Genomic DNA, 57671 nt, shown 5'->3' on the forward strand with positions numbered 1-57671 from the left:
TATTCTTATCGGGTTAATAACGTCAATTGCTGCTTTGGTTTGGGCTTTTAACCGGCTACAACAGTCCGGTGTTGATTTAAACTCATTCAATCCTTTTCACTGGTTCAGAAGGCATAAATGGGCAAAGCTTTACTCAATTAAGCCACTGCATCGCTTGGAAAGTGCTATTGAAGGAGCAACTGTGTTGGTTTTGGGGGTTGCAAAACTGCAAGGAGAGATAACAAAAGAAATAAAAGGTACAATTATCCAAACGTTTGTTCATACGTTTTGTCTTTCTGAAAAGCAGGCGCTTGAAGCTTTTACCACAGCGTCTTTTTTATGGAAAGATAGTGCAAATTATATTGCGGAAGTAAAGCATATTGTTGATCCTCTACAGAGTCATTTTTCTAGAGCACAAAAAAAATCTATAATTGAAACACTGAACTATATAGCAAATGTCGATGGCCAGTTAACAGATGAGCAAAGTCTGTTTATTAAATCTGTAGAAAAAGCGTTTGGAAAAGATATTTAATTTTATATTTAAAAAAAGCTGAAAGTTTTTTATAAAGATCTCTCTTGTGGGAAGGAAGCTGCTGTTTATAATGCTTTTGTCAAAAAATGCTGTTTTTAGAAGTATCCATTCGTAAATGTCTTGTTTTAATTAACATAATGTGTTTTTTGACACTTAGATGAATAATATCTTACTTTGTTATTTTAGAGGTCATTTAACTAACATCTTTTATCTATCGATTTGTCCTATATTTACTCAATATACTCCTAAGTATATTGCGTGCATAAATCCATGAGAGAAGGACATCATAATGAACTTCGATCGTAAAGAAACAAAACTACTTGTACGAATTGAGCCTTGGCTTTTATTGATGGTGTTATCCATCATTTGGGGTAGTACATATATTCTCATTAAGCAAGGTTTAACAGCGTTTAGTTCATTGGACGTTGGTTTACTGCGTACTTTTTTTTCAGGATTTTTCTTTATTCCATTGTATTTTTGGTTACGACCAACATTAAAACAGTTGTCACTTAATGACTGGAAATATTTAGCACTTACAGGTTTTTTTGGTAGTGTTTTTCCAACATTATTATTTGCGGTAGGGCAGCAGGTCGTACCTAGTTCCTTAGTGGGGATGTTAAATACATTGCAACCTGTGTTTGTCTTGGTTATTGCATTTTTTGCATTTAATCAGCGTTTTTCTAGGAATGAGTTGCTAGGAACTGGTTTAGGTTGTTTGGGGGCTATTGTTTTGGTCTCAGCTGGTTCTGATTTAGCTAATAGTACTCATCATCTATTTTATTGTGGTGTTGTATTACTTGGTATGATCAGCTACGGGATAGCCAGTAACCTGATTCGTCACCGATTAAAGCATATCTCTGCGGTGAGACTGACAGCAATCTCCATCAGTATATGGTCTATACCAGCATTTATAGGGATAGTTTTACGTTATTCTGCAGGACAACTGTCCACTACAAATAATACGGTTATTGCATTATTAGCCATTGCCGTGCTTGCATTATTAGGTACATGTGTTGCGATTTCGCTTTATAGTCGCTTAATTCTTAGGTATGGACTGATTTTTGCCGTATCTATAACCTACTTTATTCCTATCGTAGCGACCACGTGGGGGGTATTAGATGGTGAAGTAATTTACTTTTTGCACTTCATTGGTCTAATTTTGGTACTTGGTGCGTTATACCTCATTAATCATCGTCGGCAAACGAGTGATGAAGTTGTTACTCAAGGTAAGATGAAGGAAGTATGAAGCTTCTTGCTGTTTTAGAGTAGCAAATTAAATTACAGACACAAAAAAACCTGCATCCTGCAGGTTTTTTTGTCACCATCCTAGTGATACTTAGTCCTTTAAGTCGTTCCCTAACCCATTCCATTGGGTCCTATCTTAAAACTTGGCTGGCGCTTCCCTGACGCATCCTTACGAAAGAGCTTCCTTAAACCATCCGTTGGTGCCAGCCTGTTGTTATATAGTTTGGTCTAACTGGGGTTCGAAGCAAAGAGTCGATTGTTGTATACCCGTGTAGGATATTTGCCATTGTTATGTAAGTAAACTGAGTTGTCGGGATTTCATTAGTATTTTGCTTGTGAACTAAAGCAGGTTTGCTGGAATTAGGCTTCAATCTAACAAAGCCATTAATTGATATAAGCAAAAATTAATTTAGTTGTTATGAGTTTTGACTATCCGATTAATAAGGTCAACTTATAACTTGAAAGCAAGTATAATTAATTATGGTAAAAGTGAATAAAGTTTTATTTTTTCACTGTAAAATATTTCGTGCTATCAAATCAGGGCTTTGGTTATAATAGCTTTACGGTATACTTCAAGTAACGGGCATCTCTAAACATGCGCTTTTTCCTCGATAACTGTGTTAGCGCTGTACTCGAATCCTCATGTATTCCTTATGCACTACGGTTCTCCGTACAGTGTTTCTTTGCTCTCACAAAAAAATCACTATTTTTAGAGATGCTTAGGTATACCTCATTGATTTTGAAAGTAATTAGTACACATATAGCTTTAGGTGAGTAGCTTATATTGAAGTTTATGCATGAGCTTGAGTAATCATTTTTGTGTTGCAGTTAGAGCCTAGGTTAATCCCATATATAATAGTTGGATCAAGTAAATGCTTACTGATGATTTTTAAAGGAGAATATTAAAGAACTAGAGCAAGAAGGTAATTGGAGTGCAAAGCGATAATAGATTACCCTAATTCACAGCGAATTTCGGCAATGCGGATGATAGTTGCATCAGGGAGGGTCTTCTATGTTAATGGATGTTCCTGTTTCACTTCAGCGAAAATGTTTATCAGATACTAATCCCCAGTGGTGGTTAACACCTAACCTTAATAATGTTTGTCCTGAAATTAACTTTGCCTGCTGTGAGCCTTTTCAAGTTATTTCCGAAAAAGAATTAACTAAATTCATTGATATCATTAACAAAAATAAGTCAAAAGCAGTCCAGTACAGTCGATCATTTACTATTCGTGGTATCCCTGAGATTGATGAGATTCTTGGTTGCTCAAACTTAGAAATGATACTATCGAAAATTGTTGGCATTGAGCTAAAAATGCACCCCATTAAAGTGGAGCATAGTCATGTCAATTTACAGGCTAAAAATGAAGAAAGTGCTGTTGATGATTGGCACTTGGACTACGTTCCCTTCGTATTTGTGATACTTCTGGAAAAAAGTGGTAAAGAAACTGTGGGGGTTAACAGTGGCCGTTTATGTACAAAAGACTTTGGTGACTTTTCAATGAAACCTGGTGAGGGTATTTTGTTGCAGGGAAGTCATGTTTTACATAAAGCTGAGATGTGTGAAGAAGGGAGTCGCACCAGTTTGGTTATATCTTTAGTACCTAAAAATATTGAGCTGTATGATTGTACAATGGTTTACAAGCATCGGCCAACTTATGATGAACAGTCTATTTTTTACGACTTTATAAGCTACCGGATGGCCAATATCAAGGAAATGGGTCAGAATATACTTTCAAGCTATCATTCTGATGAAAATATAAAGTTTTGGATATCCAGAATACGTGATGAATGTATGATCATTGAAAACTGTTTAATTTGATCTTTTTACGATAAAAACGGTATAAGGTTAATAAAATAAGGGAGGTAATGTCTGTAGTATTGTGTATCTATCCATGGGATATGAAGGGTAGAGACGTTCTACCTTCCATAACTTTTATTGTTCATTAAGGGTGTTGTATAAAACTTCGTATTTCTCTCTCAGTGGAGTAATGGATGTAGTATTCATTCGATGAATAAGTTTAGACTGGTATACCTTCGATAAAGTGATTTCTGACTTTTGAGATAAATAAACATCAATTATTTCACCTGCAACACTGGGATTGTTTTCAGTTAATAAATGGTCAAAAAGTTTAGATTGATACTGTTTATCCCTTGTCAGAATTCGTGCTGCAATCATTCTTTCTTCATAATGCTCGCTGTTTATAAATGGCAATATATTTTGGTTAAGCGCAGATGTCTTTAAGTTGTTGACTGCAAGTAGGGTGATATAGTGGTTACTATTATCGGTTTTTTGGAGTTGCTCATGAAGAAAGTCAGTAACATTATTGGTTAAATGTTTCGCATGATCTCCTAAAATACCTACATTAAGTAATGCCGTATCGGCAATAGTTTGGTTATCAATACGAGTCATTTGTTGTAGAGTATTTAATGCCAAATCAGAGGTAACATCGCCGAGTTTTGCTATAGAAGTGATTGCTCGAAGCCTATTTTTTTCATCAATTGCTTCATTCAAAATGATTGCAGACAGTATATTGTTAGCTTCTGGAACACCAGACTGCTCAAGGGCAAATATTAATGCTGACTTTAGGGTATCATTTTGTGAGGAGTTCAGTAGTAATTCTTCTACGAAGGTAAGTCCTGCATGTTGAGCTGCATATTGTCCGATCGCGGATATAGTGTAGATATCAGGTGTATTAGTAAATGAGGTTAGTGCACTCATGAGTTCGGTATTATTCTCAATCTTGAGCTGTTTATCCTGTGCTGAAGTGATAAGTGTATGATGTTTGTTTGCATCATAAGTATAGAGAGCAGGGGAGTCGTCAAAAGAGCGTGGAAATTGAATAGAATCAATGGTAATCGACTGGTCAATATTAATAACCTGGTCATTATAGTTAATTTGACGAAATGTTTCGTATTTTAGAGCGCTAGGGTGTAAGGATTCCTGCAAATGCAAGTCCCATTGGTCAGACTGGGATAAGACATGATAAGTACTTGCTTGTGCTGCGTTATACTCAATATGTGTAGTCTTTCGCTGTACTTGAAGGTTATGCCGAGTGTATTGAAATGTATATACGCCATCAGCTAATTGGAGTTGAAGTGGTTTATATTGATTGTAGGAAAGTTGGGTTAAAACGGTCTTAGTAATGGTTAGTGGGTGGTTCTCTGGTAATTGTAGTAGGTCAATATTGTGGAAGTGGCCATTTTGGTAGTTTACTGTAAACGTGAGAAATTTAGGTAGCTTGTTCGTTGTTTCAGCAAGACTGTTAGCTGTTATTTGGTCAATGCGACCTAACAGAAGTGTCGGCTGATTTGAGTCATTTTTAACAGGTTTTAAGGCTAAATTGAAGCGAATGACTGTACTGTTTTTTTCATTGCTAGCATTTGTCATGTTACTGTGTATGGTGACTTGATAGGCTAGTTTTTGCTGTTTAAGCATTATGTTACTATCAATTTTTTCATTTGATTTATTTAGAGATGATGAGAGTTCAGGTTCAGGCGATGTGTTTCTTGTCGTGGTATTCTCCACACCAAAATAAAGCAGTCCAGCCACCATACCACTTAATAACGTGGCAACAGAGAAAAAGAGGGTTCGGTGTGTAATACTCATGGAGTGATCTACCCTAATGAGAATAATAACGTGTTTCTATTAATGATATGGCGAAAGCTCATAGCATTATCTAAGGAGCTTAAGATGTTACTGAATAGTTATCAGTGAAGGGTAATGTTTCTTCCTAATCTAACGATACCCTTCGCTATAAGTATAACTATTAGAAATAGTGTGATTTTTCGTAGAACGTTTTTTGGGTTTCGTAGATAGGTTTCCAGCTGATCACTTTGGTTGAACGGCTAAATATATTCCACACATTGAATAGTTTTACTTCACAATAAAGTGAAATATCCCCATCGCCACCTTTGGCGCTACCAGTCCATTTCAGTTTAGTATAATACTGGTATGGATTTTCATTCATTATTGGTAAAGAGGATGCACCTGGTTTATAAGTGATACCACCTTCAATGTGTCCTTCAGTAGACATATTGATTAGGTTAAGATGACCTTTAACCCCTTTTTCAATACGCTTCATCCCAAGAAAATCAACAGCTGCATAGGCTTTACCTGTGACACTACCTGAAATCCAGGGGCTAGCTGTCGCATATACGATATCGGGTTGTCTTACGCCCTGTTGAAAAATAGGATCATTGTTTTTTTCGAAGCCACCAATTTTTAGGCCTGCACGAAAATTAGCTCCAACATTAAAAGCACCACCCACTTTTGCGCCAACTCTAAAGATACCTAAACCATCTAAGGGAACCTCTGGTAGCGTGACTTCTGGGGATGCAATGGTATGGCTCCAGTCGTAGTTTAACTCCTTGTGTAGTAAGTTTTCACAGCTGGGGCTAATTGAAATGGGTGTTGATGCGCCAATTGAATAAGTAAGGTGTAGACCTCGAGTACATGCTGCTTGGGTTGGATCAAAGGCAAAGTGAATGTTACCTGTGACAGAACTCATTTGGGTATTATGAGGGCCAACAGTGACATTGAAGGTTTCTTGAGTATTTCCGATTAACTTGTTTTTGGAGGCGTAAATATAGCCTTTCGCCTTTCGGGTTTGTTTGAAGTTTTTGATAGCTTTATTGGTTTGTGCCGTATGTGCTTTATTCATCACATTGCCTGGGCTCAGATTGGCAGTGGCATGTATAGAAAAGGCAGTGAGTAAACTGGCCGTTGTGTAAATAAAGAGTTTTTTTATTTTAACAGGTTTCATTGTTATCTCTTTGGTATGCTTTTCGCGAGGCTCGCGAAAACTATCGTTATGAGTAGACGTAGGCACTGATTAATTTTTAAAATTTTAAACGTGTTGTAAATTTATGTTTAATGAGCAAATATGAGATATGAATATTTTAATTGTTTACTAAAATACGCATAAATTTTTTGAACTAAGTTTTATGTGCTTGTATATCATACTCACTTTATTTGTGTCGAAAAAAATAAGTAGACAAGTTGAGGCAAATCTCATTTTTTATAATGGCTTAAAAATTATTTCTGAAATTGCTTCTTTATGAATGAAAAGAACTAGGCAGCATATGGCGGTGTAAGTATTGAAATTATGCTTAGTACTGAAAAAAGAAAAAGGTTTTTAGTGAGAGGATTAGTCGGAAGAGGCAATTAACAGCATGAAGTGGTGACCATCCTTGGTTCTTTTGTAAAAAGTAAGGTTAGGCTTGTAGGCTTTTCTTACGGGAATAAGCCATTCCTAAAACACCGAGCCCAAAAAGAATAAGTGAAGTAGGTTCTGGAGTTGGGTCTGGTTCTGGACTGATTTCATTTACAACCAGCTCTACGCGAGCATCTTCATGGCTAAACCAGAAAACAGCATCGTCACCTGTGCCTAATGTTGTGATTGATCCTCCAATAGCCCATAACCCTGTGGCAGCACTTAAAGAGGCAAGCGCGCTTGCGTTGAGGCTAGCTTCAACATAACTGCCCACATCACTGGCTGTGACACTGACTGAGCCATAGGATGTACCACTCGCTAAATCACCAAATGCCGCTAATCCTCCTGTACCACCAGTCAGCGTTGCAATAATGGTGGATACGCTCCATAAAGTCCAAGTTTTTGATGCATCGGTGCTTAGGTAGTAAGACTGATAAAACATTAAATTTTGAAAAAAAAACGATACCTGAACTGTTAATTCTGTTGATAGTTTTTGATTACTCCGTTGGGAGTATGTAAAGGATTATTTTTATTTGGTAAAGCTAAGATTATAGTGAAAAAGTGCTTTTATCTATATGTTTTAGCTACACTCATTGTTGTAAATTAATTTAATTTTAATTAAACGAATATTCGTTAATGAATAGGGGGGAGTTATGCCTGTTAAGCAAATTTTTTATGAAGATGCTCGTCCTTTGATGCAGCCAGGTGATGTCATAGCTTTTGGTGGCAAGGGGCATTTCTCAGAAATTATAAAATTTTCAACATTTTCAGATGTTTCTCATGTGGGCGTAATATTGCAGACAAAAATAACTAGTGATGATACGAACAGATTTTTTAATCAAATTATTGAATCAACATCACTTCACGGTTTTAATGGTGTTAATATTTCGCGATTTAGTGATCGAATAAATACCTATGATGGCGAACTTTGGTGGTTGCCGCTTAATGAGATGCTAAGAAAAACACGCTTTAAGCAAAAAGAATTTTATAATTTTTTGTTTAACCAGGCGAAAGCCAGAAAACCCTATGATATGCCACAGGCAATTAAATCTGCATTAGATGCACTGGATGAACTTCCATTGGGGATGCATGGCCTGGGGTATAATAGAGAAGATTTTAGCAAGTTTTTTTGTTCGGAATTAGTTGCGGCAGCACTTGAAGTTAGCACGTTGGTTGATAGTGTGAATGCCTCTGAAGTCACCCCTATTGATTTGTGCCGCTGGAAAATATATCAAGATACATACTATCAGTTGAAAGGTGATAACAACAAAAAAATATCTCGCTTTAATACTGCTAACCCTGCTGATTGGAATACATAATACAGTTCTCCAGTGAATTTCTGGAATGAAACGTGTGTAAAATGTCGTTTTTTGAATAGGTCGACTTGCAGGATAAAACCTCTAACTTATACTCACCGTTTTATTAATTTGTGAAGGAAAGTAGGCTATGAGTTGGTGTTTTAAGCGCGGATTACTCTGTGTGTTTGTATTGTCGAACTTATTATTTCAAATTGTTTATGCTACCGATAATCGCTTTCTTGTCGATCCAATTCACTCTGTAGGCTAAATAACGCCTAACTCAACTGAAGCTGAATTAATTAAACGCTATGGTACTGAGCATGTAAAACGTACGGAAATTCCAGTGGGAGAGGGAGAAGCAATCAAGGGTACATCATTATTTCCCAAGACTAAAAATGAGCTATTAATTGAATGGAAGCATAACTTTACTCAACCTCTTCGAATCACTATTAAACAACCAAATACACAATGGAAAACTCGTAGTGGATTAACTATTGGGGCAACACTTGCCGAAGTTGAAAAAGCAAACCGAAAAGTGTTTAAACTCACTGGATTGGGGTGGGATTATGAAGGGAGAACAACTTCTTGGGAGTCTGGTGATTTACCAAATCAACTGCGGTTAGTGTTTGACTATGATGCAGAGAATCTTGCTACCTCTGAATATCGGAAGGTTTCAGGAGATAGCGCTTTCAATTCCAATCATGAGGTATTTAAAAAATTAAAAATGACTGTGAGTTCAATGATTATTGAGTGGGATAACTAAGTTATCAATCCTAGCCTCAAAAGCCTATGAAGACATAGCTTTTAGGCTAGGATTTAGAACTATTTAAAGTTAGGGCATGCTCAGGGATTTTTCATATTTTTGGGTTAAATTAGTAATAAATCCTTCATTGCGCATTTCATTAAGTACTTGATTAAGCTGGTCTATATACTTTTGAGGTGTATCTTTATGCATTGCTAAATAAAGCTCAGATTTTCTCACTGTATATACGGGCTTGATATTGGTAACACCTGCTTCTTTAGCAAAATAGCTACCAGAGTAGCCACCAGATATCCACAAATCTATAAGTCCGGTTGCTAGGCGTTTAGGGTTAACACGATCATTGTCAACCGTGGATACGGTAAAACCCTTGGATTTAAGGTATTCCGCTCGGACATCACCTTTATAAGCCCCAATTTTATAAGGCTTTAGATCTTCTTCCGACTCTATACGATCATTGAAATCAGCTTTAGCAAATAGCATCCAATCATTGCTGATTAGTGGTCCAACCCATTTAAATAATGGTTTACGAGCCTCTGTCAGTGTTGTACCAAAAACGCCGCGGAAGGGACGACGTTGAGCATAAGCATATGCGTAATTCCATTGGCGTAGCTTCATTGAGTAGGGATAACCTGCCCGTTGGAAAAGTTCTTGAACAACTTCGACAGCCAAGCCACCAATGTTTTTTTCCTTATGTTCATATGGGTTTTTATGAATACTGTAGTTGTAGGGAGGGAAGTTTTCAGTAATTAAGCGAAACTTTACATCTTCTGCTGAGCTATAACCGCTTAATAGAGTCAAAAAGGTACACAAGAATAACCAGTAGCGCATAAACACCTTGCCTATGGTTGAGATATTGTTATGAAATTTAATATGTATAAAGTTTAGTCAAAATTCGTGTAACTGATCAATGAATAAGCGATTGCTGCTTAATTGAGTTAGCTTGACGAACTAAATGCATATATACCTTTGTTGAGTATTTTTTAGGATATGGCTTTCTTTCCTTGCCTTACTCATTTCAGCTTGCTTTTCGCTAACGGTTTGAATTAATACATAAACTGTCAGTGTGAAGCAGTTCCTAAAAGATAATTCACTTGAGGTATATCGTGTGAATGATTGTTTAACGAGCACTTATAGAATGAACCAAGCAATAATCATTATGTGTTATACATGGTCCTTTATATTAAGTACTTGTTAAGCCATTCACTTTATATATTTTTATTGAGTCATTATTTTCGGCTGATTATAAACAGTTCGTTTGTAAAGACAAGCTAGCTTTTAAACCATAAGGTTATGTAATTGGGTTATTTGATTTCTTTTAATAATCTTAATGGGTGAGGAGTGGCAGAGTGTTTGTGACAAGAGATCCAAATTAAACTGAGGGGGGGATGATCGAATTGTAAATGATTTACGCTGGTATAGTGATGATAAAGAGATGTCTTAAATGAAGAAGGTTTTGGGCAGGAAAAGAATCCCTTCAAACGGTAAGTGTTGTTGAAGGGATTCTTGTATACATCAGTTATTGATGTAATCCATGAAGTTCAGTGGCAGTGTAGAATGTATTTTCAATTAACGTTGCTACGGTCATTTGTCCTACACCGCCAGGAACTGGAGTTATCCAACTGGCGCGCGGTTGCGCTTCTTCAAACTCTACATCCCCGACAAGTTTACCACTTGGTAATCGATTAATGCCGACATCAATGACTATGGCACCAGGTTTGATCCACTCACCTTTAACCAGTCCAGGCTTACCTGCACCAACTACGACAATATCTGCGGCAGCAACCTCTGCAGCAAGGTCTTGGGTGAATCGGTGGCAGGTTGTGACTGTTGCCCCAGCAAGTAATAGTTCTAGCGACATAGGTCTACCCACTATATTAGAGGCTCCAACAATTGTTGCCTTACTACCTCGTACTTTGGCATTGATCGTTTCCAAGAGAGTCATAATCCCTTTAGGCGTACAAGGCCTCAGTACAGGCATGCGAAGGGCTAAGCGACCCATATTATAGGGGTGAAAACCATCAACATCTTTAGATGGGTCTATACGTTCAATCACTAATTCTTGATTGATATGTGCAGGTAAAGGGAGTTGGACAAGAATACCATCAACTGTGACATCATTATTCAGTTGATCAATGAGAGCAAGTAACGACTGCTCTGTCGTTTCTGGGGGAAGGTCAAATGCTTTAGAAACGATACCTGCTTTTTCGCAAGCTCTACGTTTATTGTTTACATAAACTTGTGAGGCTGGGTCTTCCCCAACAAGGATGACTGCCAAGCCTGGTGGACGTTGACCGGCTGCAGTAAGATTTGCTACTTGCTGACCGATGCGCTCAATCAATTGGGTGGCAATTGCTCTGCCATCGATGATATTTCCGCTCATGGTGCTTATTAAAGTGCCTTGTAAATTAGGAGTCAGTTGGGGCTTATTGGGGCGTGCATTGTCGCATGCACGTTGGGGTATTAGCAATTGGCATCATTACTTAAAGAGGGAGTGCTAATGAATAAAGGAGGTATTGATAATCAATGTACATCTATAAGTGATGAAAAAGGACTGCAATCTATTAAGCCATATTTTAGTGTACAGCATCTGTTTTGGTTAATAAGTAAACATCAGGCTAACTGGTTGATAAAAAAGTGCTTTAAAGCGTTGACGGCAGTTGGGTCAGCAAGTATTATGCGCACCACTTGCTGAGCAGCACAGCTTCAAGCAACCTGAGTTCTAGTAACTTAGCTGAATAAGCGTTAGATTAAATACTAGTGCTTCAGTTGTGTGAGTAATAAGGCCAGCAGTTAAGGGTTACTGATAAGAGCGCTTAACTATAGGTGATTACTAACACTAAAGAGTGGCAGAAATTAAGAGCTTGAATTTTTTAAAAGGTGCTGTAAGATGAGCGCCCGTAGCTCAGCTGGATAGAGCATCCGCCTTCTAAGCGGATGGTCGCAGGTTCGAGTCCTGCCGGGCGCGCCAGTCTCTAATTAAATGAAGTCGGGCTGGTTAAGCTAGAATTGAAGTTACGATTTTTATGGTGGGCGTAGCTCAGTTGGTAGAGCACAGGATTGTGACTCCTGTGGTCGTGGGTTCAAGTCCCATCGTCCACCCCAGTTTTGATAGTTGATCGAATGGTGAGCTATTAGTTTAAGTTAAAGCGGAAGTGGTGAAATTGGTAGACACGCTGGATTTAGGTTCCAGTGCCGAAAGGTGTGAGAGTTCGAGTCTCTCCTTCCGCACCAAGATCAAAAAAATGGGGATAAGGTGACTTATCCCCATTTTTGTATTGTCGGCAGAAAAAGTTAGGGGTTCGTGAGACTATCGCGTTGATAGTCTGATAACATTTTGCTTTGATTAGGCCCTTCGAAGAATTTGTTTTAACGAGGAACAACGATGCAAGTCTCACTCGAAGCGACTTCTGGTCTGGAGCGTCGCCTGACCATTACGGTACCCGCGGAGCAAGTGGAAGCAAAAGTCACTGAGCGTTTAAAAGACACCGCAAAGAAAATACGTCTTGATGGCTTCCGTCCTGGTAAGGTACCACTAAGTGTGGTTAAGCGTCGTTTCGGCAAGTCTACACGCCAGGAAGTTGTAGGTGATGTAATGCAGTCTTCTTTTATAGAAGCGATTCAAAAAGAATCATTACGTCCTGCAGGTATGCCCTCAGTTGAACCTGTCAAAATGGAGCCGGGTGAAGACTTTGAGTTTATTGCGACTTTTGAGGTTTACCCTGAGCTCGCTCTGAAAGGTTATGAAGGCATTGTCATTGAAAAGCCCAGTGCAGAAGTCACTGATGCTGATGTAGAACAAATGCTGGAAACACTTCGTACTCAAAACCGTGAGTGGCAGACTGTAGAGCGTGAAGCCAAAGATGGCGATCAAGTAACGATTGACTTTGTGGGTCGTAAAGATGGTGAAGAGTTTGAAGGTGGAAATGCTGAAGACTTCAAACTAGAGCTAGGCTCAGGTCAAATGATTGAAGGTTTTGAGTCAAACTTAGTGGGTAGCAAAGCTGGTGAAGAAAAAGTTATTAATGTTACTTTTCCAGAAGACTACCAAGCTGAGTCATTGGCTGGTCAACCAGCAGAATTCACAATTCAGGTTAAAGACGTGGCAGAATCCGTATTACCAGAATTGAATGATGAATTTTTTGCTAAGTTTGGTGTTTCAGAAGGTGGACTTGATGCTTTTAAAGCAGAAGTGCGCAAAAACATGGAACGCGAGCTGCAGCATGCGACCAAAAACAAAATTAAAAACCAAGTAATGGATGGTCTGCTTGCTGAGAACGAAGTTGACGTACCTACGGCGTTATTGGATGATGAAATTAATCGGATGCGTCAACAAGCGGCACAACAGATATTCGGTGGCGAAAACCAAGTAGATCCTGCTAAACTGCCAGCAGAGCTATTTAAAGATCGTGCACTTAAGCGGGTAAAACTAGGCTTGGTGGTTGCTGAAGTTGTTAAACAGCATGACATTAAAGTTGACGATGAGCGTGTAAAATCTTTAGTTGAAGATATTGCTTCAGCCTATGAACAACCTGAACAGGTCGTTAGCTGGTATTTTAGTAATGAACGTCAAATGGCTGAAGTGCGTTCAATTGTACTTGAAGATCAGGTGGTTGATACTGTCCTGGGAGCAGCGCAAGTTACTGTGAAAGAATGCAGTTATGAAGAAGCTATTAAGCCTGCTCAGGAAAGTGAAACCGAGAAAGAACAACAAGCTGAGACCGACGTAGCCAGTTGATCTCTATAAACAGCCGGTTATTCCGGCTGTTTGGTCACTGTGTCCACAAGGGGGATAGCAAGGACATGTCCAACTCTTTCATTTATGATGGTCATTCCGAAAAAGTGATTACTAATAGCTCTTTGGTTCCCATGGTTGTTGAGCAGACTGCGCGTGGCGAACGTTCATATGATATCTACTCAAGGCTGCTTAAAGAGCGTGTCATATTCCTTGTGGGGCAGGTTGAAGACCACATGGCAAATTTGATCGTTGCGCAGCTATTGTTTTTAGAGTCGGAGAACCCAGATAAAGATATACATCTTTATATAAACTCACCTGGTGGCTCAGTAACGGCAGGTATGTCAATTTATGACACCATGCAGTTTATTAAGCCTGATGTTAGTACAATGTGTATAGGGCAAGCCGCGAGTATGGGCGCTCTTTTATTGACTGCAGGTGCACCAGGTAAGCGTTACTGTCTGCCACACTCAAGAGTTATGATTCACCAACCATTAGGTGGATTTCAAGGGCAAGCTTCAGATATTGAAATTCATGCGCGTGAAATTTTGCAGATTCGTGAGCGCTTGAATAAAGTCTTATCCCATCATACTGGACAGCCCCTTGAAGTAGTTTCGAAGGATACAGATCGTGACTACTTTATGAGTGCTGAAGAAGCAGTCAATTATGGCTTAGTAGATAAAGTCATCGCTAAGCGGGCTGCGGCAGAATAATCTAAGCTAAAGTAAGGGGAGTGTGATCACTCTTCTTCTTGCCATCTACTTGAAAAACAATGTAGCAGGCTACATTTAGCAAAGTAGACTCGTTGTCTCAGTAGGGTAAATCGAATGACTGACGAAAAAAACGGCAAAGGCGAAGATGGCGGAAAGTTGCTTTATTGCTCTTTCTGTGGGAAAAGTCAGCATGAGGTGCGTAAACTAATTGCAGGCCCCTCTGTCTTCATTTGTGATGAATGTGTCGATTTATGTAATGACATCATCCGTGAAGAGGTTCAAGAAAACAGCCCTGACAGTACCTCAGACAAATTGCCTACCCCAAAAGAGATCAACGCCATTCTCGATGAGTATGTCATTGGTCAGTATCGTGCCAAGAAAGTTCTGTCTGTTGCGGTTTATAATCATTATAAACGGCTGCAGAAGGGTAACAAGAAAGATGATGTTGAGCTGGGTAAGAGTAATATCCTGTTAATTGGTCCTACAGGTAGTGGTAAAACCCTGCTGGCTGAAACATTGGCAAGGCTATTGAACGTGCCATTTACAATTGCTGATGCCACAACACTCACTGAGGCAGGCTATGTCGGTGAGGATGTTGAAAACATCATTCAGAAATTATTGCAAAAGTGTGACTATGATGTAGAAAAAGCTCAAATGGGCATAGTCTACATCGATGAAATTGACAAAATTTCTCGAAAATCTGATAACCCATCGATTACCCGAGATGTTTCGGGAGAGGGTGTACAACAAGCACTGTTAAAACTTATCGAAGGTACAGTCGCTTCAGTCCCTCCTCAAGGAGGCCGAAAGCACCCACAGCAGGAATTTTTGCAGGTTGATACTGGAAACATTCTTTTTATCTGTGGTGGTGCATTTGCGGGCTTAGAAAAAGTCATTCGTGATCGCTCTGAAAAGGGTGGGATTGGCTTCTCAGCTGAAGTGAAGAGTAAAGATTTATCGAAGAAGGTTGGTGAAACGCTCAAAGATGTTGAGCCTGAAGATTTAGTTCGTTATGGTTTGATACCTGAATTTGTGGGCCGTTTACCTGTAATTGCTACGCTGGATGAGTTGGATGAGGATGCATTAGTTAGCATTTTAACTGATCCTAAGAATGCATTGACCAAACAATACAGTAAGTTGTTTGAAATGGAAGATGTTGAGATTGACTTTCGTGAAGATGCTTTGCGTGCCATTTCTAAGAAAGCTATGGAACGTAAAACAGGTGCTCGAGGTTTACGCTCAATTCTGGAAAATGTACTTCTTGATAGTATGTACGAAATTCCATCTATTGCGAATGTGTCAAAGGTTGTTATTGATGACTCAGTGATCAAGGGTGATTCTGAACCTTTGCTGATTTATGAAAATAATAATGAGCAAAAAGCATTACCTGAAGACTAATAGGATTATTTTGTATAAAAAATATACAAATAAAGGCGGTTGCTTATGAGTAAGCTGTTATTTATTTGTAATTTATCGTAAATAACGAAAATATATATTTAAAAAGGGGCTATGTGCTCCTTTTTTTATATCCAGAATAATAGCTTCATTGGTTCTGTAAAATTGTCAGCTTCTTATTTAATTAAAAGAAAAAAGGTTTAATTAGTTGTCAATATGTATGGTATACATTCAGTGAAAAGCAGATTACTGACTACATACTTGAGCTTTCGTACCGCTTGAAAGTTATTTGAAAGTGAATAGAAATAACCTTGTTTCGTTAATGGGCTTATTAAAAGGATTTTATGAAAGGCAACTTCTTACTATATTTTTGTTATCTAAACCTTCAGATTGAACATTAACCTGTCATAGAAGCATTATGATGTTTGTGAAATAGAGAAGAATATAGCCGTGCGTTGATATTGAGTTAATGTGTAGGTGTTGCTAAGTACTTGACATTGAATACTTTTTATTTTGTTAATCGATGGGCTTGTTAATTATTAATTGCGTTGAGTTCTTTTCATAAAAAAAATAATCAACAAGATTTCGCTTGTAATTTGCAACAATTAGCCCCATCTTAAAACGATAATCAAGTTTTGAGTCAAAGTTAGGATGTTAAATGTACGACCTGACGCCACATAGAAGTTTTGAGGGGGCCATAAATGGATAATCCTACAATCTCCAACCACATGGAGGGTATAGCATTACCTCTGTTACCCTTACGTGATGTGGTCGTTTACCCACATATGGTTATCCCTTTATTTGTGGGCAGAGAAAAGTCGATAAAGGCGCTAGAAGCCGCTATGGCTGCCGACAAGCAGATAATGCTTGTTGCTCAAAAGAATGCATCTGATGACGAGCCAACACGTGATGATATTTTCCCTATTGGAACTGTTGCCACGATTTTGCAGTTACTAAAATTACCTGATGGTACAGTTAAACTACTGGTTGAAGGTGGGTATCGAGCACATATTGAAGCCTTTAATGATGATGAAGGTTACTTCAAAGTAACGGCTACTGCATTGCCTGTACTTGCCATAGATGAGAGAGAAGGTGATGTACTCACACGCTCCCTGTTATCTCAGTTTGAGCAGTATGTTCAGCTAAGTCGCAAAGTACCAAGTGAAGTTTTGACATCATTGTCGACTATTGACGAGCCTGGGCGACTCAGTGATACCGTTGCCGCACATATGAGTTTGAAGATTGCTGACAAGCAGCAAATTCTTGAGGTTGCTGATGTTAGCGAGCGAATTGAACAGTTAATGACCCTGATAGAGTCTGAAATAGACTTAATGCAGGTGGAAAAGAGAATTCGTGGTCGTGTTAAAAAGCAGATGGAGAAATCCCAGCGTGAGTATTATTTGAATGAGCAGATGAAAGCCATTCAAAAAGAACTGGGGGACATGGATGAGGCGCCGAATGAAATAGAAGAATTACAGCAGCGAATTGAAGATGCTGGTATGTCAAAAGAGGCGCAGGAAAAAGTTCAAGCAGAACTAAATAAGCTAAAGCTAATGTCTCCAATGTCTGCTGAAGCTACAGTAGTGCGTAGTTATATTGACTGGATGATTAATCTGCCTTGGAAAAAGCGAAGCAAAATACGACATGATTTGGTTAAGGCAGAAGAAATTTTAGAACATGATCACTATGGGTTGGAAGAAGTCAAAGAGCGTATACTTGAATATCTGGCTGTTCAGCAACGTGTTCGCAAATTAAAAGGTCCAGTGCTTTGTCTTGTGGGTCCTCCTGGGGTTGGTAAGACATCATTGGGGGAGTCCTTAGCAAGAGCAACTAATCGTAAATTTGTGAGGATGGCGCTGGGTGGTGTTAGAGATGAGGCTGAAATACGTGGGCATCGACGCACTTATATCGGTTCAATGCCTGGTAAATTGCTACAAAAGATGTCTAAAGTAGGTGTAAAAAATCCACTCTTTTTATTAGATGAAATTGATAAAATGGGTGCAGATATGAGAGGTGATCCATCTTCTGCACTTCTTGAAGTACTTGATCCGGAACAAAATAACACCTTTAATGATCATTATCTTGAGGTTGATTACGACTTGTCGGATGTCATGTTTGTGTGTACTTCAAATTCAATGAATATTCCAGGACCTTTATTGGATAGGATGGAGGTAATTCGAATTCCTGGTTATACCGAAGATGAAAAAGTTAATATATCTATACGTTACCTAATACCTAAACAAATTAAATTGAATGGGTTAAAAGCGGATGAAATTGAGTTAAAAGAACAAACAATTCGTGATTTAATTCGATATTATACTCGAGAATCCGGGGTGCGTGGGCTTGAAAGGCAAATTGCAAAAATATGTCGTAAAGTTGTAAAAGCACATGCATTACAAAAAGGTAAGCAACAAGAAGCCCTTGCTAAGGTTGTGGTTGCGCCTGAAAATTTAGAACAATATTCTGGTGTACGCCAGTATAAGTATGGTATTGCGGAAGAGCAGGATCAGGTTGGTCAGGTTACAGGACTTGCTTGGACTCAGGTGGGTGGAGAACTGCTCACAATTGAGGCTGTTGCAGTTCCAGGAAAAGGACATCATGTGAAGACTGGTTCTCTGGGTGAGGTGATGCAGGAATCTATCCAAGCTGCATTGACAGTCGTGAGAAGCCGTGCGAAAGTGCTGGGCGTACCGAAAGACTTCCATGAAAAGAATGATATTCATATCCATGTTCCTGAAGGTGCTACACCAAAAGATGGTCCTAGTGCGGGTATTGCAATGTGTACGGCACTGGTATCGGTATTAACAGGAATCCCTGTGCGTGCAGATGTAGCAATGACAGGGGAAATAACCCTTCGAGGACAAGTGTTGGCTATTGGCGGGTTGAAAGAAAAATTGTTAGCTGCTCATCGAGGGGGGATCAAAACGGTTATCATTCCTGATGAAAATGAGCGCGACTTGAAAGAAATTCCTGATAATATTAAACAAGACCTTGATATCAGGCCAGTTAAATGGATTGATCAAGTTTTAGAAGTTGCACTGCAGTATATGCCTGATCCTTTATCAGAAGAGACCGTGCAAAATGAAATTGTTGCCGGTGAAGATGTTAAAGAAAGTGAGGCCGGCGAGCGAATAAATACGCACTAGGCTTGATGCTTTCTTGACAGTGAGCAAAACGAGTTGGTATAAATCCCAACTCGCTTTGGTATCACAAGGTCAGGCGGATACCGGCTGTTTCATACCACACCAGGCGAGTGTTAAAAAACTATGACATTGCGTTATGGGGGGATTTTTGCAAGCAGCGTGTTTTTTTAATTTGACTGTTTTTAAATTGTGTGCGTAATTAATATACGCATGTCTTATTATCTGCTTACCTTGAGCGTTTACTGAAGATCTCAATAGAAGGGGAATAGAGTGAATAAATCAGAATTAATAGATGCCATCGCAGCTTCTGCAGATATTTCTAAAGCGGCTGCCGGACGTGCTCTTGACGCCATGATCGGTTCTGTAACCAAAGCGTTGAAAGATGGTGATCAAGTGGTTTTGGTTGGTTTTGGTACTTTTTCTGTTAAAGAGCGTGCTGCACGTACCGGGCGTAATCCTCAAACAGGTGAACCCATTCAGATTGCAGCGGCTAAAGTGCCAAGCTTTAAAGCGGGCAAAGCACTGAAGGATGCTGTAAACTAAGGCGCCTTCCCGAAGGTCAGCATGTTAAGCTGGCCTTGGCAAGTCAATACTTGAGATAGTGCTCGTTCATGCGGCATGCTTGGTTATACAACAAGTAAGTTTGTTACCGTGCGTACCGCTACAAGTCAATCAAGGCGCATCAATGATGCGCTTTTTTTTTGTTAACGTTTTGCAAGATAGGCGATGCTGCTGAGGTTATTATGCTGCAAACGATGAGGGATAATGCGCAGAGTTGGGTCGTTAAGGTAATTGTATTTCTTATCATTTTTGTATTTGCAATTTTTGGATTGGAATCATTACGACTGGTGACGACCAATAACGCTGTGGCTACTGTCAATGATGAGGAGATTTCTCAGAGAGAGTTAGCTAGGGCTGTTAATATTCGAATAAATCAAATGGCTCAAAGTGAAAAATTTGACCCTACAAAAGTGGATGAAAAGAAAATAAAAAATTCTGTTCTTGACCAGTTAATTGATCGCTCTCTACTGACTCAGACAGCCAAAAATTATGGTTTATTCTTTCCTGAACAAGCCGTAGACCAGGAAATAATTTCTCAAGATGCTTTCAAAGAAGACGGTAAATACAGTCCTACACGTTTTGAACAGCTTATAAGACAGGCAGGTTTTACACCTCGGCAATATAAGGATGCCATGATTGAGGATATGCTGACCACACAGCTGCAGTATGGACTCGCGGGTAGTGAATTTTTAACCTCTGCAGAAGCCAAGCGCTTACAACAGCTTGAGCAGCAAACACGCAGTTTTAAAATGCTGACATTGCCAATTGCAGAGATAAAAAATAATGTTGAAGTAACAGAGGATGAAATCAAATCCTATTATCAGCAACATGAAAAAGAATTTATGTCTGCAGAGTCAGTCAAAGTTAATTATCTGACGCTAGAAAAAACTGATTTACTTGATGCTGTAAAAGTTGATGAAGATGATGTTAAAGCACGATACAACCAGTTTGTTGAAGCTTTTAAAAAGAATGAACCTCCACGTCCTAAGGCAGCACACATATTATTAGAAATAAAAGATGATCGTGATGCTAAAGCAACGAAGGCATTAGCTGCGGAAATTGAGCAAAAGTTGCAAAAGGGTGAAAGCTTTGCTGAATTAGCTAAGCAGTATTCTGATGATCAAGTTTCAGCAGAAAAAGGTGGGGAGCTGGGTTTTGTTGAAGAAGGAATATTTGGCGAAGACTTTGATAAAACATTAGCAGAATTAAAAGCGGGTGAAGTTTCTAAACCATTAGAAACTGGCTATGGCATACAGTTAATAAAACTTGTGGAAATGGTGCAGCCAGATGTGCCAAGTTTTGCAGAAAAGCAGGAAGAATTAACAAATGCACTAAAAGAATCCAAAGCTGAGCCATTGTTTGTGGAAAAAAGGCAGCAGCTTGAAGATTTAAGTTATCAGGCGGCAGACTTGCAAGAGCCTGCAGAAAAACTGAAGCTGAAAATTAAGACATCAGACTTCTTTTCAAAAGACAATAGTAAAGGTATTTTTGCTAATGAAAAGGTCGTTAAGCAAGCATTTTCTCCTGAAGTACTGACGGATAAAATGAACAGTGCAGTGATTGATTTATCAAAAGATAAAGTCATGGTTTTACATGTACTTGAGCATAAACCTGCTAAGTTGCAAGCATTAGAAGACGTTAAAAAAGAGCTAGTGGTTAAACTAAAAGATCAAAAGGCAGTAAAACAGTTAGAAGAAAAGTCTGCTTCTTTGGTAGCTGCGCTTCGTGAAGGTAAGCAGAAACTTGATGAAATTGCTCAAAAAGGGCAAACTTGGAAAGCTTATACTGATGCTAAGCGTATGATGACTGAAGCGCCCAGAGAGGTGGTACAACAAGTATTTAAACTACCACATCCTCAGGATGACCACCCACAATATGGTGTTGCAACATTAACCAGTGGCGATCAGGCAATCATTGAGCTAACGAAAGTTACGACATCTGAAACTATTGAGGGTGAAGAACAACAGCAAGCATTTATGAAACGCTATATGGCAATGCAACGACAACAAATAGTGCGTCAGCAATTGCAACAAAATTTGCGAGAGTCTGCAGAAATTAACAAAAACCTCTAATCATTTTTTGATTAACTGGATTAAGCCAGTACTAAAAAAAGTTACCGGATTGTTGTAAAAAGTTTAGGTATGTATAAAAAAACCGCCAGTTGGCGGTTTTTTTATACGTAAAGTTTATTTTATTTAGCGTAATACAAAGAATGAAAAATTAAAGTTAATACGTCGTTGACTTGAAAACCATGTGATTTTTTGGAGAAGTTTAAGCGTTGTATTATTAACTTTGCTTTGGTTAACTTGATCATTGGTTAAAATGTTTTTTGCATGCAGAATAAATTCATCCATTTGTTGAATAGCAGTTTTGGGGTAGTACCATAAGCGGTAAGTGTTATTTGCTTGTTGCAACAAGCTTTCAGCTATCTGGACAACAGCAGATAAACCGGCTTTGTTAACGGCCGTCATAGGATGCTGTAAAGTAGCTATAGCATGTTGTAAACGGCTAACAGCCTGCTGTATATATTGCTCAGAAGCCATAGAGTTATTTTGTACTTCTAATGCAAAAAAGAGTGCTTGCATCAACTTCATTTGAGTATGAATAGGGTAGGTCCCTAATGGTGCACGAACTACTTTTTTATAATGAGTCCATGCACTTGAGATGAGTTGATTCAAGGTTTCTTTAGTTGTTTTTTTTTCAGTAAAAGAGATGCTTAGTAGCAATGGGTCGTGGTCAGAAGCACTGAAGTGATCTTCGCTTTTTGGTAATTGACCAGAATATTTTTTACTGTATTCAAATAAACTATTTTCTAAAGAGTTTATATGCCAGTGAGTAATGTCTTTTACTTTTTTAGCCAGTGTGGTTGATGCCAAAGCATGATCTAAACTGCCAAGTTCACCATCAAATGAATAACTAAAAGATTTTAGTCCATGGTGTTCACGCGTTAGATCCACGAAGCCAAAACCATTGGGTACGGTAGCAAAGGGACGCCAAGTTTTGCCTTCCAGGCTCGTGTGCTTAGCTGTTTGGATGAGTCGTTGTTCTTTGCCTGTATAATCAGTGAGAACCCGCATAGGATCTTCTTGTGCGTAGGCATTGAAATCACCAATCAGTAGTATATTGCTGCCATACTGTTGTGGTTTGGATGTTAAATGCTGGGCAAGGTGAACGGCAGCAGAGACCCTGAACTCATTACAGCTACCTTGTAAGTCATCGACATAGCCTGGTGCAGGTTTCCCTTTAACTTTGTTTTTGCCATCCAGTGCCACTTTACCGTCAACAGCATACTCTTGATAGTCTTCAAAACACATTGAGCCTTTTGATTTGAAGTGGTTTACCGCTATGGTAAGTGTTTCACCACTGGTTAAGTGTTTGAATGATTGGACCAAGGTATGGCGTTGTTGTTTGGTAATTGTTTTTTGCTTATTTTCTGTGGTAGTGAGGGTGAAATGCTGTTCAGGCATTGGAATAATTGAGGGTTGGCCTTTTAAAGCGACTTTGCTTGGGCGGAAAAGGAGTCCAACGGTTATTGCATCGCTTCCAATAAAACCACCTGCGGGCGTTGATACAAACTGATAATTATTATTTTTGTCTGTCTGTTGGGCGTTTAATGCTGTAACCAGATCATAGATAGCACTGTTCTCAGAGAAACCATTGTTTTCAATTTCCATCAAGCCAATAATATCGGCATCCATTCGGGTTATAGCATTTACAATTTTAGTACGTTGTAAATAGAAATCGTCAAGTTTAGTTGCGCCTCGATTGGAATTATTAGCCGCATTGTCCGCAGCATCTGGTACCACCCGATTAAAGTAATTTAATACATTAAAGCTGGCGACTTTCAGGTTGCCTTCCTGCGTTAATTGCGGTGTGTCAGTACGAGGGTATTCTTGATGATCAAAGTCACTTCCACTTAATGTGACTGTTGGTATAACACCATAACGCCCATAACTATATTGAATGACGCCAGTTATGTTTTGTAGCGTATCACCAATTCTAATATAGTTTTGATAAGGCCCAAAGTCTGGGAAGTAACTAATGACACCGTTAGTTTGTTTACTAACATCCGTTTCAATCGTAATACTCTGTTGCTTGTTTGAACTGGCTAAAGTTTGGGCTTCTTTAGAAAGTGCAGGGAATAGTTGGGTTGGTTTATAGAGAGGTTGATCTTTACTTAACACCATTTCATTACGAAAAGAGGTGTAGTTAAAGCTAAAGTTTTTAGTTACTTTAAGGGCGGAGTTACCACTCCAGTTAACCAGCATACCTTCATAGGATTCAAGGGCTTGCAAGGGCGTGTCAGCAGATACTTGCAGTGGCTGAATAACTTCTTGTTGTAAGCCACACTTGCTGTATGCAACTAAGTCAAGTTGCGTTTGGTTGTAATATTCTTTTACTTTACCTTTAACTCTGACTTTTTCGCCAACGGTTAGTCCTGGTGCTTGCCCATAAACAAAAATACCTTCAGAGGTTGCAGGGTTGCCATCACTGTCCCACGATTCTTCCTGTATGAAAAAACCTTTAAAACGATTAGGTGTTGTTTGTGTCACTATACCTTCGACAATGACTTCTGGACCTTCGTATTTGCCTTCTGGGACAAGTGGGCTTTTGTTTCCTGATCCTTGAATTTGACTGATTAAACGAGGTGTACCTGTCGTGCAAGAAATTTGTGGTTTGGGTTGAGTATCTGCACTATGATTACCTAACGTTTTGGCCATCTCTTGTGCAGAGCGAGCAGAGATAATTTGCCAGTCTGAGGTATTATAAGTATCACTTGCCTGCTGGGTTAAACGAATTAACTGCTGATCTTTACCAAATGATTGCCCACCAAATTCACCCACCAGGTCGATTTGGGTATTGTGGTGATAAAGTGCAATTGGATCATCACCATTAAAATTAAGAATATTATGTTTTTTTACTACACTTGCTTTATCTGTCAGCGCTTTTTCCGCTTGTTGATGTACTAGTACAAACGTCTTTCCTGGCGCAAGTTGTCCCGTAAGAGGGTAATCGTGGCTACTGGAATTTTTGCCATTAATATATTTCTTTAATGTGAATTGGGATAGGTCTAATGTTTCCTTCCCTCCATTAAATAATTCTATTGCTTTATTAAAGCCTTTACCTTCAATATATTCTGAAATAAATAACGAAGGCGTTGCTGCAGCTGTATGAGTTGCTAATGCGAGAGCTGTTAGTGAAAAAACTGTTTTATAGCACATAACACTACTCTTTATGTTGTAAAAATTATAGTTAGATTGTTTGAAAGTTAATTAGAATAAACAACTATGTTTTAGTTTGAGGTTTTACATGTTTTCGTCCTCTTATTTAAAAGTTGTTAATAAATATGAATGTGTTGGGGTAATATTCCCTTAACATATAAAAGGTGGGAATTAGTACTAGAGATGCTATCAATTAAATATTGATACATCAGTAAAATATCGATTTTTATAATTGTTTTATGCGTGATGATGCATATGATAATATTGTGCAGTAGCGTAAACTGAGAATGAAAAGAACTAAAAATAATGTTTACACTATCGTGAGTTGAAGATTTGATGAGTGATAATTTACTACTCGCACTGCACATCATTGGGCTTAGGCCTATCACCAAAAATAGTTATATTTTTTTATGGTAAATATTCTACATATTATGCACTTCGGGTGATTACGAATCACCACTCATAATGGGTATGTTATTACTCGTTTTAAATGAAGTATCAGATAATAGTATACTGTATGTGGTAACCTATTTTGATATTAGCGTACATATATGAGTATGTTATAAATGGCTTTTATTACATTTATATATTTCTTAAAATAAAATTGCATGCTTGTTTTTTTAATAAACTAAGGCGTTATTATGAACGTACCACAAGCGCGTATAATATTTACATTAATTGTGGGTGAAGAGTATATATGAGTAAAGTATACTATTTATTGACTTATACCGTTTAATAGGTTGTTTTTAAATATACCAATTTGTATTAGGTTCTTTATGAAAAAGTTGTGTTAAAAGTTTTGATCTAATGAGCCTAGGTGTCACCTGGGTTAATGTAAGATTATACTAAATTAATATTTTTTGACTAATAGGCAAACCTATATAGGTATAAATTACAAACTAAGAGCAATGCCATCTAAATTAGCAAGCTTTAATGTTATGCGCTTTTTGTCGCATATGTGGTACGCTTTTTAATATAAAATTATGTTATTGTCCAGTGTTTTGCTGTGAATTTATCTGTCTATTAGGGCTAGACTTGATCAAGGTAGGTCGTTGAGTATTGTTATTAGCTGTAAAATGCTGCTATTTAGCTGAGTTTATATCTCCATTGTAAAATTTTTATGCGTTGGTCAGTAGGAGGTAACGTATCTGGAATTCAAGTTTACTTTTACGTGATCTATACTTAGGCCATATAATTGTCATACAAAAAATAGGGAATTGGTTTGCGTGGTTGCCTTAGTGTTGCACTTATGTATAAGGAGTTGATATGGACGAGCAAGAACAAAAGCCAGTTAAGCAAGAGAATGATCCTTCATTGAGTGTTGTTCCTTCTGCAGAAGAACGTAACTGGGCCATGGCCTGTCATCTTTCAGCATTTGCAGGTTTATTGTTTCCTTTCGGTTTTATCATTGCACCACTCATCATTTGGTTGCTTAAAAAGGATACGATGCCTTTAGTGGCAAAACATGGTGCTGAGTCGCTTAACTTTCAAATAACTTTTTTGGTTATTTATATTATTTGTATTGTGCTGCTTATTGTATTTATTGGACTTATACTCTTGCCAATCGCAATGCTTGTGCATGGTATTTTTATATTTATCGCCAGTGTAAAAGTCAGTAATGGAGAGGATTATCGGTATCCATTTGCAATTCGTCTGGTTAATTAAACTAAGAAGAAGAGTGGCTAATGCACCTTAAGATCGCTGGGTGTCAGCTTTTCAATCGTTTTTGGATATTGTGTGAGGGGGAGCCAGTTTTGATGTAGCTTCTTCATCCAACCATTTTGATGAAGCTGTTGGAGGCGTTGATGCCAGTTATTGATAATTGCAGGATGTGTCCCTTTGGAAAAAGCGATATAAAGTAAGTTCTCGTTGAGTGTGAATACACGCTTGATAATATTAGCAGGTATGTTTGCTTTTTTTAGAATACTATCGATAGTGAGATCTGCGGTGCACCATAAATCAATGCGGCCCTGAACTAACTGTTGTGCAGAGTATACAGGCTTGGAAACAATGACTAAATTATTAAAATTGTGAGCTTCGAGTAACTGTTGTTCCACGGCATCACGATAAACGCCAACTTTTGCTATACGCCTTATATCTTCTAGCGTGTTAATTTCAATCTGGCTGTTCCATGTGGCATAAAAATTAGTTTGTCCAATAGCAACTGGGCCAATAAGGGTAAATTGTTGCTGTCGCTGAGGTGTAAGTGTCATGGTGAATAAAACAATATTGGGCTCAGTGGTGATCATTTTCCACCCTCTAGCCCAAGGTACGACTTGTATGTTTAGTTTCTGATTCTGCATGGTGAGAATTTTTTGAATGAGCTCAACAGCATAGCCTTTAGGTTTGTTGTTTTCACTATAAGTGATGGGTGGCCATTCCTCAGTGTAAAGTTTGAGAGGGGGTAGTTGTGCCGAGGGAGTGGTTGTCGAATCTGCTTGGCTAATACAAGCGATAAGCGTGAGAAAAACTGCGGTGGCAAAAGGAGAACAGTTCATAGGAAACAAATAAGTAAATATGTCTGTTGAGCTACCTGAATTGACACATTTTTGATGGTAAACATAAAAGCGACTGATGAATGAAGTCAGTAAAACAAAGAGCTTACTTTGCCAGTTTTTTCACATAGACGCCTAGTGTTTCTCTTTTGGGTTAGAAAGCACCTCGAGAAATAAGTCGTTTTTTCTGAGTATACTTAAGTATATCGCTTGATTTAAGTTGCTGTATCTTTTTGTGTCAGATAATGCTTTTCCAACCTTATTTTTTGAGTACTCTTTTATATACGTTTTTATACAGACTGAAGTACTGGTTATATATAGCTAAAGCCAAATGATTGGATAAAAGTGTTGGTGTAAGTTGATCTTTTAGAGAGGGAAAAGGAAGGGGATGAGTCAGTGAGCTAATCGATTCTCAACCCCCTGCAATGATAGGATCAAGCAGGAAGTCGAGGTTTAATAGGGGCTAAAGAAACTATTACTATAAATTAGTTTTGCTCTAGTTGTCCCATTGCTGTGCTACTAAAACCACCATCAACATGAGTGATCTCACCTGTGATACCACTGGCCAGGTCTGAACATAGAAAAGCACCCACATTACCCACTTCTTCAATGGTGACATTACGACGAAGGGGCGTATTTTGCTCACTAAAGCTGAGCATTTTGCGGAAGCTCTTAATGCCAGAGGCGGCAAGCGTACGAATAGGTCCTGCAGAAATGGCATTCACACGAGTACCTTCTGGTCCCATCGCTGCAGCTGCATAACGAACAGATGCTTCTAAGCTGGCTTTTGCCAAGCCCATGACATTGTAATTAGGAATAGTCCGCTCAGCGCCAAGGTATGACAGCGTCAATAGGGCTCCATTGCGTCCACGCATCATTTCACGGCCAGCTTTGGCGAGGGCAACAAAGCTGTAGGCACTGATGTCATGAGCAATTTTGAAGCCTTCACGCGTTGTAACATCAACGAAATCACCATCAAGCTGGTCACCAGGGGCAAACCCTACAGAGTGCACAATAATATCCAGGCCATCCCATTGTTTTGAAAGTCCAGTGAAGACGTTTTCAATATCTTCATCTTGGCTCACATCACAGGGAAAACAGAGGTCTGCTGATGAGTCTAATTTGACAGCTAAATCTTCAACGCGAGATTTGAGCTTGTCATTCTGATATGTAAATGCCAACTCAGCGCCTTCACGACGCATTGCTTCTGCAATACCTGAAGCAATAGAGAGTTTACTGGCTACACCTACGATTAATGCTTTCTTTCCAGCAAGAAAACCCATATGTTGTTTCCTATTGTTTGGGAGGGACTATAAATCCCAAGAAATGGTTGGGTTGACTTAAAGGCTGTGAAGTATAGAGAATCAAAGCCTCGCTGGCGAGACCTATCAGTGTGTCTTTATGTTAACCAGCCTTTTTTTCCTCTAAGCTACCAAAAGGCAGCCTGTAGTAAGCTTTGTGTGTAGTGGTGTTGGGGATCTTCAAGTACCTGCTGCGCGGCCCCTTGCTCCACAACTTTACCAAACTGCATAACAATCACTTTGTGGCTGATAGCTTTCACTACCGCTAAATCATGACTGATGAAAATATAACTGAGTTGATACTTTTGTTGTAATGTCTTTAATAAATCAAGTATCTGCCGTTGAATTGTGCGGTCTAGCGCTGAAGTAGGTTCATCTAAAATAATTAACTCTGGACGTAAAACCAAGGCACGAGCGATCGCAATTCGCTGCCGTTGACCTCCAGAAAACTCATGTGGGTAACGGTGCTGAACTTCAATCGGCAAGCCAACATCCTCTAGGGCTTGTGCTATCCATTGTGCATGTTGATCTTTGTGTTTGGCTTGATGGACAATTAGTCCCTCGCCAATGATCTGTGCAATCGTCATTCTGGGGTTTAAGCTACCAAAGGGGTCCTGAAACACAATTTGGATTGAACGTCTCAGTGGCCGGAATGCTTTTTGTTTTAACTGATGGATGGGGTTGCCATTAAATGAAATTGAGCCTTGAGCATTGACTAGCTTCAGTAAAGCAAAGCCCAGCGTTGACTTTCCTGAGCCACTTTCGCCAACAATACCCAGGGTTTCTCCTTGCTTAAGGGAAAAGCTAATATCATCAACGGCACGAATATGCCCTGAAATACGTTTAAAGATGCCTTTGTAGATTGGAAACCACACTTTTAACTGGTCAACGGTCAAAATCGTTTTTGCTTGCTCTGCTAACGGTTGAGGTGAACCAGAAGGGACTGATGCAAGTAAATGCTGGGTATAATCGTGTTGTGGTGATTTAAACACAGACTCCACTAAGCCTTGCTCAACTACCTGTCCTTGTTGCATGACACAGACATTATCGGCCATATGCTCAACCAGGTTCAGGTCATGACTAATGAGCAGGAGTGCCATATTTGTTTGCTGTTGCAAGGATTTTAACAATTCTAAGATCTGTCGTTGGACAGTGACATCTAATGCCGTCGTTGGTTCATCAGCGATGAGCATGTCAGGTTTATTAGCTAATGCCATCGCAATCATCACCCGCTGTCGCTGCCCCCCTGAAAGCTCGTGAGGGAAGGCCTGTAGGCGGCGTTTGGCATCACGAATACCGACTTGTTCAAGCAAGGAAAGTGTTTGCTGGCGAGCTTCATGCTGGGTAGCGCCACGGTGTAACAAAATGGTTTCACTGATTTGTTTTTCAACGGTGTGTAATGGGTTGAGCGAGGTCATGGGCTCCTGAAATATCATACTGACACGGTTGCCGCGAAGACGCCTTAACGCTTCATTTGTTGCACCTAGTAGCTCTTGTCCTCGCCAACGTATACTCCCTTTAGGAAAGTGAGCTTGACTGGGTAAAAGCCCTAAAGTGGCCAAAGCTGTGACTGACTTTCCTGACCCACTTTCTCCGACCAGCGCTAGTGTTTTACCCCTATTCAAAACAAAGCTAATTTCACTGACAGCCGTTTGCTTGCCAAACTGAATCATTAGGTTTTCAACTTCCAGTAAGGGTGGGTGATTCATACAGGGAGTTTCCTGGGATCAAAAGCATCACGTGCGGCTTCACCAACAAAGACCAGTAATGTCAATATTAAGCTCAGGGTTATAAAAGCTGACAGTCCCAGCCAGGGAGCTTGCAGATTATTCTTACCTTGAGCAACCAGTTCACCCAACGAAGGTGAGCCGACAGGTAGGCCAAAGCCTAAAAAGTCTAATGAGGTTAATGTTGAAATAGCGGCAGTTAAGATGAATGGTAAGTAAGTCAGGGTGGCAACCATTGCATTTGGCAGCATATGTCTGAACATAATGATGAAGTTACTGATACCCAGCGCTCTGGCTGCACGCACATACTCCAGGTTTCTGGCCCGTAAAAACTCTGCTCGCACTAAATCCACCAGTTGCATCCAGCTGAATAACAACATAATGCCCAGTAGCCACCAAAAGTTAGGATTCACAAAGCTGGATAAAATAATCAGTAAATACAAAGTAGGTAACCCAGAAAATACTTCGATCAGACGTTGACCAATTAAGTCAACTTTGCCGCCATAATAGCCTTGAGCTGCACCGACAATAATGCCAATAATGGAACTAAAGATAGTAAGTGTCAGGGCGAACAAAACAGAAATACGAAAGCCGTATATAATTCTAGCCACTACATCTCGGGCCTTATCATCACTGCCTAACCAGTTGTCTGAGGAGGGGGGAGCCGGAGCAGGTACAGGAAGATCTTTGATAATGGTGTCATAATTGTAGGGGATGGGGGGCCAAACCAGCCAACCATCAGCTGCAATTAATTCTTGTACATAAGGGTCTGTGTAGTCGGCTTCTGTCGCAAATTCTCCGCCAAAGTCGGTTTCAAAATAGGTTTTGATTACAGGGAAGTAATAACTGTTCTGAAACTTAATAAGAACGGGCTTATCGTTGGCTATCCATTCAGCCGCAAGTGAAGACCCAAACAGAATGATAAAAACCCATAGTGAGTAATAACCTCGCCGATTATTTTTAAATATTTGCCAACGACGCTGATTAATGGGACTCAGCTTTTGCATAATCCACATAGTCAACCTTCCCGGCTTTCAAAATCAATTCTGGGATCAATAATCATGTAGGTGATATCGCCAACTAACTTCAGGAGTAAGCCTATTAAGGTGTAGATATACACGGTGGCAAAAACCACGGGATAGTCACGGCTTAAGGCTGCCTCAAAGCCAAGTAAACCTAAGCCATCAAGGGAGAAAACCACTTCAATTAATAAAGAGCTGGTCAAAAAAATACCCACTAATGCGGCAGGGATTTGGGCAATGACAATAAGCATTGCATTACGAAAGACATGTCCATATAGCACCCGTTTTTCAGATAGCCCCTTAGCTTTTGCTGTTAAGACATACTGCTTATGTATTTCATCTAAGAAAGAATTTTTGGTTAGCATGGTAAGTGTTGCAAAGCCACTCACCACCATCGCGGTAATAGGCAACACCAAATGCCAAAAATAATCGAGCACTTGCTGCCAAAAGGGGAGTTGGTCAAAATTATTGGAGGTGAGTCCTCGTAAGGGAAACCAATTAAAGTAGCTACCACCGGCAAAGAGTACGATCAGTAAAATGGCAAACAAAAAGTTGGGAATGGCATAGCCTACAATAATGGTTGTTGATGTCCAAATATCAAACCGGCTGCCATGTTTGACAGCTTTTTTAATGCCTAAGGGAATGGATATTAAATAGACTAATAAGGTTGTCCAAAGCCCCAGTGATATTGATACGGGTAATTTATCAATAATTAAATCAATGACATCCTGATCCCTGAAAAAGCTCTGGCCAAAGTTAAATGATGCGTAGTTTTTTAACATCATCCAGAAGCGCTCAGAGGGAGGTTTATCAAACCCATAAAGCTTCTTGATTTCGGCAATTAACTCTGGACGCAGACCCTGAGCACCTCGGTATTGTCCATTTGTTGGGGCAATATCGGCACCAGTACCACCGAGACGACTGCCAGCACCCGTCTGAAGTCCTTGGAGTTGGGCCAGCATCTGCTCAACAGGGCCACCAGGGGCAGTCTGTATAATAATAAAGTTAATGAGCATGATGCCGAATATAGTTGGAATGATCAGCAATAAGCGTCGGATGATATAAACCAGCATGAATAAGCCTCTTAAAGCAATTTACATGACATTAGTTGGCTTTTTTACGCAAAGACTTTATCTTTTCCGCTTTTTGGGGATCTTCCCACCAAGTATCTAAAGTAAAACTGTATTTAGGTGCGATCTTGGGCTGTCCAAATTTGTTCCAATAAACCATACGATGTTGATTGATATGATACTGAGGGATCACATAGTGATTCCATAATAAAACACGGTCTAATGCACGGCAGTAGTTAATTAATGTTTCACGACTGGATGCGCTAATAATTTTATCAATAAGTTGATCAACAACAGGGTTTTTGATGCCAATATAGTTACGACTGCCTTGAATATCTGCCTGTGAAGAGTGCCAAAAGTCTCTTTGCTCATTGCCCGGTGACTGACTTTGCCCAAATCCACCAATGATCATATCAAAGTTAAAACTTTGTACGCGTTTGACATACTGCTGAGCATCAACTTGTCGGATGGTCATGTCGATACCAAGCTTTTTTAAGCTTTCTTGAAACGGTAGAACCACTCTTTCCATTTCGGGTTGAGCGAGTAGTATTTCGAAGGTAAAAGGTTTATTGGTTTTTTGATTGACGAGTTTGCCTTCTTTTAAGGTATATCCTGCTTCTTTGAGTAATCGAAGTGCTTGCCGTAATTGTTGTCGGTTATTACCTGAGCCATCAGTCTTAGGTAGTTCAAAAGGTTGAGTGAAAAGCGCTTTAGGAAGTTGGTCTTTAAATGGTTCTAGGATTTTTACTTCTTCAGGTGATGGAAGACCTGAGGAGGCCATTTCAGAGTTTTCAAAAAAACTGTCAGTACGTTCGTAGCTATTATAAAACAAATTTTTATTGGCCCATTCAAAGTCGTAGGCATAGCTTAATGCTTGACGTACTTTGCTATCAGCAAAAATAGGGCGACGAATGTTGTATACAAAGCCCTGCAAGCCTGCACGCGATAAGTCGGGTAGGGTTTTCTTGACCATTGCCTGACGGGTGAATAGCTTGCCCTGATACTGGGTAGCCCAGTTTTTAGCACTGTTTTCTAATCGAAAATCATATTCACCGGCTTTTAGCGCTTCAATGGCAACGGTTGGATCTCTGTAGTAATCATAGCGAATGGTATCAAAATTGTATTTTCCACGGTTGACTGGGAGGTCTTTACCCCAATAGTTAGGGTCTCGCTTATAAGTGATGGAGCGTCCCGCATCAACGTGACTGATGGTATAGGGACCACTGCCAATAGGTGGGGTCAGTGAGGTTTTATTAAACGTGTGCTGGCTCCAGTAGTGTTTCGGCAGAACGGCAAACTGGCCGATAATCATTGCCAGCTCCCGGTTATCACCTGGCGTAAAGGTAAATTTAACCCGCCATTTATCTAAGGCCTCGACTTGTTCAACATTAGCATAATAGGTTTTGTAGATAGGGTGTCCTTCTTTTTGCAGCAAGTTAAAGCTAAATACGACATCTTCAGCCGTTAGGGGGGGGCCATCATGAAAATGAATGTTCTTACGCAGGTGAAAAATAATCCAAGCACGATTTTCAGGCCATTCCATTTGTTCTGCCAATAAGCCATACATGGTAAAAGGCTCATCTTCGCTGTGATAAAGCAAGGTGTCATAAAAATAGTTATTGTAGAGAGCGGTCATACCACTAGCAGCAATCCCTTTAACAATAAAAGGGTTTAAACTATCAAAGCCACTTGAGGAGATGGATGCAAGGCGTAAAGTGCCACCTTTAGGCGCATCTGGGTTAACAAAATCAAAGTGGGTAAAGTCAGCAGGGTACTTGGGGTCACCATGAATGGTAATAGCATGACTTTTATGGATCTTTTCTTCAGCTTGAACACCAAAGACTAAGCTTAGCAAGGTTGCCAGTAAAAAAAGTACGTTGATTGGATGATGTTTTCTTTTTAATTGGCAAGTTGACATAAGTAGTATTTTTCCTGTCCTTATTGATCATTTACCCACCAGCACTCAAAACAGAATGAATAGGGCGGTGAAATAGCAGGCCTTTGCAAATGTTTCCAATACGCTACACGGTGATAATTTAAGTACCAATGTGGAATAATAAAGTAATGCCAGAGCAGTATTCTATCCAAACTACGAGTATATAGCTGAAGCGCTTTGCGGGTGTGTGCCTCAGTTATCATCGTGAGGAGTCGGTCCACGGCAGGTAATTGTATACCCGACAAGTTAAGTGAACCGGGTATAGTGGCTTGCGATGAGTGAAACAGTGATTTCAAATTTTGACCAGGAGCAAGTGACTGTGAAAGCGCCAGTGTTGTCATATCAAAATCAAACTGCTTGAGTCGTTCCTGGTAAGAAGCGCTATCAACAATGCGAATACGCATATCAATGCCTATTCGTTTTAGGTTTTTTTGTAAGGGGAGTAGTATTCGCGAACTACTTTGTTGGTAGTCTAATGCTTCAAAAGTAAACGGTATACCTTGAGTATTGACCAACTTACCTTTTTGCATACGCCAACCTGCAGCGCTCAGTTTTTTTAAGGCCATACGTTGTCGATCGCGAATTGTGCCATCATGAATATTGGGCAATTTGAAGGATTTTTCTTTAATTTTTGTTGGTAGTTTAAACTGTGAGAGTAACTTTCGCTCTTCTGGGGTCGGAGGACCAAAACTACCTAAGTCGGAATTGGCGAATAAGCTGTTTGAGCGCTGGTATGCCTCATGAAACAGGACCTTGTTAGTCCACTCAAAATCAAATGCCCAGGCAATTGCCTCTCGGGCGGCAATGTCATTAAACGGAAAGTGTCGGCTGTTTAAAAAAAAACCTTGCAATGGTGCCGGCTCACGATGAGAAATGACTTCTTTGATGACCTTACCCGATTGGACTGCAGGAAAATGGTAAGATGTTTCCCATTGTCTGGCTATATGTTCCAGGCGAAAGTCGTACTGGTTTGCTTTAAACGCTTCAAATGCTACAGTGCTTTCTTGAAAAAAAAGATACTCAACTGTATCAAAATTATATCGCCCGCGATTGATGGATAATGATTTCCCCCAGTAATTTTTTTCTCGTTTAAAGGTAATACTTCGCCCTGGTTCTACTTTAGTTATTCGATAAGGCCCACTGTTAAGGGGGGGCTTAAGGGAGGTGGCGGCAAAATTTCGATCGGCCCAATAGGTTGCAGATAATACAGGTAGCTCGCCAAGGCGAAGAATCAGACTACGCCGACTATTACCTGTGAGTAAGAATTTGACCTGCTGTTTTGACAGTGCAATAGCATCTTTAACGTTTGTATAAACCAGTTTATAGCGGGGGTGACCTTGCTTAATGAGTGTGTTAAAGGAAAAGACAACATCTTGTGCTGTAATTGAGGTGTTATCATGAAAACGCGCTTCTGGTCGTATGTGGAAAATGACCCAGTCATAATTAGTCGGAAACTCAATGTATTCTGCAATCAAACCATAGGCAGTTTGATGTTCATCACCCACACGGTTATCACCTGTTGTACCCATTAATAGGGTTTCATTATTCTCATTAATGCCATAAACGTAAAACCCAGGCGTGTTTACAGGACTGGTGCCTTTTAAGGTATAAGGATTTAATGTATCAAAGGTACCAAGTGCAGAAAGGGTGATTTTCCCACCTCTGGGGGCATTAGGATTCACATAATTAAAGTGCTTAAAATCGGCGGGGTATTGAGGTTCACCGTGTAGTGCTATAGCTGATACTTTAGTTGTTGTAGGATAGGGTTCTGCTTTTTGTATTGCCACGGTTAAAGGCGTTTCACTTGCAAAGGCATGGTAGCAAGCAATAAACCCTGCGACTAAAACAAGCCATTGTAACTCTCTAAAAAAGGCCCAATACTTTCCTGAGTGATTTGCGCGTGGCAAAGCCTGTTGGTGCATTTTATCCCTCAAGCGTTAATTCGTCATTGGTCGGAAGCACTACACAAGATGTAGTTTTTATTATTACGCCAGTAACACGATCTAAAATGATTACTCTTATCAGTATATCTGGCGTGCAGGATAATGTTGGGTGGATTGATATTTCTTAATGATAAAAAACGCACTAAGGAGGGAGGCTATAACCTATTAAATCGTTAATAGGCTATAGTCCATTGACAAGGTAGCAGGTGACAATACTGACTATTAAGTGCCAGTCACATTGACAAATAAGGTAAGGGCTTGCCCTGGTTTTAAATTGGTGTGCTGTAGTTGGTTCCAGTCTTGGATATCACCGACACGGACATTAAAACGTGAGGCAATTCTATAGAGAGAGTCACCTTTACGTACTTTATAGTTGACCTTGCGTTTTACTTTTCTTTGTTGATTGGGAGTGTGGGCACTGGATGGTGCTTTATTTAACTGTACAACTAAGCGTTGGCCAGGTTTTAGAGTGTCTCTTGGTGATAGGTTATTCCATCGGCTCAATGCTCTTACACTGACATCATATTGGCGGGCAATGTGCCAAAATGAGTCGCCTCGCTTAACTTTGTAATACACTGATTTGCCTTGAGCCGCAACTCTGGCCTGTTTACCCCGGCGGCGCTGAGCACGAGTTTTGGTGTATTGGCTCAGTAGCTGGCTTGCTTGAGGTATAAGTAATGTTTGCCCTATACGAATTCGATGGCTAGACAGCTTATTGGCCTGCTGAATCACTTTGGTTCGTGTTTGGAATCGGTTGGCAATAGCGATCAGTGAGTCTCCCCGTCTAACTTTATAGCGTTGCCATTGCATACGCTTCTTTGGGGGGAGCTTTTGTAAGGCATGCTGAAATTGTTTTGCTTGGGTGATGGGAAGGAGTAAGTAATGGGGCCCATTAGGATCAGTTGCCCACTGATTAAACCCAGGATTTAATTGGTAAAGGGTATCCAGTGGCAAAGCCGCCATATCAGCTGCTAGGGCTAAGTCAATTTGGCCCTGAGTCTTGATCTTTTGAAAGAATGGTTTGTTGGCGACTGAAGGCATCTTGATGCCATAGCGATCAGTATTAGCGAGGATATGTGCTAAAGCCAGTAAGCGCGGAACATATTGCTCTGTTTCTCTGGGAAGGTCGAGGGACCAGTAATCCTGTGGTTTCCCTGAGGCTTTATTACGGCGCATCGCTTTAAGAATAGTTCCCTCACCCGCATTATAAGAGGCTAATGCCAACTCCCAGTCACCGAGGTGTGTATACAGCTTGCTTAAGTAGTCGAGCGCTGCATTTGTAGAGGCAACCACATCGCGGCGGCCGTCATACCACCAGTTTTGCTTGAGACCAAAGTATTTCCCTGTACTGGGAATAAACTGCCAAAGTCCTGAAGCGCGTCCAGGAGAGTAAGCAAAAGGATCATAAGCACTTTCAATCACGGGGAGCAAGGCAAGTTCAGTTGGAAGCCCACGCTGCTCCACAAGCTCAGCGATGTAAAACAGGTAGGGTTCTGCCCTTTGGTTCACTCGTTGAATGTATTTGGGATGTTTTTTGAACCAGGCAATTTCCCGTTGTATACGTGGATGATCAATAGGATAGGGCAAGGAGAATTGTTGACTCAATCTTAACCAGACATTATTGAATTGTGTGGTATTTGATGATGCTGTGGTGGACTGCTTTAATGTTTCTTGGTCTGCACGTGCAGCAGCTTCAGCAGAGAGAGACTGGGTTGCAGGTTCTTGATGAAACCAGGAAAAAACGGATTGAGGCGTATCAGGATCAGGAGTTTGATTGGATGTGAGAGGTTTACTGGTTTGACAGCCTGATAGCAGGACTGTACCTGTAAGCCCAAGACAACAGAGTAATAGGCGGTAGGCTTTTCTGCCCCCAAAAGAGTCATTTTGATAATACAACATCATATGGCCAGGATTGTGTAACACACTTTTTATTAAGCGAGCCTACTAACAGGAAGGTCGCAGTGTTTATGGTAACTTTAGGTCATTGTGGTTAATTTTGGTGAAATATATCTATAAAAAAGTGCGTAGCATATCATCAAAATACTGTGAAATGTAAAGAATAAAAAAGCCGCAAAAAGCGGCTTAGAAGTAATAATGTGGTTATATTTTACTGTATCGCGTGGTTTTAATGGTAAGTATCAGTCTATCAAAAGTGGTCTTTCCAGCGGCGCAATGTAGCAAAGACATCAATAGGGCTGACAAGATCTTGCTGAATATGCGACTCACAGCGATGCTTTACAGAAGGTTCGGCACAGCGCAAAAAGGGGTTGGTACTCAACTCATCAGCAATGGTTGACGGTAAAGTGGGTTGATGATGGTTGCGCAATTGAGCAACGTGTTGTCGTCGCTTATTAAGTTCGGTGTTATCTGGCTCAACAGCATGAGCAAAGGCTAAATTGTTTTGGGTATATTCGTGAGCACAATAAACGAGTGTATTTGCCGGTAAGAGAGTCAGTTGTTGTAAAGATTGGTACAGTTGTTGGGCTGTGCCTTCAAATAACCGACCGCAACCTCCGGCAAAAAGAGTATCACCACAGAATAAAACAGGTTGGTTTAAGTGTGATTCTGAAAAGTAAGCAATGTGGTCAAGGGTATGACCAGGCACAGCAATTACCTTAAACGTGTGCTCCAGTACAGTCAGGGTATCATCAGCAGAAAGAGGCACGTCAATGTCATGAATAGCATCACTCTTAGGGCCATAAGTGACAGGTTTAAAAAGTTTTTTGAGCGCCTTCAAGCCACCAACATGATCGAAGTGGTGGTGGGTAATAAGGATACCTTCTAGTTGTAACTGTTTTTCTTGTAGGGTGTCGATGACTACCTTAGCGTCACCTGGATCGACAACCCACGCCTTGTTTGTTTTGGTCTCACTGATGAGCCAGATATAATTATCGTTAAATGCAGGAATCGGTGAAATAGAAAGCATAAGTCGCGCACCTGACTTTTTAATAATAGTAAAACATTAATGGTATTATACGGTAGTTAGCTTAATGAGCGTGTTATGAAATTATGGCGTAACGTCAGACAGCGACCCAGTTATTCGGCAATACTGCCTGTTTTACATCAATGGTTACAGACCGGCGTTGGTAAGCGTTTTCTCGCGTCGGGTCATCAGCTACTGGATCATACACTGGATACCGTATTTGGTTATCATGGTGTCGTTGTCAGTATCTGCGAGACACCCTCTATTTTGCAGGCTAGTCGTGTCGCTCATCATACATTAATAACACCTTTTACTTTACCTGAGTGGGGAGAACAGCAAGTCATTGCTTCACCCAGCAGCTGGCCGCTAAGACCAAGAAGTGTGGATATGGTTTTATTACATCATGGCTTAGACTATGTCGAGCGCCCTCACCGATTGCTAAGAGAAGCCTGCAAAGTAGTCATTCCGGGGGGCAAAATCATTATTATTGGGTTTAATCCCTGGAGCTTGTGGGGGGCATCACGGCGGATACGAGAGGGCTATAAACGGGGAGGAAAGTATGCCAATTTTATTGCTGTTCGCCGTTTGCAAGATTGGTTAACGTTGCTGAACTTCTCTGTTGATCACTTACAATATGCAGGGTTTACGCTGCCTATTGCTCAGGGAAGAATAGCCGAGCCAGCCTGGGAAAAGCGTTGTGAGCGTTGGCATTTACCTTTTGGAAGTTTGTATTTACTAAAAGCAACCCGAGAACTTGCGGGTATGACACCTATTCGCCCTGTTTGGCGTCAGCTAAGAGAGTCTCTTGCTACGCCGACCTTGGTGGAACCTAATACACGACGAAAGATTTAAGTGGAGAATAGTTTGAGTCAGGTAGTAGAGATTTTTACAGATGGTGCGTGTAAAGGTAATCCTGGCCCAGGAGGGTGGGGCGTGTTACTTCGCTACAAAAATCAGGAAAAGACCTTATGTGGTGGAGAATTGGAAACCACAAATAATCGTATGGAACTGATGGCTGCTATTGAGGGCTTAAATGCACTGAAACGTGCTTGCAATGTGCGTTTGACTACAGATTCAGAGTATTTACGTAAAGGTATTTCGGAGTGGATGCCTAACTGGAAGCGTAGGAACTGGCGAACAGCCAGTAAATCTCCAGTTAAAAATGCTGACCTTTGGCAAGCATTAGATACAGCCGCACAACGCCATCAGGTGGAGTGGTGTTGGGTTAAGGCGCACAATGGACATCCTGATAATGAACGAGCTGACCAGTTGGCTAACCAAGGCGTGATACAGGTTTTATCATCATCCGCTAATGAGTGATGTTGGGTTTTTGTTAAAGTGATATTGAATTTAAGTAAAGAAGAGCCGCCATGCGTATAGTTGTCTTGGATACCGAAACAACAGGTCTTGAACCCTCTCAGGGGCATCGAATTATTGAAATTGGTTGTGTTGAGTTGGAAAACCGTCGTTATACAGGACGCAGTTTTCACTGTTATATCCAACCTGACCGTGAGGTGGATGAAGGGGCTGTTCAGGTTCATGGTATTACCAGTGAGTTTTTACAGGACAAACCACGATTCCAGGAAATTGTTGAAGAGTTTGTGTCATTTGTGAAAGGGGCTGAACTGGTTATTCATAATGCTCCCTTTGATGTGGGTTTTATTAACCATGAATTCAAGCTTCTCACCACACCCTTACCTGGGGTGGATACCATATGTCAGATCACTGACAGCTTGGTGATGGCACGTAAAAAGCATCCAGGCCAGAAAAATAGCTTGGATGCATTGTGTAAGCGTTATGGTGTAGATAACTCTGCTCGGACCTATCATGGTGCATTACTAGATGCAGAGATTTTGGCAGATGTTTATCTGGCGATGACTGGTGGACAAACCATGTTGTCGTTAAGTTCAACAGATAATGATGATGGCGAAGGTGCTAGTCGTATTCACCGGGTTTCTTGTGATCGTCCACCGCTACCAATCATTATGGCCTCTGCAGAAGAGATCGATGCCCACCAGGCAAAACTACAACAGATGGCTGACAGTGGTGCGTGCTTGTGGCATGAGTTAGAAGGCACTGAAGGGCAAAGCTAAGAAAGGATAAACACACTTTACACTATGGTGTAAGTATTGTGAGTTATAACCAACCACCCTTTGAGTGGTTGGTTAGCAAGCTTAAATAAGGGTTGATACGCAGATATAACCTACCAGCGTTAATACAATCGTATAAGGTAAGGCCATAATAACCATTCGGCCATAACTCAGTCGAATGAGTGGTGCTAATGCCGATGTTAGCAAGAATAGAAATGCGGCTTGACCATTCGGTGTGGCAACGCTGGGTAAGTTGGTTCCAGTGTTGATGGCTATTGCTAATGTATCAAGGTGCTCGCGAGAAATGATGTTGGCTTTGTAAGCTTCAACGACTTCATTAATGTAAACAGTTGCTACAAATACGTTATCACTGATCATGGATAAAATACCATTTGCCAAAAAGAACATGCCAGGCTGAGCAGACTTTTCCATTTCCAGAACGGCATGAATAATGGGGGTAAATAAATGTTGATCGTGAATAACTGCAACTATGCCAAAAAAGACTACTAGAAGCGCCGTAAAGGGTAGGGCTTCTTCAAAGGCTTTTCCAAGTTGGTGCTCTTCTATAATACCTGTAAAAGCAGTAATCAAAACAATGACCAGTAAACCAATAAAGCCTACTTCTGCAATGTGAAAGGCGAGTCCAAGCACTAAGATAACACCTGCAACCGCTTGGATAATGAGGGCAGCAATGTCTTTGTTTGTGCGTTTTTCAGCTTCAACATCTGCATATTCTGTTAATACTTCACGTACAGCAATTGGCAGTGTTGCTCCATAACCAAACCAGCCGGTTTTCTCTAGAATAACCAGAGTCAAAAGTCCTGCAACTAAAACAGGCATAGTGACAGGAGCCATTCGTAAAAAGAACTCAACAAACTCCCAGTTTATTTTATCAGCAATGAGTAAGTTTTGGGGTTCACCCACCACAGTACATACACCTCCGAGTGCAGTACCAATTGCAGCGTGCATCATGAGATTACGAAGGAAGGCACGGAAGTACTCAAGGTCGGAGCGATGCAGTTCAATCACCATATCGTCTTGGTTGTGATTGTGGTCTGGGTGTTGGAGTTTTTTACCTGAGGCAATCTTGTGGTAAACCGAATAGAAGCCTACCGCGACACTAATAATGACAGCCGTTACTGTTAAAGCATCTAAAAAGGCAGACAACACTGCAGAAACAATAGAAAAGAGAAGCGATAGAACAAGTTTTGAACGTACACCAATGAGTATCTTAGTAAATATAAAGAGCAGCAGGTCTTTCATAAAATAGATACCTGCCACCATAAACATCAGGAGTAGGATGACAGGGAAGTTCTGGAACACCTCATTCTTCAGGGTCTCTGGTGTGGTTAGGTGTAAAAGCATGGCTTCGATGACGAGAAGCCCTCCAGGCTGAAGGGGATAACACTTTAATGCCATAGCCAGCGTAAAAATAAACTCTAATACTAGACACCAAGAGGTTACCGTTGGGCCAATCTCTGGGGGTAAGCCAAATAGAAGCAATGGGTTAATGACTAAAAATGCCAGAATGGTGTACTTGTACCAATCCGCTGAGTTTCCCAGAAAGTTGTGCATGAATGCACTTTTAACAGAACTAGGCATACGCTCTTCCTAACTAAATTTACTGGCCATGTTGATATACACAAACATGTTAACAACTGAACACTGCAACCAGTGGTCATAGATGCCAATATCCATTAATGCGGGGGACACTTAAGCTTTGCATGCCATGAAGGGCGTCGTTGCGAAAAGCAGAGGTGTACCACACAGGTTCAGTGACTAATCCGGCTATTGAAAATATGTGAATTCACGTAGCTGCGAATAAAGGTTAGTACACTGAATGCCATTACTGGATATGGCATGTTGCAACTAAAGATGGTTGCTTGTGGCACCGCCTCGCCTTTGGTGGTAAGACCTGCTCACCTTTTAGGTGAGTTGCTTCAGGTTAAGGTATCTGAGGTCAGATCTTACCACCAAAGGCGACACGCGCACTTTAATATAGTAAACCACTAATTTAGTGGCGATGATATAAATCAGTTTAAGGCAATGTGAGGAGAATTATAACGACTTTCTCTTGGAAAAGCAGTTTCTATCAAGAATTTCAGCAGGTAAAGCACATTGCTCATAAATAACCCACTCGCTTTTTAGGGGGTAGTTGTTATATTTAACAGAGGTATAGTAACGATTTTTGCATGAATTCATGTGTTATAAGTAGAGAGCACTTATGCAGCTATACTGCTTAACGCTGTGTTTATCATTAAAATAATGACATACTTAAAGTCATAACCCTTATGTTGATGTGTTGTTATTGGGCATAATGTAGGAGAGACTAGCATGTCTATCAGGGGAGTCAGCACTTAGCCTGAGTGGATTCGTTGCTGTTTAACAGGCATACTACGGGTGTTCCCTACTAATGCACTTAACTTGTAGTATGTTTACTACATAAACTGATTTAGACAAAGCCTGTGTTAACCCAGGTTTTTTCACGCTGTTAATACCATGATGTTTGGAGTTACTATCTGATGGCGGGTGCTTCTTCTTTAAGCTTGGTTCGTGATGAACTGGAAGCCACAATCCAGAATGCCGAACACAGTTTGGAAAGTTTTATTGAGGATCGTGAAAATGGTTCTCATATCCAGTCGTGTGTAGATTATTTGCAGCAAATTCGAGGTACGCTCAATCTTATCGAAGTGAGTGGTGCTGAGTTATTAGCTCAAGAAATGCTTGAGCTGGCTACTGATATTCCAGAGGGTGCTTCAGCTGAAAAAGACGAAACGTTGAGCGCATTGGGCAATGGCCTTTTTGTATTGAACCGTTACCTGGAGTATTTACAGCTTAATCGGAACGAAATCCCAGAACTGTTAATTACAGTTATCAATGAGTTGCGAAGTGCACGGAAAAAGGCGGCACTTCCAGAAAGTCATTTCTTTACTGTACGTCTTGATTCTTCTATTCCTCAGCCAGATGAATCGGCAGAACTGTCTTCTCAGGAGTTGGGGCAAAGTACACGTCGGCTACGTCAAATGTATCAAGTTGGCCTATTGGGGTTAATTCGGGAAGAGAATGTTTATTCCAGCGCTCGGTTGATGTCTCGTGCTTTGACGCGGCTTTACAGACTTTATGGAAAACAGTCCTTTGCCAAGTTACTGTGGGTTGGCAGTGCAGCTTTAGAGTCATTTGCGGATGCAGAGATGCAGGTAACTAAACCTAGGAAGATGCTGTTTGCATCTGTTGACCGGCAGATAAAGCGTTTGCAGTCTCCTCCAGAAGAGCTGGCAAAAATTGAGCCTCCAAAAGCGATTCTCAAAGAACTGCTTTATTATATAGCGCTTGCCACTAGTAAAGGTTCACTTGCTTCTGCAGTGCAAAAAACATTTGGCTTGCTACCGTTACCCTTTAATGATCATCGGCTTGCCGAAGAGCGTTCGATCTTGGCGGGTCCAGGTAATGAAGTTTACCGTTCTGTATCCAGTGCGATTAAGGAAGAGTTAGCCACTATTAAAGATATGTTGGATTTGCTTGAGCGAGGTGCAGGTCATACTGAGAATGACTTCTCTGATATGCGTGATAGCTTGGGCCGTTTAGCCAACACTTTAATTGTCGTTGGTTTGCTATCAGCAGCTAAATCCCTCAAAGCTCAGCAACAGGTTGTGGTGGGCTGGCAACAAGCTGGCGAGGTCCAAGACCAAGAACAATTGCTGAAGCTGGCAGATACGGTTTTATATGTAGAATCTCTGGTTTCCAGCTTAGAAAGCTCGATGGTAAAAGCCTCTCGTCATGATGCTACGCCAGGAAGCGAGTCATCAACGATGGCGAGCACTCAACTGACTGAAGCAAAAATTGTTGTGGTTGAAGAGTCACAAGCAGGGTTAGCCTTGGCGAAACGAGCTATTACCGCTTTTATGGAGTCAAACTGGGATAAGATGCATTTAGGCAATCTTCCTGCTACGTTAGATGCTGTGCGAGGTGGACTCTTCTTTTTGGGGCTTGAACGCGCTTCAGCAGTACTTGATGCCTGCAATCGCTTTATCCAGGAGCGCATTATGAAAGGTGCGGAGCCACCTTCTACTGAAATGCTTGAAACACTGGCTGATGCGCTCACTAGTTTGGAGTATTTTTTGGAAGGGATGGAAAGTACGCAGCAGGCTGCTCAGGAAGTGCTTGAACTTGCTGAAACAAGTTTGGCTGACTTAGGTTATAAAACCAATTATCAAACGGCTCCTGCTTCATAAAAAGTGTTGGCAACTAAGGTTACTGTGAACGACAACTGAAGAGCTTACAAGGTAGTATCATGAAAGTTTTGCTCGACCCTTTGCCCTTTACACCCTATGTATCTTCTAACTTATCAGCCTATACAAAGCATGTTGTGTTTATTGATGGGCAAATTGTTTGTTGCACAGTGACTCAGTCTCCGTTGTTAACCGCATCTCAATGGCAAGCATTGCAGTCAACCTTAACCTGTCAGGCTTTATCGTTTAGCTTAGCATTATTTCAGCAGCAACATGTGGCTGGACATGTGTTACCTGCTGACGCTGTTCTTCCCAAATCCTTTGAACTTATGCCTCTTAGGACCGTGCTTTTGTCGTTAGCTGCGGATGCAGCAGGATTACTGAATTATGCAATGCAATTGGCTGACTGGCATGATTTGCATCGTTATTGTGGGCGGTGTAGCCAGCCATTAGTGGATCATCCTACAGAGCGTGCCAAAGTATGTCGCTGTGGAGCAAGAAGTCGATACCCGACGATTAGTCCTTGTGTCATTGTGTTAATAACAAGGGGAGAGCAAATGTTGCTGGCTCGGGCACCTCACCACCCTGAAGGTTGGTATAGTACCATTGCCGGTTTTTTAGAGCCTGGTGAAAGTGTTGAGCAGGGGTTAAAGCGGGAAGTTAAAGAAGAGGTGGGGGTTGAAGTATGTAACCTTGAGTATAAAGCCAGCCAACCTTGGCCATTTCCTAATTCACTTATGTTAGGGTTTCGCGCTGATCATAAAGCGGGTGAAATCGAAATTGATAACCATGAAATTGTTGCCGCTGACTGGTTCAGCCCCAATAATCTACCACAACTACCTCCTCCAATTTCAATTGCACGCTGGTTGATTGATGATTTTTTATCATCGGGATGAACTGCGTTTGTTCCTTCCTACTCTCTCGTCGTCTTTTGCTTAAGAAAAGGCTTACTCTTTTCGTTAAGTCGCCATAAGAAATTTCAGATTGCTGATTTTTTTGACTAGTCTTTGACTATGCCTATTTGGTTAGGTTTTACCTGTCTATTATTCTGTTAATTTGGTGCTTATTATTTTAGCTATGATAAACACTAGTGATCTGTACAGTGCCTGTCATAAAAGGTGAAGGGATGCGACTATGATGTATCTGGCTATTGCTGGAGTCATGTGTTTTATTGCGCTACTCATGTTTTTGCTAGGATTGCGACTATTATTTTCTGTGCATTGGATTCTTGGCTGGTTGCGAGGTACGGTTGGGTTACTGGCGTTGGCAGTGAGTTTATTTTTAACGTGGGCTGCCTTAGATGTGACTGATTATGATGAACTGGCGCTTAACGAAGCGTTAGCAACAGTGCGTTTTAAAGAAAATCAGCCTAATCAATTTCAAGTCACGTTTAGTGAAACTCAAGGTGTCAGTCATTATTTGCATTTAAATGGTAGTCAGTGGCAAGTCACTATATATAGTTTAATGACAACCCCTACATTACAGAATTTTGGTATTCCTGCGGGGTTTAAGTTTGTCAAAATAGAAGGGGTTGATGACCAGCAAGTAATTAGTCATAAAATGTTGACAGAAAGCCGGTATGGACTGGATGTTTGGCATGTTTTGCAACGTTTTAGCTGGCTTGTACCACAGGTGACGGCTAAAGATTTTGTCTCAACACCGCATCCTACTAAAGCGGATGCGTTATACCGGATATCAATGACTATGAAAGGGGTTGAGGTTAAAGTATTAAGTAGTGGTCAGCAGGGAAGTAAAGTTAGTCTTCAACCAGATGAGTCAGATACAACATCATCAGAACACGTTGGGTTGCCTGAAGAAAGTTCAACGAAAGATCAATCTTCATCTGGCACTGAGTCTGAATGAACGTCTGTTACTCAATACCGAAAGTGAAGTATCTAATGTTTTATGAGGTCTGTTTGCGGGCGTAAGCCTGTATACTTTTAAGCAAGTGTACTATGCAGCTTACGCCTGGCTATATTCCTTTGTGGATTTAAAAGGAACATAAAAATAATCTTAACAATAACTGCTACGCTTCACTAACTAATAGGAAATAGTTCGCTAAGTTTCGTGGCTAGCATTACATCACCTTCTGCGCGCAAGTTGCCAGCCATAAATGCTTGCATTCCATCAACTTCCCCCGTCATGATGCCATCTAGTGTTTCAGCATTCATAATTAGAGTGACAGAAGGATCATCCGAAGGGCCATCAATGATTTCACAAGTACCTTCCTTCACAATAATGTGGTAGGTGTCACCATCTTCAATATCAAGCTGGAAAATAACATCAAGACCTGCGGCAGCCTCAGGGTTGAACTTTTCCTTCATGTCTTGGAGTGTATTAGCAACAGTTGTCATCGTCGAAATCTCACAAGGTTAGTTTATTAGTACAAAGTTTAAAAACAGAAAAACTGTTCCTTAGAAAGCATGCTTCACTATGCGTGATTTTTATTGAGCATGTAAGCCTTCCATGCTTTTAACAGAGGTATAACATAGGTTTATACCTATTAGTGTTATAGCGTGTCTGTGCTGTGTTCTCGTTCGAGTATACTGAAACTGGTGAAAACTTGTTGTTTAAAAATATTGGTGCCAGCAGATTATGCAGTTTAAGCTATGCTGTCAACCCGGAATCATACAATTGTTTGAATATGAGGGAGGGCATGCTTATGGCGTACTAAGTCGTTTTATATTTTCGAGAGGTGTTCAGTTTATAAATTGCTGAAATAAAAATACGTGGTGTTAATGCTCGGTCTTTAGGGTTGTTTTTGCTAGAATAGCGCCCTATTTTGACAAAGTTTGGCGACGTGGATGTGCTTTATCCGTTGTGTTTTATGGGAGGATAACCTTGGAATTTTTGGCTGAATACGGTTTGTTCATTGCTAAGGTCGTTACAGTAGTTGTTGCTGTATTGATTTTAGTGGCTGGCATTGTGGCAATAAATAGTCGACATAAGAAGTCAGTAGCTGGACATATTGAAGTTAAAAACTTGTCTAAACATTATACTGAAGTAAAAGATACGCTACGTAATGCGGTATTGGATAAAGAAACTTTAAAAGCATTACATAAAGAGGAAAAAAAGCAGGAAAAACAAGCACAGAAAAAGACTGATGATGAGACTGAATCACGTCGTTCTCGTTTATATGTAGTTGACTTTCATGGGGATATTAAAGCGTCTCAGGTCGATTCGTTACGAGAAGAAATCACTGCTATTCTGAGTATCGCTGAGTCACAGGATGAAGTGCTTGTACGCTTAGAAAGTGCTGGAGGTGTAGTACACGGCTATGGGCTGGCTGCAGCTCAGTTAAATAGAGTGCGTGACAAAGGTATTCCACTGACCATTGCTGTTGATAAAGTGGCTGCCAGTGGTGGCTATATGATGGCTTGTGTGGCTAATAAAATTATTGCAGCACCATTTGCTATTCTAGGTTCTATAGGTGTTGTTGCGCAGTTACCCAACTTACATCGACTGCTGAAAAAATATGACATTGATTTTGAACTACATACGGCTGGTGAGTACAAACGTACATTGACTGTTTTTGGCGAAAACACAGATCAGGGACGTAAAAAGTTTATTGATGACCTGGAAGATACTCACGAGCTATTTAAAGTATTTGTTCAAGAACATCGTCCTATTCTGGATATGGAAAAGATCGCAACAGGTGAGATTTGGTTTGGGCGTCGAGCACAAGCGGTGAGCCTGGTTGATGAGCTAAAAACCAGTGATGAATATTTAACCGCTAAAGTCGATGATGTGGATATTTATCATGTGGTGTATGAGCATAAAAAATCACTACCAGAAAAGTTGGGTATAGCCGTGCAGACAGCCGCAGACCGTTTGCTTTTACGTTGGCTGCAGACATTACAATGGGGTCGCTTTTTTTCTTAACGGCGCCGGCTGCTATTAGGTTTCTCAGTCCGGAGGTTAAATGACACAGTTTAAGGCATTATGGGTTGAAAAGGATGCTAAGCAGAATAGTTATGTCCAACGGATTGTAACACGAGACACTGCAGATTTGCCGACAGGGGAGGTGTTGATTCGTGTTCACTACTCCTCTCTCAACTTTAAAGATGCCTTATCTGCCATGGGCAATCGAGGCGTTACCAAGCACTATCCTCACACACCAGGTGTTGATGCTTCGGGTATTGTTGTATCAAGTGATCATCCCGACTGGCAAGCAGGACAAGAAGTGATTGTGACGGGTTATGATCTGGGTATGAATACACCAGGTGGGTTTGGTCAATATATTCGTGTACCTGCTCAGTGGCTAGTTCCTTTACCTGCTGGACTGTCTCTTTATGATGCAATGGCGCTGGGTACGGCTGGACTGACAGCCGCGTTATGTATTAATAAGCTGTTACGTATGGGACTCACCCCTGAGTCAGGTTACGTTTTTGTCACAGGAGCGACTGGAGGGGTGGGAAGTTTAAGTGTGTCGCTCCTTAATCAGCTTGGTTATTCTGTTGCAGCGAGTACTGGCAAGCTAGAACAAGCAGACTACTTGAGCCGGTTAGGCGCTAATATGATACTCGATCGGGAAACTTTATTTGAAGGCAATGATAAGCCTTTGCTTAAACCCCGTTGGGCGGCAGCAATTGATACAGTGGGTGGTGATATTCTGTTTAATGTGATTAAGTCGCTGCAATATGGTGGTATGGTTGCCTGTTGTGGCATGGTCGCTTCGCCTGAGTTCAGCGCCAATGTATATCCTTTTATTTTACGTAGTGTCAGTTTGCTTGGGGTTGATTCTGTTGAAGAAGCAATTAAAACCAAGCAATTAATGTGGCAAAAGCTAGCATCTGAGTGGCGAATTAAAGTATTACCAAGTATTGCTCGAGAAATACCATTAACACTTTTACCTGAATATATTCAGCAGATTTTTCGAGGTAAAGTGGTGGGTAGAGTTGTCGTTAATATGCAGTCGGTTTAAGAGGGGTAAGTCATCTCATGTGGGCACAAAAGACGATTAAGCTGCGTTCACGTCCACGAGGCTTTCATTTAGTTACGGATGAAGTACTCCAGCAGCTTCCTGAATTGTCGCATTTAAAAATTGGCTTGCTGCATTTATTTATTAAACATACTTCAGCATCACTTGCTTTAAATGAAAATGCTGATCCCACTGTTCGAGAAGATCTAGAAGTGTTTTTGAATGAACAAGTGCCTGAAGATGCACCCTATTTTCAACATATTTATGAAGGACCTGATGATATGCCAGCGCATATCAAGTCAATCATGATCGGTACATCTTTGTCTTTGCCAGTTAGCGAGGGACGGCTACAACTTGGAACATGGCAAGGTATTTACTTAGGTGAACATCGAGAAAAAGGAGGCTCCAGGCTTCTTGTTGCAACGATTCAGGGGGAGTACTTTTAGTCGTACGTAATGCGTTGACTTGTTAAGCTACACTGGCAAAACAATAAACTCTGCACCATAGTAATTATACTCAGAATATATCTATTCCTGATTAAGTGAATAGATGTATGGAGAGTGTATTTGTCATGGATTGCAGGAATTAACGCATGAGAGATTGTGGGCGGGATCTAGCAGGGTACTGGCTATGGTTTAGTCTTTTAATCAGTAGCTTGCTAAGTATCCACACTGATGTACACGCGTTACAAGGTGTAGAGTTAAGTGAAACCCCTGATTGGGTAGAACGTTATCCAGTTAATTTACCTGAACCTGTGCCGGTAGAAGAAGCCATAGGGGGGGAGTATTATTTACTGGTTGATCAGCAAACTCGTGCCATTGATACGCTACAAAACTTTTTTCACTATGCTGTAGTTGCACTGAATACACAGGGTGTAGAAAGTGTTGCTCAAATTAGTGTGACCTATGATCCTTCCTATGAGCAATTGCAGCTCCATGACATAAAAGTACATCGTAATGGTCAGTATCTTGACCGACTTCATTCTGCTGATATTAAACTAATGCAGCGCGAGTCTGAGCTCGATGCGCAAATTTATGATGGGCGCATGACTGCGAATATTATTTTAAGTGATGTACGGGTTGGTGATGTCATTGAGTACAGCTACTCAATTATTGGTCAAAATCCTGTGTATCAGAATATATTTGCTGATCGGTTGGAGCTACAGTGGTCGGTGCCTGTCTATCAGCAGTTTTTTAGGTTGCTTTGGCCAAAAAATAAGCCGTTAAATACACTGCCCGTTAATACAAAGTTAACATTGGTCCAGCGAGAATTGGATGAATTTACGGAGTATCGTTTAGAGCAGCAACAAATTTCTTCATTAACACGAGAAAGTGAAACACCTGGTTGGTATAACCCTTATCCTCGAATTTATCTTAGTGAGTTACAACAATGGCAACAAGTTGCTGATTGGGCTCGTCCACATTATCAACTTCCTACAGAATTATCATCCGAGATTCAACATTTACATAAACAAATAATAAAAGAAGGCTCCACATCTGAAGCAAGAGTGGTAAAAGCACTGCATTATGCTCAAACTGAAATTCGTTATTTAGGCATCGAGATTGGCGTGAGTTCGCATGTACCCAGTGCACCAGAAATTACACTTAATAGGCGGTTTGGTGACTGTAAAGACAAAACCATGCTTTTATTAGCATTGCTTAAATTGCAAGGTATAGAGGCTTATCCTGCGTTAGTACACTCCCGTTATCGTCATACGGTTGCTAATTATTTGCCAACGCCTAATGCGTTTAATCATGTTATTGTTTACGCTAACGTGAATAACCAGTGGTATTGGCTTGATCCAACTTTACTTTATCAATTGGATAGTTTGCAGTCGTTGTATCAGCCCGATTATGGTGTGGCGCTAGTCTTGAGAGAAGGAGAGCAAGCATTAACATCACTTGAGACAAAACCTCACGCAAAAAAGGAAGTAAAAGAATGGATTGATTTATCAGGTGGTGTGGGTGAGCCTGCGACCTATCGTATTGAAACACATTATTTTGGTAAGGAAGCTGAAGATTTTAGAGCCTATTTAGCGTTAAGTGGTAAGCAGAAAATACAACAAGAATATATTAACTACTACAGTAAATTTTATCCTTCTATACAGCCCTTGATGCCGCTAAAAATTAATAATAATAACGCTGATTTTATAGTCACTGAAGAGTTTTATGTGATACCCGAGTATTGGCGTAGAGATGAAGACACGAGTCGAACAGAAACTTATTTTTATTCTAATGCACTGTATCCTTATGTTATTAAACCTAAAATAGTTCGGCGTCAGGCGCCTTTGGTCGTGGCTTATCCTGCTGATGTTAAACAGTCAATTGAAGTGCAGTTGCCTTTTGCATGGCAAGTGGAAACTGATGATTATGATAATGATAATAGTTTTTTTCAGTACAGTGATAGTGTCTCTTATGATCATTCATTAAATACGTTAATACTAAATTATCATTATAAAAGTAAAGTCAGCTATGTGCCTCCAGATAATCTCAACGAGTATTTAAGTCTAATTAAGCAAATAGATAAACGACTGGATTACTATATTTTTCATCAGTATGAACAAAAGGGGATAACTCCCACGTTAACAGCTGAGCAAAACTCATGGGGTGGGAAGTGGCATCTTATTATCATCGCAACACTAACATTAGTATTTGCTGCATTTACTTATGCAGGTATTGAATACAGTTATGATCGACAGCTTCGATCTCCTATTTATGTCGTTAGCTTTGTAAAATTTATTACGTTAACCATATGTACATTTAATTTGTATTGTTTGTATTGGTATTGGATGAATCGACGTATCATCATGGGATCTGTAGGTTATGCTCGAGCATGTTTGATGGTATTCTTATTCCCTGTTGCATTACCTTTTCTTTATTATTCAGCTATGCATGCTAATCATCATAAATATCCCTTATGGGGATTTATGTTGGGCATAGGGTATTTTGTGCTATTAACATCTTTCTGGTGGTTACCTGCTCCTTGGAATTTTATAGCCTTGTTTTCAGGCATTTTTTTGCTGCCATTAGTTAAGCAAGTAAATAACTATGTTAAATGTTTTGAAAATGATACTCGAAGAGACCATGAGTGGCGGGCTCGACATGTACTGTTAACCGTAGTTTCCTGCTTTTTTATTATGTATCAGTTCGCTACCTATTTGAGTTTTATGCCAAGTAGTGAAGTCATTGCTGGTGATCAACTATGGAAAAAAGATTTAAAGTTTATGCATCGTAATGGTTTGTTGCGTACTGATGAGAAATTACTGTATTTTTATTCTGATGGTTTATTTTCTTTTCAGGAAGATGGGAATGCTGTGACTAATAAAAGGGTATTATCGTATTGGCGTGATGACTTGACTCAACAGCTAAATGTTGAAACTGCGGGATTCAATGAAATTACCAATATTGATGTGGATCGTCAGATGCTTAAGGATAGCACTATTATTACCGTGACTAGAACGGATGGTTCGCAATTTATTTTATTTGTCTCTCAGAAAGGGAGAAAAGACCACTTTTTCACGCAAAAGCTATTAACCCTCTGGCAGGGAGAAGGGCAAACGCCCTTATAGAAGCTTAGCGTGTACTAAGCATATCGCTTACCCTATAAAAAGAGTATTTCCCCTTTGCTGCAGGCCAGTTTTTCTTCATTGTATGTTGAAATGTAGGTTAGTTAATATTGCAATTTAATGCTATTTCTCTAACAATATTGGAGACACATGTAGTATAGTTATGGCGATACACGTTTGTAAGTAAGTCCTTAATGAGCCACATTAATCTTTTTTATTACTACAGGTTTACAGCTTTAGGATGTGAGGGGAATAACTGGGAATGAGTGAAGGTGTACCCAAAACGAAGGGTATATATCCCATAGGTAAGTGGCGCTATGGATAGTGCGTGTATATGTTGTTGGTGTATACCCTGGATAAGGGGTATATGTCCTATAAGGAATAGGAATTATTATGGTTGAAATGCAGGTAGCTGATCACCAGGTCAGGAAGATCGTTCGTAAAAAAAAGCAAGTTTTTCATGTGAACAATGGTAAAATTAAGGTTGTAACCCGTCGTAAGCGGCAAAATACAACTTCTCTCACCTCTTCTCATAAATCATCATTAGCTGACGTTTCTCAAGCAACAGACCAGAGCGTGGTCAAGAAAACTGAAGAAAAACACATCTTGCCTATACCTCCAGAACTAACATCATTACGTTTATCTGGTCGAGCTCGATCACGTTATCTTCGAGGTTATCGCAGCTATCTTTTATTAGCTGAACAATGGCCGAAGGCATTTGATATTAAATGCCCTAAACCATTAAAAGTAGGTATCAAAGAAGACTTGCTAAAGGTAACTGATGTCAGTGAAGGACAGGTTAAACAAGGACTTCGTTGGTATTGTCATCGTTCAGTGTATGAAAAAACATTAAAGCAAGGTGCTGTGCGGATAGATCAATTTGGTGAACCTGCAGGCTTAGTCTCCAAAGACGAAGCTAAAGTTTGAATCTTTGAGTTTTACAGCTGCTCACTCTTCAATGCTTTTTCTTTTGGGAGTGAGCGAAGCTATTCTCTGTGCTTATTACAGAAAGTGGGTGTTAGTTTGAATGTTATTGGTCTTTGGTTGAGGTGGGGAAATGAAGTTAGGCAGTGTTTGCATGCGACTGACCCATTTTAGAATGTGTGGGTAGTCTTTGAATATTGCATCCTCAATGCCAGTAGCGGTTAGTAAAGGGTAGCAAGCGATGTCAGCAATCGTTGGGCGATGTCCAATTAACCAGCTCGCTATTTCCAGTTGCTGTTCTATCAAACTAAGCCCAACATCTAAATGCTGCCACTGTTGCTGTATAGTTAAATGATGGTTAGCGCGAGGTAGCCAATCGCCTCTAGCAATGTTGAGCCACTGATTAACACGGGCTAGCGCGGGAGGTGTTGATGGCATCCATAACTCGCTGGCATAGGCTCGACTTAGGTAGATAAGCATGGCACTCGTTTGGAATAACTTTAACGTGCCATCATGCATAACAGGCATTGCACCTAAGCCATTAGCCGCCCAGGACGCATAATGTTGTTCGTGTTGAGGTGCTTCACCGAAAGGACGTTGCCTGAAATTAACGCCCAAAATCGACATCATTAAATGAATGCTATAAGCATTGAGAGAATCTTCGCAGCTAAAAAAAGTGACCATATTAGCCTCTACCTTTGAGACTTAATTCAAGACAAATACTCAGCATTGAGTATTAGTAATAAAGCAAATTACTATAAAGTTAAGCTTTCCAGCAATAATATGTGTTACATAACCTGCTTAGCTTAGGTTGATCACCTTAGTGTTAGTATACTACAAGTGTTTTTCTTCTATGAGAAATTATCGTCATAAAACATAGGTTATTGTCTAGCCTAGCTATAATGCGGCAGTCCTTGTTAATGGTTATTTACTTTTAGTTATGATTGGTTGCTTGCATAAATAGCGAAAATGAGATTACTTATTTTTCAAGTACAAGCACCCGCTTGGAGTAAGCCTTGAAAATGGGTTTTGGGGACAATTAACTTAAGTGTTGGCGGTTCTTCCTGTTGGCTGGGATGCATAGGTTGTAAATAAGGGGATGGGTGACAGTATTTATTGTCCACTTGTTGGAAGCGGCTGTTTTTGTTCCAGCGTAAGCAGTTACTATGGTTTTTAATAAATAACATGCCCTTTTGGTTCCAGGTTAGATCTTTAGGTTCCAGCTCAACTAAGGACAAATCCCAGGCAGGTGTTGTATATTCGGCAATGAGATTTAAATTCTCATCAAGGAGTTGTAGGCATTGCTCACAGCCAATGCTTAGCCGAATATCTTTTACTGTGAACTCTCCCGTTTTTGTTAATAAAATAGGATCGCCTTCAGTAGAATAACCTACTACAGCAACATGGTCTAAGTCTGAGCAGCCGAGGCCCTGAGTAAAAATAGCCTTCGTTATATGATAGCGTTTGGTTTTTTTATCATTTGGAAGTGTGCCACGAACAGGGAATGAAACCAGTGTGTAACTGGGGGTTAGCATGGCTTCTCGTTCAATATAGTCATCCCAGTCAACAGAACTTAAGTTTAGAGACATGGTTACACACTCGGGAAGATGAGCGGGGCATTCTGCCAGTAAGACGAGAGGTTCAGTCTTACCTGCTGTTGCTTGAAAAGAAAGTGATAACCCTGCAAGAAGTCCTGTAATCCATGTAGTAAAGATGGTTAGTGGTTTAAGTGAGGGGGCTGGGTTATTTGTCATACGAAACCTTTTGCATAAAAAAATAAACTTGCCGTATAAAGTGGTTGTTTAGCAAGTTATTTTTCCTACAGGGTGATCTATGTGGAAAAATAGATCGTATTATGGGTATATGGTTCCGGTTTGTAGGGAAGAGAGCGATAACAGAAAAATTAAACAAATGTTTGTTTGGTGTGTGTTATACTGAATCTGCTTTTGTTTTCTTAGGAAAACATTTCAGAATGAGGCATAAAAAAAGCGGTGTTGGGACAAGCAACACCGCTTTTTTTGTGGCACCTGGTTGTTCGGAACGTTCTTTTAGAACTTACGGAACACTAAGGTTGCATTGGTACCGCCAAAGCCGAAACTATTGCTCATGACAGTGTTAAGCTCAACATTTTGCTGAGTGGTTGTCACTAGGGGCATACCGATTACGGCTTCATCTGGCGTTGTCACATTAGCGGATGCACAAATGAATTTTGATTCCATCATTAGCAAGCAGTAAATTGCTTCATGGACGCCTGCAGCGCCAAGAGAATGGCCAGAGAGTGATTTGGTTGAACTGAATACAGGGATTGAGTCGCCAAACACTTGTTTCATGGCACCTAACTCAGCTACGTCTCCTACTGGCGTGCTGGTGCCATGGACATTGATGTAGTCTATAGGTGAATCAACAGTGTTTAATGCCTGTTGCATACAGCGAACAGCACCTTCACCAGAAGGGGCAACCATGTCATAGCCGTCAGATGTGGCACCATAACCTATAACCTCAGCATAAATCTTTGCGCCACGTGCTTTAGCATGTTCTAACTCTTCAAGTACCAGCATGCCGCCACCACCTGCGATGATAAATCCATCACGAGTTGCATCATAGGGGCGAGATGCTGTTTCAGGGGTATCATTGTATTTGGTTGAGAGTGCTCCCATAGCATCAAATAGTGCTGTTTGAGACCAGTGTTCCTCTTCACCACCACCTGCAAAAACGATGTCTTGTTT

Annotated in this window: 44 protein-coding genes and 3 tRNA genes (1 of these 47 running past the window's edge); 27 read left to right on the forward strand and 20 right to left on the reverse strand. The window is 40.4% G+C overall.

The genetic code is table 11. The annotated features are described in order from the left end of the window. From KCG35_RS10965 to KCG35_RS10975, 3 genes are all read left to right on the forward strand, one after another. On the forward strand, nucleotides 1-511 hold a 511-nt coding region (locus tag KCG35_RS10965), incomplete at its 5' end, for a TerB family tellurite resistance protein (protein WP_215819742.1). A 289-nt stretch (nucleotides 512-800) separates the two neighbouring features. Continuing rightward, entirely contained in the window at nucleotides 801-1757 is a 957-nt protein-coding gene (locus KCG35_RS10970; RefSeq protein WP_215819743.1) for a DMT family transporter, read from the forward strand. Between the two features lie 1011 nt (nucleotides 1758-2768). Then, complete coding sequence (locus KCG35_RS10975) at nucleotides 2769-3578, forward strand: hypothetical protein (RefSeq protein ID WP_215819744.1); 810 nt, start codon at nucleotides 2769-2771, stop codon at nucleotides 3576-3578. 114 nt (nucleotides 3579-3692) lie between these two features. On the opposite strand, the gene KCG35_RS10980 is transcribed toward KCG35_RS10975, so the two are convergent. The 3 genes from KCG35_RS10980 to KCG35_RS10990 all read right to left on the reverse strand — a co-directional run bounded on the left by KCG35_RS10980 (nucleotide 3693) and on the right by KCG35_RS10990 (nucleotide 7414). Beyond that, nucleotides 3693-5366, reverse strand: a complete 1674-nt coding sequence (locus tag KCG35_RS10980) for a HEAT repeat domain-containing protein (protein ID WP_215819745.1) — start codon at nucleotides 5364-5366, stop codon at nucleotides 3693-3695. Nucleotides 5367-5526: 160 nt separating this feature from the next. Next, complete coding sequence (locus KCG35_RS10985; RefSeq protein ID WP_215819746.1) at nucleotides 5527-6522, reverse strand: hypothetical protein; 996 nt, start codon at nucleotides 6520-6522, stop codon at nucleotides 5527-5529. A gap of 451 nt (nucleotides 6523-6973) precedes the next feature. Continuing rightward, nucleotides 6974-7414 carry a PEP-CTERM sorting domain-containing protein gene (locus KCG35_RS10990; RefSeq protein WP_215819747.1) on the reverse strand — a complete coding sequence of 147 codons (441 nt, stop codon included), beginning with the start codon at nucleotides 7412-7414 and terminating at the stop codon, nucleotides 6974-6976. Between the two features lie 211 nt (nucleotides 7415-7625). Between KCG35_RS10990 and KCG35_RS10995 the strand changes: the two genes are divergently transcribed. Together KCG35_RS10995 and KCG35_RS11000 are read left to right on the forward strand one after the other, a co-directional pair. Further along, on the forward strand, nucleotides 7626-8291 hold the full coding sequence (locus KCG35_RS10995) for a C40 family peptidase (protein ID WP_215819748.1): 666 nt from the start codon (nucleotides 7626-7628) through the stop codon (nucleotides 8289-8291). A gap of 322 nt (nucleotides 8292-8613) precedes the next feature. Beyond that, entirely contained in the window at nucleotides 8614-9033 is a 420-nt protein-coding gene (locus KCG35_RS11000; protein WP_215819749.1) for a hypothetical protein, read from the forward strand. Nucleotides 9034-9102: 69 nt separating this feature from the next. Here KCG35_RS11000 and KCG35_RS11005 read toward each other — a convergent pair whose 3' ends face one another. Together KCG35_RS11005 and folD are read right to left on the reverse strand one after the other, a co-directional pair. Continuing rightward, the gene (locus tag KCG35_RS11005; protein WP_215819750.1) at nucleotides 9103-9861 is read right to left on the reverse strand and encodes a substrate-binding periplasmic protein; all 759 of its coding nucleotides are present in this window, start codon (nucleotides 9859-9861) and stop codon (nucleotides 9103-9105) included. A gap of 688 nt (nucleotides 9862-10549) precedes the next feature. Beyond that, nucleotides 10550-11413, reverse strand: coding sequence for a bifunctional methylenetetrahydrofolate dehydrogenase/methenyltetrahydrofolate cyclohydrolase FolD (gene folD / locus KCG35_RS11010; RefSeq protein ID WP_215819751.1), 864 nt, complete (start codon nucleotides 11411-11413; stop codon nucleotides 10550-10552). Between the two features lie 117 nt (nucleotides 11414-11530). On the opposite strand from folD, the gene KCG35_RS11015 reads away from it, so the two are divergent. The 10 genes from KCG35_RS11015 (at nucleotide 11531) to KCG35_RS11060 (ending at nucleotide 21649) form a co-directional block, all read left to right on the forward strand. Further along, nucleotides 11531-11725, forward strand: coding sequence for a hypothetical protein (locus KCG35_RS11015; protein WP_215819752.1), 195 nt, complete (start codon nucleotides 11531-11533; stop codon nucleotides 11723-11725). 199 nt (nucleotides 11726-11924) lie between these two features. Next, nucleotides 11925-12001 (forward strand) — tRNA-Arg (locus KCG35_RS11020). 58 nt (nucleotides 12002-12059) lie between these two features. Beyond that, a tRNA-His gene (locus KCG35_RS11025) sits at nucleotides 12060-12135 on the forward strand. Nucleotides 12136-12179: 44 nt separating this feature from the next. Continuing rightward, nucleotides 12180-12264: transfer RNA gene (locus tag KCG35_RS11030), tRNA-Leu, on the forward strand. Nucleotides 12265-12415: 151 nt separating this feature from the next. Then, complete coding sequence (gene tig / locus KCG35_RS11035; RefSeq protein ID WP_215819753.1) at nucleotides 12416-13768, forward strand: trigger factor; 1353 nt, start codon at nucleotides 12416-12418, stop codon at nucleotides 13766-13768. 65 nt (nucleotides 13769-13833) lie between these two features. Next, complete coding sequence (gene clpP, locus KCG35_RS11040; protein WP_215819754.1) at nucleotides 13834-14478, forward strand: ATP-dependent Clp endopeptidase proteolytic subunit ClpP; 645 nt, start codon at nucleotides 13834-13836, stop codon at nucleotides 14476-14478. Nucleotides 14479-14592: 114 nt separating this feature from the next. Then, on the forward strand, nucleotides 14593-15876 hold the full coding sequence (gene clpX, locus KCG35_RS11045; RefSeq protein WP_215819755.1) for an ATP-dependent Clp protease ATP-binding subunit ClpX: 1284 nt from the start codon (nucleotides 14593-14595) through the stop codon (nucleotides 15874-15876). A gap of 698 nt (nucleotides 15877-16574) precedes the next feature. Beyond that, nucleotides 16575-19019, forward strand: a complete 2445-nt coding sequence (gene lon, locus KCG35_RS11050) for an endopeptidase La (protein ID WP_230409142.1) — start codon at nucleotides 16575-16577, stop codon at nucleotides 19017-19019. Nucleotides 19020-19286: 267 nt separating this feature from the next. After that, on the forward strand, nucleotides 19287-19559 hold the full coding sequence (hupB, locus tag KCG35_RS11055; RefSeq protein WP_027708969.1) for a nucleoid-associated protein HU-beta: 273 nt from the start codon (nucleotides 19287-19289) through the stop codon (nucleotides 19557-19559). Nucleotides 19560-19717: 158 nt separating this feature from the next. Then, on the forward strand, nucleotides 19718-21649 hold the full coding sequence (locus KCG35_RS11060; protein WP_215819756.1) for a SurA N-terminal domain-containing protein: 1932 nt from the start codon (nucleotides 19718-19720) through the stop codon (nucleotides 21647-21649). A gap of 123 nt (nucleotides 21650-21772) precedes the next feature. Here the strand turns inward: KCG35_RS11060 and KCG35_RS11065 are convergent, their stop codons facing one another. Then, complete coding sequence (locus tag KCG35_RS11065) at nucleotides 21773-24799, reverse strand: ExeM/NucH family extracellular endonuclease (RefSeq protein ID WP_215819757.1); 3027 nt, start codon at nucleotides 24797-24799, stop codon at nucleotides 21773-21775. 1266 nt (nucleotides 24800-26065) lie between these two features. Here KCG35_RS11065 and KCG35_RS11070 point away from each other — a divergent pair. Continuing rightward, nucleotides 26066-26464, forward strand: a complete 399-nt coding sequence (locus KCG35_RS11070; protein WP_215819758.1) for a DUF4870 domain-containing protein — start codon at nucleotides 26066-26068, stop codon at nucleotides 26462-26464. A 17-nt stretch (nucleotides 26465-26481) separates the two neighbouring features. On the opposite strand, the gene KCG35_RS11075 is transcribed toward KCG35_RS11070, so the two are convergent. From KCG35_RS11075 to gloB, 9 genes are all read right to left on the reverse strand, one after another. Continuing rightward, the gene (locus KCG35_RS11075; RefSeq protein WP_215819759.1) at nucleotides 26482-27297 is read right to left on the reverse strand and encodes a substrate-binding periplasmic protein; all 816 of its coding nucleotides are present in this window, start codon (nucleotides 27295-27297) and stop codon (nucleotides 26482-26484) included. 482 nt (nucleotides 27298-27779) lie between these two features. Continuing rightward, nucleotides 27780-28577, reverse strand: coding sequence for an enoyl-ACP reductase FabI (locus tag KCG35_RS11080; protein WP_215819760.1), 798 nt, complete (start codon nucleotides 28575-28577; stop codon nucleotides 27780-27782). A 146-nt stretch (nucleotides 28578-28723) separates the two neighbouring features. Beyond that, nucleotides 28724-30304 (reverse strand): ABC transporter ATP-binding protein, encoded by a 1581-nt coding sequence (locus KCG35_RS11085; protein ID WP_215819761.1) that lies wholly within the window; start codon nucleotides 30302-30304, stop codon nucleotides 28724-28726. Continuing rightward, nucleotides 30301-31338 carry an ABC transporter permease gene (locus tag KCG35_RS11090; RefSeq protein ID WP_444972208.1) on the reverse strand — a complete coding sequence of 346 codons (1038 nt, stop codon included), beginning with the start codon at nucleotides 31336-31338 and terminating at the stop codon, nucleotides 30301-30303. Before KCG35_RS11090 ends, KCG35_RS11085 begins: the two co-directional genes overlap by 4 nt. 2 nt (nucleotides 31339-31340) lie before the next feature. Continuing rightward, entirely contained in the window at nucleotides 31341-32417 is a 1077-nt protein-coding gene (locus KCG35_RS11095) for a microcin C ABC transporter permease YejB (RefSeq protein WP_215819762.1), read from the reverse strand. A 31-nt stretch (nucleotides 32418-32448) separates the two neighbouring features. After that, the gene (locus tag KCG35_RS11100) at nucleotides 32449-34332 is read right to left on the reverse strand and encodes an extracellular solute-binding protein (protein ID WP_215819763.1); all 1884 of its coding nucleotides are present in this window, start codon (nucleotides 34330-34332) and stop codon (nucleotides 32449-32451) included. A gap of 20 nt (nucleotides 34333-34352) precedes the next feature. After that, nucleotides 34353-36272, reverse strand: coding sequence for an extracellular solute-binding protein (locus tag KCG35_RS11105; protein WP_215819764.1), 1920 nt, complete (start codon nucleotides 36270-36272; stop codon nucleotides 34353-34355). Between the two features lie 243 nt (nucleotides 36273-36515). Further along, nucleotides 36516-38216, reverse strand: a complete 1701-nt coding sequence (locus tag KCG35_RS11110) for a lytic transglycosylase (protein ID WP_215819765.1) — start codon at nucleotides 38214-38216, stop codon at nucleotides 36516-36518. Between the two features lie 223 nt (nucleotides 38217-38439). Next, nucleotides 38440-39219: a hydroxyacylglutathione hydrolase gene (gene gloB, locus KCG35_RS11115; RefSeq protein ID WP_215819766.1), complete on the reverse strand. Its 780-nt coding sequence runs from the start codon at nucleotides 39217-39219 to the stop codon at nucleotides 38440-38442. A 75-nt stretch (nucleotides 39220-39294) separates the two neighbouring features. Between gloB and KCG35_RS11120 the strand changes: the two genes are divergently transcribed. From KCG35_RS11120 to dnaQ, 3 genes are read left to right on the forward strand one after another with little or no spacing between them, the layout of a single operon-like run. Next, nucleotides 39295-40068 carry a methyltransferase domain-containing protein gene (locus KCG35_RS11120; RefSeq protein ID WP_215819767.1) on the forward strand — a complete coding sequence of 258 codons (774 nt, stop codon included), beginning with the start codon at nucleotides 39295-39297 and terminating at the stop codon, nucleotides 40066-40068. Nucleotides 40069-40080: 12 nt separating this feature from the next. After that, nucleotides 40081-40536, forward strand: a complete 456-nt coding sequence (gene rnhA, locus KCG35_RS11125; RefSeq protein WP_215819768.1) for a ribonuclease HI — start codon at nucleotides 40081-40083, stop codon at nucleotides 40534-40536. Between the two features lie 50 nt (nucleotides 40537-40586). After that, complete coding sequence (gene dnaQ / locus KCG35_RS11130) at nucleotides 40587-41309, forward strand: DNA polymerase III subunit epsilon (protein WP_215819769.1); 723 nt, start codon at nucleotides 40587-40589, stop codon at nucleotides 41307-41309. Between the two features lie 81 nt (nucleotides 41310-41390). Here the strand turns inward: dnaQ and nhaB are convergent, their stop codons facing one another. Then, nucleotides 41391-42908, reverse strand: coding sequence for a sodium/proton antiporter NhaB (gene nhaB, locus KCG35_RS11135; RefSeq protein WP_215819770.1), 1518 nt, complete (start codon nucleotides 42906-42908; stop codon nucleotides 41391-41393). A 920-nt stretch (nucleotides 42909-43828) separates the two neighbouring features. Here nhaB and KCG35_RS11140 point away from each other — a divergent pair. From KCG35_RS11140 to KCG35_RS11150, 3 genes are all read left to right on the forward strand, one after another. Then, nucleotides 43829-45538, forward strand: a complete 1710-nt coding sequence (locus KCG35_RS11140; RefSeq protein WP_230409143.1) for a FimL-related protein — start codon at nucleotides 43829-43831, stop codon at nucleotides 45536-45538. Nucleotides 45539-45597: 59 nt separating this feature from the next. Beyond that, entirely contained in the window at nucleotides 45598-46431 is an 834-nt protein-coding gene (nudC, locus tag KCG35_RS11145; protein WP_215819771.1) for an NAD(+) diphosphatase, read from the forward strand. A gap of 238 nt (nucleotides 46432-46669) precedes the next feature. Beyond that, entirely contained in the window at nucleotides 46670-47398 is a 729-nt protein-coding gene (locus tag KCG35_RS11150) for a hypothetical protein (protein ID WP_215819772.1), read from the forward strand. A 173-nt stretch (nucleotides 47399-47571) separates the two neighbouring features. Here the strand turns inward: KCG35_RS11150 and KCG35_RS11155 are convergent, their stop codons facing one another. Further along, entirely contained in the window at nucleotides 47572-47889 is a 318-nt protein-coding gene (locus tag KCG35_RS11155; protein ID WP_215819773.1) for an SCP2 sterol-binding domain-containing protein, read from the reverse strand. A 487-nt stretch (nucleotides 47890-48376) separates the two neighbouring features. Here KCG35_RS11155 and sohB point away from each other — a divergent pair, with 487 nt between their 5' ends. The 5 genes from sohB to KCG35_RS11180 all read left to right on the forward strand — a co-directional run bounded on the left by sohB (nucleotide 48377) and on the right by KCG35_RS11180 (nucleotide 54948). Then, the gene (gene sohB, locus KCG35_RS11160) at nucleotides 48377-49417 is read left to right on the forward strand and encodes a protease SohB (protein ID WP_215819774.1); all 1041 of its coding nucleotides are present in this window, start codon (nucleotides 48377-48379) and stop codon (nucleotides 49415-49417) included. 40 nt (nucleotides 49418-49457) lie between these two features. Continuing rightward, a complete protein-coding gene (locus KCG35_RS11165) occupies nucleotides 49458-50459 on the forward strand; it encodes a YhdH/YhfP family quinone oxidoreductase (protein WP_215819775.1) in 1002 nt (333 codons plus the stop codon). A 17-nt stretch (nucleotides 50460-50476) separates the two neighbouring features. After that, entirely contained in the window at nucleotides 50477-50902 is a 426-nt protein-coding gene (locus KCG35_RS11170; protein ID WP_215819776.1) for a secondary thiamine-phosphate synthase enzyme YjbQ, read from the forward strand. 146 nt (nucleotides 50903-51048) lie between these two features. Further along, the gene (locus tag KCG35_RS11175; RefSeq protein WP_215819777.1) at nucleotides 51049-54024 is read left to right on the forward strand and encodes a DUF3857 domain-containing transglutaminase family protein; all 2976 of its coding nucleotides are present in this window, start codon (nucleotides 51049-51051) and stop codon (nucleotides 54022-54024) included. Nucleotides 54025-54414: 390 nt separating this feature from the next. Further along, entirely contained in the window at nucleotides 54415-54948 is a 534-nt protein-coding gene (locus KCG35_RS11180) for a ProQ/FINO family protein (RefSeq protein WP_215819778.1), read from the forward strand. Between the two features lie 75 nt (nucleotides 54949-55023). On the opposite strand, the gene KCG35_RS11185 is transcribed toward KCG35_RS11180, so the two are convergent. The 3 genes from KCG35_RS11185 to fabB form a co-directional block, all read right to left on the reverse strand. Beyond that, nucleotides 55024-55629, reverse strand: coding sequence for a glutathione S-transferase family protein (locus KCG35_RS11185; protein WP_215819779.1), 606 nt, complete (start codon nucleotides 55627-55629; stop codon nucleotides 55024-55026). Between the two features lie 302 nt (nucleotides 55630-55931). Continuing rightward, nucleotides 55932-56699: a hypothetical protein gene (locus tag KCG35_RS11190; protein ID WP_215819780.1), complete on the reverse strand. Its 768-nt coding sequence runs from the start codon at nucleotides 56697-56699 to the stop codon at nucleotides 55932-55934. Nucleotides 56700-56993: 294 nt separating this feature from the next. Further along, nucleotides 56994-57671, reverse strand: the 3' portion of a protein-coding gene (gene fabB / locus KCG35_RS11195) for a beta-ketoacyl-ACP synthase I (RefSeq protein WP_215819781.1). It continues 534 nt past the right edge of the window; the window shows 678 of its 1212 coding nt (coding positions 535-1212); its start codon lies off the right edge, out of view; the stop codon is at nucleotides 56994-56996.

This window comes from Zooshikella harenae, assembly GCF_018837975.1.
GTDB lineage: Bacteria > Pseudomonadota > Gammaproteobacteria > Pseudomonadales > Zooshikellaceae > Zooshikella > Zooshikella harenae.

Excerpts from the sequence above, each read along its gene's own strand:
- KCG35_RS11075 (WP_215819759.1), bottom strand. The coding sequence starts at position 27,297 with ATGAACTGTTCTCCTTTTGCCACCGCAGTTTTTCTCACGCTTATCGCT.
- clpX (WP_215819755.1), top strand. The coding sequence starts at position 14,593 with ATGACTGACGAAAAAAACGGCAAAGGCGAAGATGGCGGAAAGTTGCTT.
- KCG35_RS10990 (WP_215819747.1), bottom strand. The coding sequence starts at position 7,414 with ATGTTTTATCAGTCTTACTACCTAAGCACCGATGCATCAAAAACTTGG.
- gloB (WP_215819766.1), bottom strand. The coding sequence starts at position 39,219 with ATGCTTTCTATTTCACCGATTCCTGCATTTAACGATAATTATATCTGG.
- tig (WP_215819753.1), top strand. The coding sequence starts at position 12,416 with ATGCAAGTCTCACTCGAAGCGACTTCTGGTCTGGAGCGTCGCCTGACC.
- KCG35_RS11015 (WP_215819752.1), top strand. The coding sequence starts at position 11,531 with ATGAATAAAGGAGGTATTGATAATCAATGTACATCTATAAGTGATGAA.
- lon (WP_230409142.1), top strand. The coding sequence starts at position 16,575 with ATGGATAATCCTACAATCTCCAACCACATGGAGGGTATAGCATTACCT.
- KCG35_RS11155 (WP_215819773.1), bottom strand. The coding sequence starts at position 47,889 with ATGACAACTGTTGCTAATACACTCCAAGACATGAAGGAAAAGTTCAAC.
- KCG35_RS11065 (WP_215819757.1), bottom strand. The coding sequence starts at position 24,799 with ATGTGCTATAAAACAGTTTTTTCACTAACAGCTCTCGCATTAGCAACT.
- folD (WP_215819751.1), bottom strand. The coding sequence starts at position 11,413 with ATGAGCGGAAATATCATCGATGGCAGAGCAATTGCCACCCAATTGATT.
- KCG35_RS11105 (WP_215819764.1), bottom strand. The coding sequence starts at position 36,272 with ATGCACCAACAGGCTTTGCCACGCGCAAATCACTCAGGAAAGTATTGG.
- nhaB (WP_215819770.1), bottom strand. The coding sequence starts at position 42,908 with ATGCCTAGTTCTGTTAAAAGTGCATTCATGCACAACTTTCTGGGAAAC.
- KCG35_RS11180 (WP_215819778.1), top strand. The coding sequence starts at position 54,415 with ATGGTTGAAATGCAGGTAGCTGATCACCAGGTCAGGAAGATCGTTCGT.
- nudC (WP_215819771.1), top strand. The coding sequence starts at position 45,598 with ATGAAAGTTTTGCTCGACCCTTTGCCCTTTACACCCTATGTATCTTCT.
- KCG35_RS11170 (WP_215819776.1), top strand. The coding sequence starts at position 50,477 with ATGTGGGCACAAAAGACGATTAAGCTGCGTTCACGTCCACGAGGCTTT.
- KCG35_RS10985 (WP_215819746.1), bottom strand. The coding sequence starts at position 6,522 with ATGAAACCTGTTAAAATAAAAAAACTCTTTATTTACACAACGGCCAGT.
- KCG35_RS11190 (WP_215819780.1), bottom strand. The coding sequence starts at position 56,699 with ATGACAAATAACCCAGCCCCCTCACTTAAACCACTAACCATCTTTACT.
- KCG35_RS10995 (WP_215819748.1), top strand. The coding sequence starts at position 7,626 with ATGCCTGTTAAGCAAATTTTTTATGAAGATGCTCGTCCTTTGATGCAG.
- KCG35_RS11080 (WP_215819760.1), bottom strand. The coding sequence starts at position 28,577 with ATGGGTTTTCTTGCTGGAAAGAAAGCATTAATCGTAGGTGTAGCCAGT.
- KCG35_RS10975 (WP_215819744.1), top strand. The coding sequence starts at position 2,769 with ATGTTAATGGATGTTCCTGTTTCACTTCAGCGAAAATGTTTATCAGAT.
- KCG35_RS11150 (WP_215819772.1), top strand. The coding sequence starts at position 46,670 with ATGATGTATCTGGCTATTGCTGGAGTCATGTGTTTTATTGCGCTACTC.
- dnaQ (WP_215819769.1), top strand. The coding sequence starts at position 40,587 with ATGCGTATAGTTGTCTTGGATACCGAAACAACAGGTCTTGAACCCTCT.
- KCG35_RS11005 (WP_215819750.1), bottom strand. The coding sequence starts at position 9,861 with ATGCGCTACTGGTTATTCTTGTGTACCTTTTTGACTCTATTAAGCGGT.
- KCG35_RS11175 (WP_215819777.1), top strand. The coding sequence starts at position 51,049 with ATGAGAGATTGTGGGCGGGATCTAGCAGGGTACTGGCTATGGTTTAGT.
- KCG35_RS11085 (WP_215819761.1), bottom strand. The coding sequence starts at position 30,304 with ATGAATCACCCACCCTTACTGGAAGTTGAAAACCTAATGATTCAGTTT.
- KCG35_RS11100 (WP_215819763.1), bottom strand. The coding sequence starts at position 34,332 with ATGTCAACTTGCCAATTAAAAAGAAAACATCATCCAATCAACGTACTT.
- KCG35_RS11095 (WP_215819762.1), bottom strand. The coding sequence starts at position 32,417 with ATGCTGGTTTATATCATCCGACGCTTATTGCTGATCATTCCAACTATA.
- KCG35_RS11090 (WP_444972208.1), bottom strand. The coding sequence starts at position 31,338 with ATGTGGATTATGCAAAAGCTGAGTCCCATTAATCAGCGTCGTTGGCAA.
- KCG35_RS11140 (WP_230409143.1), top strand. The coding sequence starts at position 43,829 with ATGGCGGGTGCTTCTTCTTTAAGCTTGGTTCGTGATGAACTGGAAGCC.
- KCG35_RS10970 (WP_215819743.1), top strand. The coding sequence starts at position 801 with ATGAACTTCGATCGTAAAGAAACAAAACTACTTGTACGAATTGAGCCT.
- KCG35_RS11070 (WP_215819758.1), top strand. The coding sequence starts at position 26,066 with ATGGACGAGCAAGAACAAAAGCCAGTTAAGCAAGAGAATGATCCTTCA.
- KCG35_RS11185 (WP_215819779.1), bottom strand. The coding sequence starts at position 55,629 with ATGGTCACTTTTTTTAGCTGCGAAGATTCTCTCAATGCTTATAGCATT.
- KCG35_RS11165 (WP_215819775.1), top strand. The coding sequence starts at position 49,458 with ATGACACAGTTTAAGGCATTATGGGTTGAAAAGGATGCTAAGCAGAAT.
- KCG35_RS11120 (WP_215819767.1), top strand. The coding sequence starts at position 39,295 with ATGAAATTATGGCGTAACGTCAGACAGCGACCCAGTTATTCGGCAATA.
- KCG35_RS10980 (WP_215819745.1), bottom strand. The coding sequence starts at position 5,366 with ATGAGTATTACACACCGAACCCTCTTTTTCTCTGTTGCCACGTTATTA.
- clpP (WP_215819754.1), top strand. The coding sequence starts at position 13,834 with ATGTCCAACTCTTTCATTTATGATGGTCATTCCGAAAAAGTGATTACT.